The sequence below is a fragment of the Oscillibacter ruminantium GH1 genome (genome assembly GCF_000307265.1).
In the GTDB taxonomy this organism is placed as follows: domain Bacteria; phylum Bacillota; class Clostridia; order Oscillospirales; family Oscillospiraceae; genus Oscillibacter; species Oscillibacter ruminantium.
This window is the reverse complement of record NZ_DF158896.1, coordinates 151102-196607: the sequence shown is the minus strand read 5'-3', so window position 1 is coordinate 196607 and position 45506 is coordinate 151102. Positions and strand designations below refer to the sequence as shown.

42 protein-coding genes are annotated in these 45506 nt (G+C 53.9%); 22 read left to right on the top strand and 20 right to left on the bottom strand.

Annotation, left to right across the window (positions count from 1 at the left end; genetic code table 11):
* Nucleotides 1-522: 522 nt before the first annotated feature.
* Nucleotides 523-1734 (bottom strand): bifunctional phosphopantothenoylcysteine decarboxylase/phosphopantothenate--cysteine ligase CoaBC, encoded by a 1212-nt coding sequence (gene coaBC, locus ON16_RS01000; RefSeq protein ID WP_040658677.1) that lies wholly within the window; start codon nt 1732-1734, stop codon nt 523-525.
* Nucleotides 1735-2096: 362 nt separating this feature from the next.
* On the opposite strand from coaBC, the gene ON16_RS00995 reads away from it, so the two are divergent.
* The 4 genes from ON16_RS00995 to ON16_RS00980 all read left to right on the top strand — a co-directional run bounded on the left by ON16_RS00995 (nt 2097) and on the right by ON16_RS00980 (nt 5611).
* The gene (locus ON16_RS00995) at nt 2097-2819 is read left to right on the top strand and encodes an ECF transporter S component (RefSeq protein WP_243441739.1); all 723 of its coding nucleotides are present in this window, start codon (nt 2097-2099) and stop codon (nt 2817-2819) included.
* The gene (locus ON16_RS00990) at nt 2803-3591 is read left to right on the top strand and encodes a type III pantothenate kinase (protein ID WP_040658675.1); all 789 of its coding nucleotides are present in this window, start codon (nt 2803-2805) and stop codon (nt 3589-3591) included. The genes ON16_RS00995 and ON16_RS00990 overlap by 17 nt, the downstream gene beginning before the upstream one ends.
* Nucleotides 3592-3924: 333 nt before the next feature.
* Nucleotides 3925-4437, top strand: coding sequence for a transcription repressor NadR (locus ON16_RS00985; RefSeq protein ID WP_040658672.1), 513 nt, complete (start codon nt 3925-3927; stop codon nt 4435-4437).
* Between the two features lie 100 nt (nt 4438-4537).
* Complete coding sequence (locus tag ON16_RS00980; RefSeq protein ID WP_040658670.1) at nt 4538-5611, top strand: PTS sugar transporter subunit IIC; 1074 nt, start codon at nt 4538-4540, stop codon at nt 5609-5611.
* 56 nt (nt 5612-5667) lie between these two features.
* Here the strand turns inward: ON16_RS00980 and ON16_RS00975 are convergent, their stop codons facing one another.
* The 6 genes from ON16_RS00975 to ON16_RS00950 form a co-directional block, all read right to left on the bottom strand.
* Nucleotides 5668-6423, bottom strand: a complete 756-nt coding sequence (locus ON16_RS00975; protein WP_144032019.1) for a Rossmann-like domain-containing protein — start codon at nt 6421-6423, stop codon at nt 5668-5670.
* Nucleotides 6401-7168, bottom strand: a complete 768-nt coding sequence (locus tag ON16_RS00970) for an ABC transporter ATP-binding protein (protein WP_243441738.1) — start codon at nt 7166-7168, stop codon at nt 6401-6403. The genes ON16_RS00975 and ON16_RS00970 overlap by 23 nt, the downstream gene beginning before the upstream one ends.
* Complete coding sequence (locus ON16_RS00965) at nt 7158-7964, bottom strand: molybdate ABC transporter permease subunit (RefSeq protein ID WP_040658667.1); 807 nt, start codon at nt 7962-7964, stop codon at nt 7158-7160. The genes ON16_RS00970 and ON16_RS00965 overlap by 11 nt, the downstream gene beginning before the upstream one ends.
* The gene (gene modA, locus ON16_RS00960) at nt 7961-8794 is read right to left on the bottom strand and encodes a molybdate ABC transporter substrate-binding protein (RefSeq protein WP_040658665.1); all 834 of its coding nucleotides are present in this window, start codon (nt 8792-8794) and stop codon (nt 7961-7963) included. The genes ON16_RS00965 and modA overlap by 4 nt, the downstream gene beginning before the upstream one ends.
* Before the next feature lie 285 nt (nt 8795-9079).
* Nucleotides 9080-9793 carry a late competence development ComFB family protein gene (locus ON16_RS14805; protein ID WP_051131449.1) on the bottom strand — a complete coding sequence of 238 codons (714 nt, stop codon included), beginning with the start codon at nt 9791-9793 and terminating at the stop codon, nt 9080-9082.
* 23 nt (nt 9794-9816) lie between these two features.
* Nucleotides 9817-10593, bottom strand: coding sequence for a ParA family protein (locus ON16_RS00950; RefSeq protein WP_040658664.1), 777 nt, complete (start codon nt 10591-10593; stop codon nt 9817-9819).
* Nucleotides 10594-10752: 159 nt separating this feature from the next.
* Between ON16_RS00950 and fliD the strand changes: the two genes are divergently transcribed.
* From fliD to ON16_RS00935, 3 genes are read left to right on the top strand one after another with little or no spacing between them, the layout of a single operon-like run.
* Nucleotides 10753-13323, top strand: a complete 2571-nt coding sequence (gene fliD, locus ON16_RS00945) for a flagellar filament capping protein FliD (protein ID WP_051131448.1) — start codon at nt 10753-10755, stop codon at nt 13321-13323.
* 54 nt (nt 13324-13377) lie between these two features.
* Nucleotides 13378-13752 carry a flagellar export chaperone FliS gene (locus ON16_RS00940; protein WP_040658662.1) on the top strand — a complete coding sequence of 125 codons (375 nt, stop codon included), beginning with the start codon at nt 13378-13380 and terminating at the stop codon, nt 13750-13752.
* On the top strand, nt 13749-14153 hold the full coding sequence (locus ON16_RS00935) for a hypothetical protein (protein ID WP_040658659.1): 405 nt from the start codon (nt 13749-13751) through the stop codon (nt 14151-14153). The genes ON16_RS00940 and ON16_RS00935 overlap by 4 nt, the downstream gene beginning before the upstream one ends.
* Nucleotides 14154-14235: 82 nt before the next feature.
* Here ON16_RS00935 and ON16_RS00930 read toward each other — a convergent pair whose 3' ends face one another.
* Nucleotides 14236-15117, bottom strand: a complete 882-nt coding sequence (locus ON16_RS00930) for a C39 family peptidase (protein WP_051131447.1) — start codon at nt 15115-15117, stop codon at nt 14236-14238.
* Between the two features lie 242 nt (nt 15118-15359).
* Here ON16_RS00930 and ON16_RS00925 point away from each other — a divergent pair, with 242 nt between their 5' ends.
* The 5 genes from ON16_RS00925 to ON16_RS00905 all read left to right on the top strand — a co-directional run bounded on the left by ON16_RS00925 (nt 15360) and on the right by ON16_RS00905 (nt 22098).
* A complete protein-coding gene (locus tag ON16_RS00925) occupies nt 15360-16094 on the top strand; it encodes a cell division ATP-binding protein FtsE (RefSeq protein WP_040658658.1) in 735 nt (244 codons plus the stop codon).
* Between the two features lie 47 nt (nt 16095-16141).
* The gene (locus ON16_RS14800; protein ID WP_051131446.1) at nt 16142-17992 is read left to right on the top strand and encodes a methyl-accepting chemotaxis protein; all 1851 of its coding nucleotides are present in this window, start codon (nt 16142-16144) and stop codon (nt 17990-17992) included.
* Nucleotides 17993-18065: 73 nt separating this feature from the next.
* Entirely contained in the window at nt 18066-20024 is a 1959-nt protein-coding gene (locus ON16_RS00915; protein WP_040658656.1) for a cell division protein FtsA, read from the top strand.
* Between the two features lie 26 nt (nt 20025-20050).
* Nucleotides 20051-21262 carry an EAL and HDOD domain-containing protein gene (locus ON16_RS00910; RefSeq protein WP_040658655.1) on the top strand — a complete coding sequence of 404 codons (1212 nt, stop codon included), beginning with the start codon at nt 20051-20053 and terminating at the stop codon, nt 21260-21262.
* Between the two features lie 56 nt (nt 21263-21318).
* A complete protein-coding gene (locus ON16_RS00905; protein WP_144032018.1) occupies nt 21319-22098 on the top strand; it encodes a hypothetical protein in 780 nt (259 codons plus the stop codon).
* Between the two features lie 80 nt (nt 22099-22178).
* Here the strand turns inward: ON16_RS00905 and ON16_RS00900 are convergent, their stop codons facing one another.
* Genes ON16_RS00900 through ON16_RS00890 form a run of 3 tightly spaced genes read right to left on the bottom strand, consistent with a single transcriptional unit; the run spans nt 22179 to nt 24731 of the window.
* Nucleotides 22179-23168 (bottom strand): ABC transporter substrate-binding protein, encoded by a 990-nt coding sequence (locus ON16_RS00900; protein ID WP_040658653.1) that lies wholly within the window; start codon nt 23166-23168, stop codon nt 22179-22181.
* A complete protein-coding gene (locus ON16_RS00895; protein ID WP_040658651.1) occupies nt 23165-23980 on the bottom strand; it encodes an ABC transporter permease in 816 nt (271 codons plus the stop codon). Before ON16_RS00895 ends, ON16_RS00900 begins: the two co-directional genes overlap by 4 nt.
* Nucleotides 23973-24731: an ABC transporter ATP-binding protein gene (locus ON16_RS00890; protein ID WP_040658649.1), complete on the bottom strand. Its 759-nt coding sequence runs from the start codon at nt 24729-24731 to the stop codon at nt 23973-23975. The genes ON16_RS00895 and ON16_RS00890 overlap by 8 nt, the downstream gene beginning before the upstream one ends.
* A 282-nt stretch (nt 24732-25013) precedes the next feature.
* On the opposite strand from ON16_RS00890, the gene ON16_RS00885 reads away from it, so the two are divergent.
* The 8 genes from ON16_RS00885 (at nt 25014) to ON16_RS00850 (ending at nt 33297) form a co-directional block, all read left to right on the top strand.
* Complete coding sequence (locus tag ON16_RS00885; protein WP_040658647.1) at nt 25014-26684, top strand: flagellin N-terminal helical domain-containing protein; 1671 nt, start codon at nt 25014-25016, stop codon at nt 26682-26684.
* A 402-nt stretch (nt 26685-27086) separates the two neighbouring features.
* Complete coding sequence (locus tag ON16_RS00880) at nt 27087-27260, top strand: YjfB family protein (protein ID WP_081579591.1); 174 nt, start codon at nt 27087-27089, stop codon at nt 27258-27260.
* 371 nt (nt 27261-27631) lie between these two features.
* Nucleotides 27632-28342, top strand: a complete 711-nt coding sequence (locus ON16_RS00875; protein ID WP_040658645.1) for a FadR/GntR family transcriptional regulator — start codon at nt 27632-27634, stop codon at nt 28340-28342.
* A gap of 286 nt (nt 28343-28628) precedes the next feature.
* Nucleotides 28629-29669, top strand: coding sequence for a TRAP transporter substrate-binding protein (locus tag ON16_RS00870; protein WP_040658644.1), 1041 nt, complete (start codon nt 28629-28631; stop codon nt 29667-29669).
* Nucleotides 29670-29740: 71 nt separating this feature from the next.
* Nucleotides 29741-30244: a TRAP transporter small permease gene (locus tag ON16_RS00865; RefSeq protein ID WP_040658643.1), complete on the top strand. Its 504-nt coding sequence runs from the start codon at nt 29741-29743 to the stop codon at nt 30242-30244.
* 12 nt (nt 30245-30256) lie between these two features.
* Nucleotides 30257-31525, top strand: coding sequence for a TRAP transporter large permease (locus tag ON16_RS00860; protein WP_040658642.1), 1269 nt, complete (start codon nt 30257-30259; stop codon nt 31523-31525).
* A 45-nt stretch (nt 31526-31570) separates the two neighbouring features.
* Complete coding sequence (locus ON16_RS00855; protein WP_040658641.1) at nt 31571-32404, top strand: SDR family oxidoreductase; 834 nt, start codon at nt 31571-31573, stop codon at nt 32402-32404.
* Nucleotides 32398-33297, top strand: a complete 900-nt coding sequence (locus ON16_RS00850; RefSeq protein ID WP_040658639.1) for a dihydrodipicolinate synthase family protein — start codon at nt 32398-32400, stop codon at nt 33295-33297. The genes ON16_RS00855 and ON16_RS00850 overlap by 7 nt, the downstream gene beginning before the upstream one ends.
* 160 nt (nt 33298-33457) lie before the next feature.
* Here ON16_RS00850 and ON16_RS00845 read toward each other — a convergent pair whose 3' ends face one another.
* The 4 genes from ON16_RS00845 to ON16_RS00830 all read right to left on the bottom strand — a co-directional run bounded on the left by ON16_RS00845 (nt 33458) and on the right by ON16_RS00830 (nt 37277).
* Nucleotides 33458-34678, bottom strand: a complete 1221-nt coding sequence (locus ON16_RS00845) for a LeuA family protein (RefSeq protein ID WP_040658637.1) — start codon at nt 34676-34678, stop codon at nt 33458-33460.
* 92 nt (nt 34679-34770) lie between these two features.
* The gene (locus ON16_RS00840; protein ID WP_040658636.1) at nt 34771-35931 is read right to left on the bottom strand and encodes a UxaA family hydrolase; all 1161 of its coding nucleotides are present in this window, start codon (nt 35929-35931) and stop codon (nt 34771-34773) included.
* 25 nt (nt 35932-35956) lie between these two features.
* Nucleotides 35957-36253 carry a UxaA family hydrolase gene (locus ON16_RS00835; protein WP_040658634.1) on the bottom strand — a complete coding sequence of 99 codons (297 nt, stop codon included), beginning with the start codon at nt 36251-36253 and terminating at the stop codon, nt 35957-35959.
* Nucleotides 36254-36290: 37 nt separating this feature from the next.
* Nucleotides 36291-37277 carry a 2-keto-3-deoxygluconate permease gene (locus ON16_RS00830; RefSeq protein WP_040658632.1) on the bottom strand — a complete coding sequence of 329 codons (987 nt, stop codon included), beginning with the start codon at nt 37275-37277 and terminating at the stop codon, nt 36291-36293.
* 404 nt (nt 37278-37681) lie between these two features.
* On the opposite strand from ON16_RS00830, the gene ON16_RS00825 reads away from it, so the two are divergent.
* Entirely contained in the window at nt 37682-39463 is a 1782-nt protein-coding gene (locus tag ON16_RS00825) for a sigma-54-dependent transcriptional regulator (protein WP_040658630.1), read from the top strand.
* Between the two features lie 181 nt (nt 39464-39644).
* Here ON16_RS00825 and ON16_RS00820 read toward each other — a convergent pair whose 3' ends face one another.
* The 5 genes from ON16_RS00820 to ON16_RS00800 all read right to left on the bottom strand — a co-directional run bounded on the left by ON16_RS00820 (nt 39645) and on the right by ON16_RS00800 (nt 43639).
* A complete protein-coding gene (locus tag ON16_RS00820; protein WP_040658628.1) occupies nt 39645-40112 on the bottom strand; it encodes an HAD family hydrolase in 468 nt (155 codons plus the stop codon).
* A gap of 20 nt (nt 40113-40132) precedes the next feature.
* The gene (locus ON16_RS00815) at nt 40133-40882 is read right to left on the bottom strand and encodes a phosphate ABC transporter ATP-binding protein (protein ID WP_040658626.1); all 750 of its coding nucleotides are present in this window, start codon (nt 40880-40882) and stop codon (nt 40133-40135) included.
* Nucleotides 40867-41706 (bottom strand): phosphate ABC transporter permease PstA, encoded by an 840-nt coding sequence (pstA, locus tag ON16_RS00810; RefSeq protein ID WP_040658624.1) that lies wholly within the window; start codon nt 41704-41706, stop codon nt 40867-40869. The genes ON16_RS00815 and pstA overlap by 16 nt, the downstream gene beginning before the upstream one ends.
* A 2-nt stretch (nt 41707-41708) precedes the next feature.
* Nucleotides 41709-42590: a phosphate ABC transporter permease subunit PstC gene (gene pstC / locus ON16_RS00805; RefSeq protein WP_040658622.1), complete on the bottom strand. Its 882-nt coding sequence runs from the start codon at nt 42588-42590 to the stop codon at nt 41709-41711.
* A gap of 98 nt (nt 42591-42688) precedes the next feature.
* Nucleotides 42689-43639, bottom strand: a complete 951-nt coding sequence (locus ON16_RS00800; protein ID WP_040658620.1) for a PstS family phosphate ABC transporter substrate-binding protein — start codon at nt 43637-43639, stop codon at nt 42689-42691.
* A 592-nt stretch (nt 43640-44231) separates the two neighbouring features.
* On the opposite strand from ON16_RS00800, the gene ON16_RS00795 reads away from it, so the two are divergent.
* The gene (locus tag ON16_RS00795) at nt 44232-45422 is read left to right on the top strand and encodes an IS256 family transposase (RefSeq protein ID WP_040658618.1); all 1191 of its coding nucleotides are present in this window, start codon (nt 44232-44234) and stop codon (nt 45420-45422) included.
* Nucleotides 45423-45506 lie beyond the last annotated feature (84 nt).

The following is a 45506-nucleotide window of genomic DNA, read 5'->3' as shown; positions in this document are numbered from 1 at the left end:
TTTGGGGGGCAGGTCACTTGTAAAGTCAAGCAATGTCACTTCATGTCTTTTACCAGAAAGCAAAGTCAAACAAGTGCATCTTATAGAAACAAATTTTGCAAAATAGGAACATTTTTGGGAACACAAATCTATAGAGTTCTATATCGGATATTCATAATGAAGATACCTCCCCCTGCTAAGGGAATAGCATCGCTAATCTGCAATGAGGTTTGAATATATTCTCCCGTTAAATCGCCTCAAAATTGCTGTTTTAGTGATTTTGCAGCGTTTTCATTTTAAAAAGATATTTCTTTTCATTTTATTAATTGAGTAAAAATTTTCACAAGATAATAAAATTCAAAAAAACAATCTATACGACGCATGGTAAAGTACATACGTAATACAAAAATTTAACAGGCTGACGCGATGTCGATAAGCGTGCGCTTCGTATTACACGATTAAGGAATATACTGGTTCATACTGCTTCAACAGCCAGAGACGCATGGCATACTATTTGCGAGACACCTACTAAACGGCGCATACTTATTCAACAAATACATTCCGGTATAGTAGAATTTCATTCAAAATCTGATGTGCAACAGCATCTTTCGAGAGCAAGGGTAAGGCAATTTCTTTTTCCCTTGTAATTAAAGTAATCCGGTTGGTATCATAAGCAAATCCCGCCCCTGGATCACGAAGATTGTTAGCTGCAATCATATCCACATGTTTTTGGATCAGTTTATCTCTCGCATGTGCAATCAAAGACTGCGTCTCCATGGCAAATCCACATAAAGTCTGGTTTGTTGTGCGGTGTTCCCCCAGCCAAGCGAGAATATCATCTGTACGCGCTAATGGTAGGTTAAGATCATCGGCCTTTTGGGTCTTCTTGATTTTTTCTGCCTCAGTAACCAGCGGCCGATAATCTGCAACTGCAGCGGCCATAATGATAATATCCTGAGCCTTACTTCTCTCAGTTACTGCCACAAACATTTCTCGCGCACTACAAGCCTCTACCGTTTCTACAAACAAAGGTTTCCGAATTGTCGTAGGCCCTGTAACCAGCGTAACCTGCGCTCCGCGCGCGGCAGCTGCCCGCGCAAGTGCATATCCCATACGTCCGCTGGAATGGTTTGTTAAATACCGTACTGGATCCAATGATTCTTGCGTGGGACCAGCGGTAACCAAAATTTTTAAACCAAGAAGATCCTTTTCGTATGATATTTTGTGTATTGCTGCCTCCAAAATAACGTCAATATCCGCAAGCTTTCCTGTCCCTACCACTCCACAGGCAAGCCGCCCACTGGTTGGTTCAATAATGTCCCAGCCATAGTTCGTTAAGGTATTCATGTTGCATTGAGTGATTGGGTTCTCATACATGTTTGTATTCATAGCAGGTGCAATAATCTTGGGACAAGAACAGGCAAGAACAGTAGTTGTTAACATATCGTCTGCAAACCCGTGCGCCAATTTGGCAATGATATTTGCCGTTGCTGGTGCTATTAGAACCAGGTCTGCCATATCTGCCAAAGAAATGTGTTCAATCTGGTGGGGGTGGTTGCGGTCAAAGGTATCGACTATAACACGGTTCCCAGTAATCGTCTCAAATGTAAGCGGAGCAATAAATTCCGTAGCGTTCTTCGTCATAACAACATGCACATCACAGTGTTGTTTCACCATGTCAGATGCTAGCTGTACAACCTTATAACAGGCAATCCCGCCAGTTATACCCAAAAGAATGGTTTTGTTCTTTAACATAGTAGTTCTCCTAATGATAAATTATCTCAAAAGAATTGAACGGAAAATTCTTAAACCCCATCATGTTGAACTAATTGAATGTGATTGGTAAACTACTTCCACAAATTATAATTTAGTGTATCCAATAGTCCCTTGCCGTATTATTATAACACAGAAATATTAACTTGGTAAATGTTCAAAAATCTTCACACGAGTTCTTGGCTTTGCAAAAGAGCTATGGTATACTACATTGGTTGAAATTCGGGATACGAATCCTTGTACCTTTTATAAGAGGACGAGAGATTCAGATATTTCACCGGATGGAGACAAAATCCCAAATTTGCGCTGTATCTTAACAAGAACAGCAGCAGGAGGTTTACGAAATGAAAAGTCAACAAACCCATTATGCCCTGTCCATGCAGAAAGAGAGCACAAGAGATCTTGTCTTGCTCGCTATGCTTTCGTCCATTTTACTGCTTCTTGCGTTTACACCCATTGGCCTTGTAGATTTACCATTTATAAAAGCAACGATTCTGCATCTTCCTGTCATCATTGGGTCAATTTTAATTGGACCTTACAAAGGAATGGTACTGGGCTTTGTCTTCGGCCTAACCAGCTTAATCAAAAACACGATCGCACCGAGCTTGCTTTCCTTTGCTTTTTCTCCTTTTATACCAGTCCCTGGGATGGATCGCGGAAGTCCTTGGGCCCTAGTGGTTTGTTTTGTGCCCCGTATTTTAGTTGGGGTTGTCCCTTGGATTGTTTACTATAGGACAATTCCTTTATTCCAACGATGGTTTAAGAACAGGGGTAACATCGGACTTATACTATCCAGCATTCTGGGATCTCTAACAAATACCATTCTTGTTATGACTTTGATTTTTATTATATTTCGTGAAGCATATGCGTTAGTAAGCGGAATATTGGTAGAAGCTGTTTTAGACGTCATTCTGGGTGTTGTTGCAGTGAACGGCATTCCTGAAGCAGTTCTTGCAGCAGTGCTAGTTCCTGTTATCACAGTTCCTTTGCTTCGGATCCTACGAAAAGGAAAGAGTATGTCAGTTAATACAGAACCAAGGGATTATAATCATGATTTTAACTGTTGATATTGGGAATACAACTATTGCACTTGCGCTTTTTAGGTGTACTACCAAAGAGCCTATCTTTGTGGAACATATTGAAAGCAACTGCAGTATTGCAGTACTGCCCTATTCGGAGTGGATTGCAGAGACTTTAAAAAAGCACAATGTCAATCCTACGCATATTCAAGGGGCCGTTTTGTCTTCCGTTGTTCCTCCACTGACTCAAACTTTGTGTGATGCTATTATTAAGGTTATTGGAATATCGACCTATGTAATTAATGCGCGAACAGACGCGGGGCTTACTATTAAAAACTATGATGTTTCCACCTTAGGCAGCGACCGAATTGTAGATGCGGTTTCTGCAATGCTACAGTGGGCACCACCATTGGTCGTGTTGGACTTGGGAACAGCGACAACAGTTTCAGTCATAGATTCGGATGGTGGATTTATAGGTGGATTAATAATGCCAGGCCCAACTATTGGCATTAAAGCACTAAGCAGCAAAACCGCACAATTGCCAGCAATAGATTTTAAGCAGATGGCTCCTACCAATATCATTGGGCAAGACACCAAAACATGTTTATGTAACGGTGCTATTATTGGTACAGCTGCCGCAATTGACGGAATAATTTCACGTGTGGAAAACGAGTTGGGGACACCAGTTACTGTGGTGGCAACTGGTGGGCACTGTAAACAGATCCTGCCCTGGTGCTATAAACAGATACAATACGAAGAGCACTTGCTTTTAAAGGGTTTATATCATATCTACCATAACCAGACACAGAAAAATTGCTAGGTTTATAGCAACGTATACGAAACCATCGTTGCTGGGCAGATTATAAAATTGTTTGATGCAATTAAAGATAAGTTGTCTACCAGAGAAGTTATCCGTACTCTGCTAGACAGCTGTTTGCCTTTACCTGTACTGAATTGGTGCCGTTTTTATTTTTCCACGTGTAGTGAAATTTACGAAATGAATTCCATATAGTTTTCTACTCTTACAAGAACCCCGTTATGTTTGCTTTTACCCCGTGCAAGGGTACGTCGGGAACGGTTGTCAAGACGGCACGGGTGTGATAGACTGTTTAAAAACAGCACCTGACAGCTGTCAGGACAGGAGGAATGGAACATGCAGTCAGACGAACGCAGGGCGGCAGTTCGGCGCATTCTGGAACAGACGGATCAGCCGGTATCCGCATCGGCGTTGGCCGCACAACTGGGCGTCAGCCGTCAGGTCATCGTGGGAGACGTAGCTCTGCTGCGCGCGGGAGGACTGGACGTGTCTGCCACTCCCCGGGGATATATGATGAAACAGGTCACGACCAGTCTTTTGCATCAGGTGGCGTGCCGCCACGACGCCGCTGGGATGCGTACAGAACTCAACGTCATGGTGGATCATGGCTGCACCGTGTTAGACGTGGTGGTGGAGCATCCTATTTACGGCCAGCTGACCGGTCCGCTGCAAATGTCCAGCCGCTACGATGTGGAGGAGTTTCTGCGCCGGTGCGACCGTTCCGACGCCAAGCCCCTGTCCGACCTGACTGAGGGTATCCACCTTCACACGCTTGCCTGCCCCGACGAGGCAGCATTCCAAAGGGTACTGGCCGCTCTGGGAAAACTGGGCATTCTTCTGCAAGATTGACAGTTGACAAGACACCATATTCGAGATACAATGCGGCGTGTACATGTGTCATGACACATGTACACGCCGCATTGTATTTTTTGGAAAGCAGGTGCCTTCTATGGAGTGTATTCGTACATTTTTAGCCCGCAAAAACATCGTCTTTTCCGCGCGCCGATACGGTATAGACGCTCTGGGCTATATGGCCCACGGGCTATTCTGTTCGCTGCTGATCGGCACGATTCTCAAAACGCTGGGCCAACAGATGGGCTGGCAGTTCCTCGAAGAAGTCGGGCAGTACGCTTTTGAAATGGCTGGCCCGGCCATGGCCGTGGCCATCGGCTATGCCTTAAAGGCAGACCCGCTGGTGCTCTATTCTCTGGCCGCAGTGGGCTGGGCGGCTAATAAAGAGGGCGGCGCGGGCGGTCCGCTGGCTGTGCTGTTTATCGCCATCATTGCTGCCGAGTTCGGTAAGGCCGTGTCCAAGGAGACAAAGGTGGACATTCTGGTCACCCCCGCCGTTACGGTTTTTATCGGCGTGTCTCTTGCCAAGCTGATCGCGCCAGCTATCGGCGCGGCGGCTATGGCAGTCGGCAGCTTCATCATGTGGGCCACCGACCTCCAGCCCTTTTTGATGGGCGTACTCGTCTCTGTCACCATGGGCATAGCGCTCACGCTGCCCATCTCCTCTGCCGCCATCTGCGCCTCCTTCGGTTTGGTGGGTCTGGCGGGCGGAGCCGCTGTGGCGGGCTGCTGCGCCCAGATGGTGGGCTTTGCCGTTATGAGCTTTCGGGAAAATGGCTGGGGCGGTCTTGTGGCGCAGGGCTTGGGCACATCCATGCTCCAGATGCCCAATATCGTCCGCAATCCCCGCATCTGGATCGCGCCCACGGCGGCCTCGGCAATCACCGGCCCCTTGGCTACGTGCCTGTTTAAATTGCAGATGAACGGCCCGCCTGTGGCGTCCGGCATGGGCACCTGCGGTCTGGTGGGGCAGATCGGTCTGTATACCGGCTGGGTTGCCCCCAGCGAGGCCGCTGTAAACGCAGGTGCCTCCGCCACCGCCATTGGCACCGCAGAATGGCTGGGCCTGATTTTGATCTGCTTTGTTCTGCCTGCCATTCTCACCCCCGCCATCAATACTCTGTGCCGCAGCGCGGGGTGGGTCAAGGACGGCGATCTGAAGCTGGCATAACGCCGTGGGTTGGAGTGCTGGTATCGGCGGGACGGGGAACTCCTTTTGAACCCTGGTTACTCGTATTTATCTGCAAAGCACACCCGCTTTACCCCCAGCAGGTCAGCGCTGCCGGCAATCGTGATCCCGAAGAACAGGACCTCCACAGGCAAATCCAGATAATCAACGATTGTGCCGTTGCAAAGTGTGCTGCCTGTGCAGAGAATCAGGTCCGCGAAGGAGCGAATGACTTCTTCTTTTTTGCAGGCTCCATCCTCCACCACGACCCCATATCGCTCCTGCCCGATATTGCCCGGATTCAGATCAAGCACCCGAACCTCGTATTCACTGCGGGACAGCATTTCAAGCAGCGACGGCTGATAGCCGATCAATGCGATGCGCCGGATATGCGGATAATTTTCTCGAAGAAACGCCAGCATGTCCAAGGCGCATTGTTCCGGTCCGTCCGTTTTGCAGTGTACCGTTCCGCTGCATAGTCCCACGGAGTTCATTACCGCATTCAAAGTTGCGATAAAAATTCCGCAGTTATGAGAATTATGGGCAATTTCCATCTGTAAAATCTCAGAAAGCGTTCCGCTGAACGCGGTGGGTGAGTCTGTAAAGGCCTGCCCCCTGCTGCCGCGGTATGTTGCCTCAATCATGACGTCCTTTCCGGTAATGATCGGAAAGTCCTTCCGCGCGGTTTCTCCAATCGCCTCCTGCGGGGTCAAAGCGCGGCAGGACACGGTTACGGTGTCATTTTCAATCTGGTGCTGTTTTAAAACCTGTAAAAATCCGTTCTTCAGCTTCTCATAGAGTTCCTCTTTCGTCACGACAATCCCTCCCATCTTTTTCTGTAATCCCGAGAAAATCCAGAACCTCTCTTCCCCATTGGGCACTGTATAGGTCTTGGCTTTTTACAATCCCGCAAAGGTGCCCGTCTATTAAAACGCCAATCCGGTCGGCCAAGCTCTCCGCCTCAGTAAAATTATGAGTCACGAAAACGAGGGAGCAGCCAAAATCCTTCCGAATTTTTCGGATCATATCATACATACTGCGTTTTGTGACCGGGTCCAGTGCAGAAAATGGTTCGTCCAGCAGCAACAGGGACGGCCGCATGATCAGCGCGCGCGCCAAAGCAACACGCTGCTGCTCTCCCCCGCTGAGTGTTCCGGGATACTGATTTAGAATGTGCCTGATTTCTAACTGCTCCGCGATTTCCGTCACGCCGGTCTGTATTTCCGCCTTTGAAACTCCCCGCATTTTAGGCCCGTAAGCAATGTTGGAAAACGCCGTCATATGCGGAAAAAGGCTGTAATCCTGATAGAGATACCCAATGTTTCGCTGAAAAGCAGGGATTTCACACATGGCGGTTCCCCCGTAGAGGACTTTTCCCTGATCCGGCTGATAGAAGCCGGCGATTGCCTCTAAAAGCAGGGTTTTCCCAGAGCCTGTTTTTCCGATAATCGAAAAAATCTCGTTTTCCTGAAGGGAAAAATTGATATGCTCCAGCAAAAAGCTGCCGCGTTTAACTGTGAGTTCCTGTATCTCCAAAAGGCCGTTCATATTACATCTCATATCGGCTCAGACTCCTGTTGGCTTTGGCAAAGTGGTTTGCGATTCCAAGCGAGACGGCGGAAATCAGCAGCAAAATGAATGCGCTGGCCAGCGCGCCGCCCAGATCGTTGGTGCTGACATCCAGATAAATACTGGCGGGAAGTGTCTCCGTTTTCATGCGGGTGACACCCACCAGCATCAGCGTTGCCCCAAATTCCCCCAAGGCTCTCGACCACACCAGTATAAACGCGCTGATGAGGGCGTTTTTGCACAGAGGCAGCAAAATTGTAAAAAAGCATTTTCCCTGTGTGGCTCCCAGCAAGCCGGCCACCCGCTCTAATTTTTGATCGACTTCGCGAAAAGCCGTTGACGTCAGCTTTACAGCAAACGGCAGATTGACAACCAGCTGTGCCAATACAATACCGCTGCTATTAAAAACGACTGGAAAGCCCGCGCCTTTCAACGCCTTTCCCATCGGCGAGGAAAACAGGATCAGCATACTCAGGCCCAATACGATGTTGGGCAGCGACATGGTCAATTCCAAAAGAATTTCAATGGCTTCTCGGCAAAACAATCGGGTCTTGGTCAAGACATAGGAAACCGCAATCGACAGCACAAAACAGAGAATACTGGATATGCACGCACTTTTGACGCTTAAATATACAGCAAACAATGTTTCGCGCTGATGCAGGCATTCCGGGAGACTACGTATCCCCCGGAATGCGATTACAGCAATATTTCCTCCGATAAAAAGAATTGTCAGGAGCGTGAGAAAAACGCAGGCAGATTGAAAGGCGTTATGCTCCCGCCGCTTCATTCCGCCAATTCATAGCCATAGGCAGACCAGATCTGGTTGGCTGCATCAGAGCTAAGAAATGTGCTGAATTCGTCCGCAGCCACGCTGTCCGCGGAAAACGTGAGTCTTGCCGCCGGAACGGTTTTTACATAGCCGTCCAAGTCCGTCGTCTCACAGATTTCCACGCCGTCGGCGTTGCAGTTCTCCTTCCAGATGATGGCCGCATCTGCCTCGCCCAGCCCTACCACCGTTGCCAGTTGGGGAGCCGTGGTCGTGGTCGCGCCAAGCGTCACGGTATCGGTAACGCCGAAATCGGAAAATGCCTTTTTCGCGATCTTTCCAATCGGCGTGGATTCCGGATCGCCGATCACCGTCACAACGTCGCTCTTGCCCAAATCGGCAATACCGGTAATTCCTTTCGGATTTCCCTTGGCAACCGCCAAAACAGGGATGTGCTTTACAAGGTCCACGCTGCCGGACACGTTGTCCTTAACAGGCTTTACCTCATCCGCAGAGCCGGCAATAAAGTAATCGCCCTCCTTGGATTCTGTGATCTGTGTTTGGATTTGTGCCGCGTTTGCGTAAGTAACATTCATCTGACAGCCGGTTTCCTTTTGAAATGCGTCTGCAATTTCCTGAAAAGGCTTCTGCATTCCCGCGCCGCAGTAAATGAGAAGCGACTGATCGCCGAGATTTGGCGCAGCCAGTGTGGAAACAGCCGCTTCACCAGAGGCCGCAGAGTCGGCAGAATTGCCGGAGACGCTGCCGGGGGACTTCTGCCCCTGTCCGCCGCAAGCGGCAAGTGCAAGTGCCATGGAAAGTGCAAGAACCGTTACTAAAATCTTTTTCATGGTTTCTCCTCCTTATATATAGACCAATAGTGCTGATGTAACAATAACACAACCGCTATTCTCGGTCAAGTATAACGCTATTTATATTGGAAGCCAAATTGCCTGTACTGGCAGTCTCCGAGCGGCGCGGGTCTGTCCGCAGGTGAATTCATATCGTTGAATTAAAAAGAGCGCCGAAATACTCTGCTTTTGCAGGGCATTTCGGCGCTCTTTTCTTTGTTTGAGAAATCCTTTTGGCAGCATCCGGCTTTCAGCCAGACCGCCGCTCCGGGTGTAAAAAACCGCTCAGTGGCGCGGATTGCCCATCACGGTTCGGCAGGCCGCAATGATCTGCGAGGTCACGGCGGCGTTATACCGGTTCTCATACACGGTATAGGGAAAATGCTGGCTGCTGTGTACCACAATGTATTTTGGTTCCAAATGGCTCAACGCCAGTGCTTTTACGTCGGCCAGACAACGGCTGCAGGAGCAAACGCCAAGAAGTTTTATATACTGGGGGGTCTTTTCCTCCACCAGCGCCTGCATAATATTGATATATTTGCTTTCTTCCTCAGTCTCTGCCTTCTCCGACAAGCCGTCCTGCGGAGCATCCGCTTTTGCCGAAGAACTCGTCTGTGCGGACGGTATGGGTGCGGATTGGCGGACTGGGGGAATCGGCTGCGCGGCGGCGGCAGGCGGGGCGGAAGGCGCCGCCGTTGGAATGGGCGCGGAACCGATAGTGGAGATCGTCTCCGGCTGAAAAGCGGTGAAGGAGTCGTCGTCCAGATTGTTCAGTTCCTCACTCAAAGCCTCCCTCACCTGATCGGAGAGATCTTCGGGGACATGTTCCACCTCTACAACGGGAGACAGGACAGCGGCATGGGAAAAGCCCGGCACTTCTGCGGTAGGCATCGGCGCCGCGCCGAGAGGCGCGGGAGATGCGCTTTCGGTATCCTGTCCCGCCGCGATCATATTCAGTACATGTGCAGTTTTATTTGTGCTTTTCTTGTTGGCGGGCATGGTTGCGTTCTCCTATCATCCTATTATTCTTCATGCTGCTGGCACAGCAAGGACGTAATTTCTGTGGTGAGCTGCTGAAAGTCAGCAGCGGGCTTTGAAGTGGGCGCGTAGCTCAAGATGCTTGCCCCGTGGGCCGGCGCCTCGGCAACGGAGATGCTGGACCGGACCACGGCTTTGAAAACACCGGCATGGAGCTGCTTTGCAATCTGCTCGGCCATCTCGCTGACCTCACGGTTCAGGGTCAGGCGGGAATTGTATTTGTTTAACAAAATGCCAAGAACCCGCAAGCTGGGGTTGTAGCACTTCTGGACGGTATCAATCGTCTCTTTGATCTGGGCAACGCCCAAAAGGCTCAAAATTTCAGGCACCATGGGGATCACAAGGTCATCGGACGCCACATACGCATTCACGGTGAGGACGTTCAGAGCGGGGGGCGTGTCGATGATAATATAATCGTACCGGTCTTTCACTTGGACCAGTTCATTGCGCAGCATGAATTCGCGGCCTGTGCGGTTAAATTCCAATTCCGCGGCAGACAGCAGAATATTGGCGGGAAGAAGGTCAATCCCGTTGGAGGTTGTGATGGCTTCGTCAACGGTGACCCGACCCTTAAACAGATCATAAACCGTGGCGCAGTTTTCGGTGTCCAATCCCAGACTGAAGCTCAAACTGCCCTGCGGGTCAAGATCCACGCCAAGCACCCGCTGTCCCCGTTCATAAAGAGCGCACAAAAGCGCAGCGGCAGTCGTGGTCTTGCCAACACCGCCTTTCTGGTTTGTGACCGTAATGATCGTAGCCAAAAGAAACCCTCCCCGTCAGATAAAAAACTTTGTCGAAACTCTTAACTTTAATATACTATATGTCGATAGAAAAGTATAGGGTACGAAGCAAATTTTCTTTCAACAAGGTCATCTTTGCGATGAATTTTCATACGCGCAAAAGTGAAAGGAGCGATCATTATGGCGTCTGTCAGCGGAGTTACCAGCAGTAATTCCAACAGCATTTACGGCAACCGGAACGTGCTGTCCGGTCTCGCCACTGGAATGGACACGGAGAGCATGATTCAAAACGCCGTCAGCGGCTATAAGACCAAGATATCATCTCTTCAGCAAAAGCAGACAAGAGTCACTTGGAAACAGGAGGCCATGCGCAGCGTCTCCACCCCCATGATTAAATTCGCCCAGAAGTACACTTCTTACTCCTCGTCCACGAACTTGCTCAGCTCCAGCTTTTTCAGCAAGGCCGTGACCACTACCACCAACGGAGCCAACGCTTCCAAAGTCTCCGCCACTGGAAAAACCAGCAGTGATGTGCAGCTTTTGGGTGTAAAGCAGCTGGCCAGCAAAAGCACTTACAGCATTTCCGCCGCCGCCCTCGGTCTGGGCGGAAGCGACGGCACGGGCGCGGTAAGCATTACCGCCGGAGAAGATCTGAATCTGAGCAAGGTTATGGAGTTGAGCAACGTCAGCGGCACTTTGTCCCTGAAATACGGCTCCAACCGCACCATTGACCTGAGCTTTGACGATCTGGACACCTATAAAACGGCAGAAGATTTTGTTAAGGGCATTAATGCCAAGCTGGCTGGAGTGACCGTTTCCAATGCCAGCGGTGAAGTGGTATCCGCCAGCACCATGGTTGCAGCCACGCTGGATGCCGCCAGCGGGGAGATTACCTTTAGTGACAAGCAGGGCGCGGGAAACTCCGTCACCATCGCCTCTGCCACCGGAAAGATCAAGACCACACTGGGGATTGACGAATCCGCCAAATCCTCTACCCTGAATGTGAAGGACAAGACTCTGGTGGACGAAAGCGCCACCGTGGGCGACTATCTCTCCGGCAAGTCTCTTACCATGACGGTGGACGGCAAAACCAAAACCATCACCCTGCCCACCTATGACTCTGCTGCCGCAAATCCTGCCGATAACTTTGCGGACAGCTTGAATACTGCGGTGCAAAAAGCGTTTGGAACGGGCGTGAGCGTTGCCCTGACCGGCGGTAAACTGCAAGTTACCGGCCAGAAGGGCTCCACCATCTCCATCAACGCCACCAACGCCGTGGGCAAGGCGCTGGGGCTGGGCGGCGCCACCGCCACCAGCTATCTCAACACCGGAAAGACGCTGGGTGACCTGCTGGGACTGAGCCAGGCCACGGATGCCGACGGAAATATTACCGCCGAGACGCTGGCCGGCATCGCTGGCACGGCGCTGAAATCCACCAGCAAGATCACCTATAACAAGACGACCGACACCTATTCCGACGCAGAGGGCAATTTAACGGATAAGGACGGCAACCGCTTGGGTGCTGACGGCAAGCAACTCTACGGCTATGATTTTGAGATCAACGGCACAAAGCTGACCTTTACCCGGGACAGCGCACTGGAAAACGTGCTGACCGCTGTCAACTCCAACACGGGCATGAGCCTGAGCGCCAGTTTCTCCAAGACCACCAACCTTCTTCAGCTCACCGCTCAGGAAACCGGCTCTGCCGGGCAGATCGTGATTGACGATACCATCACCGACTCTACCACCGGTAATCTGGCGGCAAAGCTGTTCGGCGTCATCAACGACCCCACCAGCGCCAGCACGGAAACTGCCAAGGGGACCTTCAGCGCCGGACGGGATGCCGTGCTCACCATGAGCGTCAATGGCACAAAGATGGAAGTCTCCCGCACGGACAACACCTTTGATGTGGACGGATTGTCCGTCACCCTCAAGGGAACGTTTGGATACAGCACAGAGGATGTCAAAGACTCAAGCGGAACCGTCACGGTTCCCGCCGGAACGTTTATTGAAGGCACTGAACCTGTCACCTTCACCACCTCTGCTGACTCGGATAAGATTTTAGACGCCGTCAAGGGCATGGTCGCAGACCTCAATGAGATTCTAAAATCGGTCCACGATGCGTATTCCACCCTGCCCAACTATAAAAGCAACAAAACCCGTTATGAGCCTTTGACCGACGACGACAAGTCCGGCATGACAGAGTCTGCCATTCAAAAATACGAAGAGAAGGCAAAACAGGGCGTTCTGTTTGGAGACAACGACCTCTCCAGCCTATACAGCAAGCTGATCTCTGCTATCGCCCCCGGCGGCGCATCTGCCAGCACCCTCTCCAAAATGGGAATCACCACCAACTATTCTGAGGGAATCACCTCCCTTGCGGTGGATGAAAACGCTCTGCGGGATGCACTGAGCAGCAACCCCGACAGTGTGCGCGACGCATTTACCTCCACCTCCGGAACGGGCGGACTGATGGTGAACGTCAGCAAGGTGGTATCGGACTATGCGTCCACCACCGGCGCTACCAAGGGTATTCTGATTCAAAAGGCCGGTTCCAGCTATTCGTCTTTGTCCCTGCTGAACAACACGATGCAGGATGAAGTTGACAATTACGACAAACAGATCAGCAAGTGGCAGAGCAAGCTCTCTGACAAGGTGGACTATTACACGAAGATGTTCACCCGGCTGGAGACGCTGACCAGCCAGATGAATTCTCAAAGCTCCATGATCTCCGGTATGATGGGCGGCTAAGAAAAGCAGCATTGACAAAGCGGCGAGAGCGAGAGAAAAGACGGAGGAACAAGCATGGAAGCACAGGGTTATCAACAATATAAGCAGCAGTCCGTCAATACCATGACGCAGGGCGAGCTGCTAGTCGTTCTTTACGACGAATTGGTCAAACGGGCCGCCCGGGCGGACATCGCGCTGGATCGAAAGGACTACCCCCTTTTTGAAGCGTCCGTGGACCGGTGCCTTGATATTTTGCACTATCTGGATGACACGCTGGATCGGCAGTATCCCGTCAGCGCGGAGCTGCATCGGCTGTATGATTTCTTCTGCTATGATTTCAACCGTATAAAGGCGGGACGAAATCAGGAGGAATTGTCCAAGCTCCGCCCCATGGTGACAGAGCTGCGGGACAGCTTCCGCACGGCGGAAAAGAACACGTCGGCGCGATGAGTGAGATGTGGACGGCGGCTCTGGCCGAGCTGCTTGCGCTGGAGCGCAAAATCTTCCGCAAGCTCAACGAAACCATTGATATCACGAGGGAACTGGCCGAGGCCGTGGATCGGGAGGATCAGGTATCCGTGCAGATGCTGCTTTCCAACCGGCAGATGCCGCTGCTGGAGCTACAGGAGCTAAACGCCGCTATGGATTTAAAGCGCTGCGACCTCAGCGGCGAAGACGAGGAATCGTTTGACTGGCTGATCGTCGGCCACGGTGAACCGGAGACGCCGGAGGAAAAAGAAGTGGCGGATCAGCTTGCCCTGAACCGGCGGGTTCTGACCCAGCTGGCGGAACTGGATCAGCGGGTCAATGAAAAGCTCTGCCGGGAAAAATCGCTGTATCGAAAACGTTAAAATTTTTATTTTCTAAAAAGAGCGGCAGAGAGGCCGCCCCATTTGGGTGACCTCTCCGCCGCTTTTCACGCACAATTTTTTGTCATGGTTCCTTTGGGCTCAAAAGCCACAAAGGCGCGCCATTATTTCTGCTTTTGGACAGCTCGTCCAAAATGATCTGGGGGTCCCACACCGTGAGGCTCCGGTCCCGGCTGTTGGAATCAGCCACAAGAATACTGCCGTCCAGCGTGGCTCCCCGCAGAAGGATGAAGTGCCCGCCGTTGGTAAAGTGGCCCTTGCTCATCAGCGCCACAGCCACCTTTCCCGCCGCCAGTTCCAGCCGCAGGCGCTCGACATCGCAGTTTGGAAGCGACTCGGCCTCCAATCCATATTCCCCGGCCACGCCGTTGACAATGGAGAGGTAGGACCCGCCGTGACGCGCCCAATATCCGTTGTTTACGGCCCACTGCGCCATCTCCGCCGGATTTACCGTCTGCTCCGTCAAACTGGAAACCGCCATGGCCAAGGCAGTGGGACCGCAGCCGAAACGCCCCAGATCATCCTTGCCATAAGGCTGGCCGCACCATGCGGCATCGGTCTGATTATAATAGACAATTTCGCAGTTTCCGCCGGTGAGAATCTCACGCTCCCCCCGCTGTTCCAGTGCGGTAATGGTGGGGTCCGCCGGTGTGGCGGGAACCGCGTCCGGCTCCGCAGTTTCCTGATTTTCCAGCGGCTCCGCCTCGTTTTTCTTGATTGCTCCCGCGGCGCGGGAGGCGGTGGACACCGCCGAATCCCACACGGCGCACGCACCATCCGACACGGCGGACCACGCAGCGGAGGCGGTTCGCCGAACCGGGGCGACAATCGTCTCGTACAGCCCCGGATCGGCAACTCGGCATACTGCCAGCTCCGCTCCGCCGATGCAGACAACGGCCAGCAAAGAAACTGCCATTAGCTTTTTGAACCGAGAACGACGCGGCATAAATTTCCGCCTCCTTTCCGACTTTCTGGAAATTTAGGGCTTTTCAGATGTCGAATTTTGTATTATGATACAAGTATGCGAAAAGGTACAGTTTTCTCAAAAAACTGATACGCATCTTCACATAGACCTTCCCGCACACCAAAAGTTTCGCTGAGAAACGACAATTCGATTATAACAGAAGCCCCAAAAAATGTATAGCCTTTCGCCGCCCATGAGTGCGGTGGAGATGGAGAGCAAAGCTGATGCCGACAATTCAACTGAAAAACGCAACAAAACGCTATCGCAGCGAACACGGACAGTTTGAGGCTGTCAGCGGCATTGACCTCACCATTCGGCAGGGAGAATTTGTCTTTGTGGTGGGCAGCAGCGGCGCAGGGAAAAGCACCCTGCTCCAGCTGATTGCCGGACAAATCCGCGCAGACGAAGGCACCGTGCTGCTGGACGGAATGAATGTGGCCCCGTTTCCTTTGATTCCCGCGCCAAGGGTCCGCCGGAACTTTGGATACGTCTCGCAGGAGCCGCAGCTGATGCGGCGGCGTACGGTCTATGAAAACCTATCCATGATTGCCCGCGTCGGCGGCTTGACCCGGGAAAAAAAGCTGATGGAGCGAACGGTGAAAGCCCTTGGCATCGTGGGACTGGGTGACGTGGGAGGAAAGTACCCCGGAGAACTCTCCATTGGTCAGGCCCGGCGGGTTGAGCTTGCCCGGGCGCTGGTGAACAGTCCGCCCATTCTGGTTCTGGACGAGCTGACCGCCAATCTGGACGAGGACAACATCTGGGATATGATGCACGTCCTGTCGGAGCTGAACCGGGGCGGAACCACAATCATCATGGCCACACACGCCAGCATGTTCGTCAACATTATGCGCCGCAGGGTTGTGACGCTGGTGGATGGAAAAATAGCCGGTGACGTAGCCGGAGGGCGGTACGGAGAGATCAAAGAACGAAAATCGAAGTACACGCTGAAACATTAATACACGCACACGGAAGCAACATAGAGAAAGAGAGGAACTTTTAGAAAATGAAGAAGACAAAGAATGAAGAGGTTGTAGGTACACAAAAGAAGGGGTTCTTATCCGGCATGAAAATTCGGGGCAAAATTCTTAGCACGGTGGCAATCGGGCTTGCATTGGTAACCTTGAGCGCAATTGTAGGCCTGTTTCAGATGAACAGAATCGGAAATCAGTATAACTATGCGCTGACTTATTACGGCTTTTCTCAGGGAGACATTGGAAAAGCGATGGCCTGTTTTGTGCGGGTGGATGGAAACCTGCACGACAGCGTCAGCTATCTGGACCGTACAAATATGAAGGCGGCTCAAGAAAATTTTGATACTTACGCCGACCGGATGGACGGCTATTTGGACGCCGTGCAAAAGACGATTTCCAGCGATGCCGAGCAGACCTGCTATGACACGATCACACAGGCTTGGGCGGAGTATCGCTCCACAGCGCAGGATATTTTGCAGCAGGCCGGCAGCTCCACCGAAATGAGCAAGGTTCTGAAGGCACAAGGCCGTCTGGTCAACGAACTGGATCCGTTGTTCGCAACTATTTATGATAATATGGCTCAGCAGATGGATGCCAATGTGACCATCGGCAACGAGATGCAGGCCAGCACCGACACCACGATGCACATCACCATTTTGGTGTGCGCTCTGCTGATTCTGGCGGCTGTGGCCGTGGGTCTCCTGCTGGGAACTGCTATTTCCGGAAGGATTTCCAAGGCGATGCGCACCTGCGTCGACCGCCTGATCCTGTTGTCCGAGGGCGATCTGACCACGGAGGTTCCCGTCATTGAGACGCAGGATGAAACCGGAGACTTGGCCAACGCCACAGGGGTCATCGTCCGCGACCTGCGGGCAGTGATTGAGGACGTAAAATATTTCATGGGCGAGATGTCAAACGGCAATTTCGACGCCCGCTCCAAGGCCAGAGAATCCTATCGCGGTGATTTCAAGGAGATCTTTACCAGCTTTGTTAAGATTGAGCGAGACATGAGCGCCACGCTGCTGGAGCTCCGTCAGAGTGCCGATCAAGTCTCCGCCGGATCGGAGCAAGTTTCCACTGGTGCGCAGTCTTTGGCGCAGGGCGCCACAGAACAGGCCAGCGCCGTGGAAGAGTTGTCCGCCACGATCAATGAGATCGCTGCCGCCGCCGAGGCGAACGCCCGTATTACCCAGCAGGCGCAGGACAGCGCCAATACTGCCGGAGAGAAGATTCAACTCAGCAACGAACAGATGAATCGGATGAACGAAGCCATGGGCAAGATCTCCGACTCTTCTCAGGAGATCGGCCGCATTATCAAGACCATTGAAGACATCGCGTTCCAGACCAACATCTTGGCCTTGAACGCCGCCGTTGAGGCCGCACGAGCCGGCGAGGCTGGCAAGGGCTTTGCCGTTGTGGCAGACGAGGTGCGGAATCTGGCCGGAAAGTCCGACGAGGCGGCAAAGGCCACCAAGAGTCTGATCGAAAATTCCGTCCGCTACGTGGAAGACGGCAATCAGGTTGTTGCCAGCGTCACCGGAACTCTCAACGAGACGACCGCTATCGTTCTGGAAACCGTGGATTCTATGGGCAAGGTGGCCGACGCCGTCCGTCAGGAGACAACGAACATCGGTCAGGTGAAAGACGGCGTAGAGCAGATTTCCAGCGTGGTGCAGACCAACTCGGCAACGTCCGAAGAGAGTGCTGCCGCCAGCGAGGAGCTGTCCTCTCACGCGGAGATGATGCGCGAGCGGATTGGGCACTTCCGTCTGCTGAACGATCACACTCACCAGCCGGTTCACGCGGCCTCCGAAGCCCCAGCAAAGGAATCCGGCAATCAGGAACCCGTTTATGCCGCAACGCTGACGGGCGGAAAATACTAAACATTCAGGTGCCGCGCCGCTCAAGGCGGCGCGGCACGCAAGCATAGATACAGGCATAGAGAGGTGAAACGCCGTGGAAGAAGCTCGCGGAGAACAGAGACAGGACCTAATTTTTGCGCTGGATATCGGAACCAGAAGCATTATCGGCATGGTGGGCCGGGCAGAAGATGACCGGGTACACATTTTGGCTGTGGAACGATTGGAACACAGCAAGCGCGCCATGATCGACGGTCAGATTGAGGACATCGTTCAGGTGGGCAAGGTTGCCGCAGAAGTGACTGCCCGGCTGGAAAACCGGCTGAACTGCAAGCTGACCCGGGTGTGTATCGCCGCCGCAGGGCGCGCTTTGCACACGGAAGCCGGCCACTTTGAACTGGAACTTCCTGAGGTTCGAAAAATCGGCGACGAGCTCATCAGCCAGCTGGAGGCCGGGGCCGTATCCGATGCGGAGGCCGCCCTGAACAAGAGCGGCCAGCGGCTGGGACGGTTTTATCTGGTGGGGTACACGGTTTCCCGCTACCTGCTGGACAGCTATCCCCTCTCTGTGCTGCGGGGCCACAACGGGCAGAAACTGGAGACGGATGTGGTGGCAACTTTTCTGCCCGCCGAGGTGGTGGACAGTCTGTATGCCGCGATGCAGGCGGCGGGGCTGGAGGTTGTCAGCCTCACGCTGGAACCCATTGCCGCCATCAACGCCGCCATTCCGCCGGACCTGCGGCTTTTAAATCTGGTCATGGCAGACATCGGTGCAGGTACTTCTGATATCGCCGCCTGCCGGGACGGCAGCGTGGTGGGCTATACGATGGCCACCGTTGCCGGAGATGAAATCACCGAATCCATTATGCGGCTCTATCTGGTGGACTTTTCCACAGCGGAGCGGATGAAAGCGGAACTGGCCGGGCAGGAAACGCTTCACTTCACCGATATTCTGGGTCTTGAGCAGGAGGTCCCCGCCGCAGAACTGAAAGCGGCGATTCAGCCGGCGGTGAAACAGCTGGCTGATGAGCTGGCCCGCCGCATCCGGGAAATCAACGGCGGCGCGCCGTCGGCGGTATTTTTGGCTGGCGGAGGCAGCAAGCTGGACGGGCTTTTGGACGCGGTGTCCGCCGCGCTGGAAATGAATCCCCGCCGGGTGACCGTTGCGGGGGGCAACTTCAAGGCCAGTGCCTTTTCTGACGAGGTGGAGTTGAACGACCCAGAGTATGCAACGCCGCTGGGCATTGCCGTCTCAGCCGGTCTTGGCCTGATTTCAGACAGCTACCGGGTCCGGTTGAACGGTCAGCCCGCAAAGCTGTTTCGCAGCGGCGTTCTCACCGCGCTGGACGTTTTGCAGATGAACGGCTATAATTATGCCGATCTGATTGGCAGGACCGGCGCTTCTCTGTCCATCAGCATCGACGGGCAGCGCACGCTGTACCGCGGCGAACCAGCCATGCCCTCTACTCTGCGCATCAACGGGAAGGAGCTTCCTCCCTCCACGGTGATCCAAGCGGCGGACTCCATTGAATTTACGCCCGCCTGCTCCGGCAAACCCGGGCGGCGGACTCTGGCAGAGGTTTTGGGCAGCGAAGAGGCCGCGGCTTTCTGTCTGGTAAACGGTGCTCCAGCCGCCCCGGATTATGAGCTGCGCTCCGGAGATTCCATTGAGACGAATGTGATTGTTCCGGTGCGAACGCCCGCCGCAGCCGCACCGAAACAGGACGATGCGCCCGCCGCGACGGAACAAAATGATTTATCTGCCGAGCCAACCCCGCTACCCACAAGATCCTCCGCACCCAATTTCGCGTCTGCGCCCGCAGAGGAGTCGTTTCCTCCCTGCCGGTTTTTTCTGAACGGCCAATCGCTGGAGCTGCCTGCAAAGCCAAAGGGCGCCCCCTATTATTTGATGGATCTTTTGGATCGCACCGGTCTGGATTTTGAGCATCTGGACCGCCCAGTCATGCTGAAGGTCAACGGGGAGAACAGCGCGTTTATGCGTGTGCTGAAGGATGGGGACAACGTCTCCATTCAGGTTGAGGAGCCGCGCACCTGAAACTGGGGAAATGGAGGAATCCACGTATGCAGAGTCACATTGGAAGGCAGGCTATTTTTGACCGTAATCTGAACGTGATGGGGTATGAGCTGCTTTATCGCGCAGGGGACGGGGCCACGGAAGCTGCTGTTCTGGATGGGGATCGCGCCACACGCACGCTGCTTTCGGATGCGCTGATGGTGTTTGGTCTGAACAACCTCACCGATGGCCGGTGCGCATACGTTAATTTCACGGAAAATCTAGTACTGAGTGACTTTGTGCTGCTGACAGATCCCCGCCAGATTACGGTGGAGCTGTTGGAGGATATCCCCGTGACCGAACGGCTGGCCCGCCGGTTGAAGGAGCTTAAGGAAAAAGGCTATCGTTTGGCTCTGGACGACTATACGGGAAACCCGGCATATGACCCCATCTTACCGCTGATCGATGTGCTGAAGGTAGATTTCCTTCTCACCGACCCCAAAAAGCAGGCGGAAATCGCAGCGCGGTATCGGCATAGCCACACAACGCTGCTGGCAGAAAAGGTGGAAGACCGGGCAACCTATGAACGGGCGCTTCAGCAGGGCTATCGCCTGTTTCAAGGATATTTCTTTGAGCGGCCCACAAATATCCGCAAGGAGCTGCCGGATCTTAACTCCGCCTCCTATATCGGCCTTCTGCGGGAGCTGAACAAGCCCGATACAGATCTGAAGGCTTGCGCGGAAATGATCCGCGCCGATGCTACGCTGACATTCCGGCTGCTGAAAAAAGTGCAGACGCTGCAATACTATCGGGGTAATTCCGTACAGGTGATTCAACAGGCCGTGGCGTATCTGGGAATTGACGAGCTGTACCACTGGGTAATTCTGCTGCTGGCCAGAGATTTCAACGCCACGCACTCCAATGAAACGGTCCGCGAAGCGTATCTCAGAGGAATCTTTACAGAGCGGCTTATGGAACATTCTCCGTATTGCGACAAAAAAAGCAACGGTTTTCTGCTGGGCATGTTCAGTCTGATGGATGTGATTATGGACCGGCCCTTGGGCGACTTGCTGCAAGAGGTCGATCTTCCGCAGGAAGTCAAGGAGATTCTGCTGGGAACCAGCAAAAGTCCGCTGAGGGACTATCTGCAATTTGCCATTTCCTATGAACGGTGGAAACCTGCGGAGCTTCCTGAACTGAATGTGGAAGCGGACGTGCTGGTTGAAGTTTACATGCAGTGCATCAAGGACACGGACTGGGCGTTCCGCAGCGGACAATAAGTACAAGAACATCCGACCGGAAGCGGCCTTGGAATGGATCAAAGCGAGGTGGAAACATGCAAAAAAAGAAATTACTCTGTCGGACAGTCGCTTGCGCAGGGGCTGTCTGCCTGATGACCTCCTGCGGCAGTAAGGCTCCCGATCCGCCGGAGAATTACACGCTGGGCGAAGATCATGTGCAATCGCTCAACGCTATGCTGGGCGAGGAGAACAGCGGCAAGCTGACGGAGATGGAAACGCCGGAAACAGCGGCTGAAGCATCGTCGTCGAGCTTAGGAATCGATGCAGAGACATGCCTCTATACCTATGAAAAGCTGGATACGGGCGGCGAGACGGTGCGTCAGTATGTAGAAAAGCTGACAGGGGAAGAAAACGGCTTTCAGGTGGTGGACGAGAACGGCGCCGTGACGGATCCGCTGGATTACTCTGCGACGGAAGGGAGCGTGGCTCTGGCAAAAACTGCGTCCGAGGACGGTAAAGTCCTGCGCATGGACATCTCCTGGACCGCCACGGACTGTCAGATCACGCTCACCCGCCCGGAGGGTACGGTGGGCACAGCGGATGCAGAACCTATGACCTATGTGGACGCGGTGGATTTTATCAAGTCCCTGTCCCCAGCCACGCTGGGGCTGAAGGGCAGCAGCATGACGGACTATTCCGTTTACCCCATGGACGGCGCGGTCTTGGTGGACGGCATTTTATGCCTGAAGCTGCAAGCCTATCCGCCCCACGAGGAGACACAGGCCAACGTCATCGGGGGTACGTATCTGCTCTCCGGCGATAAAGCGCATCTCTATCTTTTGCAGGACGACAAGGTGCGGGAGCTTTCTATATAATATATAAATAGATGAGAAGTCCCGGGGAACATTTCCGTTCCCCGGGACTTTAAATTGCGCTCTCCCTCAAACAGCAGTCGTTATTTCACAGCCAGAGCGAAACTGTTATTCACCAGCTGGTCAAAATCCACCCAGTCCTCGTGGTCAAGCTCACCGGCAGTCTCCATGACGGTTTCCAGACGCTCCAAAGCCTCCTGCTCCATGACCGGCGTTGCATTCCAAGCGTCAATATCCTTATACCGCTGGGCAACCGTGGTCAAAACTTTCACATCCGTGTCCGGGAACTGGTCGGCGATGGCCTCCGCGATCTCGGCGGCGGTATGCTCCTGCACCCACGCCTGCCCCTTTGCAACGGCGTTGGTAAACTTCTGGATCACGTCGGGATTGGCGCTCATGTAGCTTTGCGAGGCAAAGTATGCGGTGTACGGAATCTCGCCGCTCTCCTGCCCGATGGAGGTCAAAATGGTTCCCTTTCCGGCCTGCTCCACCTCCGTGGCGGTGGGCTCAAAGAGCGTTACATAGTCCCCGTTCCCGCCGGTAAAGGCGCCGGCCATCATGTTGAACTGCACGGAGGTATCCACCACGGCATCCTCCTGCGGGATCACGCCGTTTTGCCGCATGACATATTCCAGCGTCATCTCCGGAACGCCTCCGGCCCGGCCGCCAATAATGGTTTTTCCGTTCAGATCAGCCCAAGAGAAGGGCGTATCCTCCCGGCCCACCAAAAACGACCCGTCTCGCTTGGTCAGCTGGGCAAACACCTGAGGATAGCCCTCTTTTCCCTGATTGTACACGTAGATGCAAGCCTCTGGTCCGGCAAGACCGATGTCGCTCTGCCCCGACAGCACGGCCGTCATCACCTTGTCGGCTCCGCCGCCGTTGGTCAACTCCACGTCCAGCCCCTGCTCGGAGAAAAAGCCCAGTTTCATGGCGGCGTACTGCGGCGCGTAGAACACGGAATGGGTGACTTCGTTCAACCGGACGGAGACATTCTCTTTCGTATTCCCGCAGGCGCAGCAAAGCGATGCTGCAATCCCCAAGGCGCAGAGCACGGCAAGCAGTTTTTTCATGCGATCACTCCTAAATATTTCTTCAAAAATTTTTCCAGCCACAGCACGATCTGGTACATCACCACCGCCGCCGCCGCCAGCACAAGAACGGAGGCCATTACCAGATCCATGTTGAATACTTGGGACCCGTACACGATTAAGTACCCAAGCCCGGCTTTGGAAACCAGAAATTCGCCCATGATGACGCCCACCCACGAAAGACCCACATTGACCCGCAGCGTGTTAAACAGCGCGGGGAAGTTGGCGGGCAGCACCAGCTTTCGTAAAATCTGTCCCCGACTGGCCCCCATAGACCGCAGCAGGCGGAGCTTTTGCTCGTCAGTGGAGAGAAACCCCACCAGCATGTTGAGAATCGTTACAATCAAAGAGATTGCCAGTGTCATGGCGACGATGGAAGCCGTTCCCGCACCGATCCAGACGATGAAAATCGGCCCCAGAGCGGTTTTGGGCAGTGCGTTCAGCACCACCAGATACGGGTCCAGCACCCGGGAGAGAAACGTGCTCCACCACAGCAGCACCGCGATCAGCGTTCCGCTGAGCGTTCCCAGCACAAACCCCGCCGCAGTTTCCGCACAAGATGTCCACAGATGTAACCACAAGTCTCCGCTTTGATACAAACCCGTCACAGTCGCCGCCACTCGGGACGGGCAGCTGACAATGAAGGCGTCAATCCAGCCAAGGCGGGCGGAAACCTCCCAAAGCATGAGAAAGAAAATTAACAGAAAAACTTGCAAAGACCGGATGGCGCCCTTCTCCCTCCGCTTGGCGCGAAGATAGGCAAGCCGCCGGGGGGAAGGAGTCGAATCAGGCATTTTTATCCAGCTCCTTCCAAATGGAATTGAAAAACGTACGGAATGCGGGCGCGTCCCGCCGCTCCATCGGAGCAAGGTCCCGCAGCGCCCCCAGATCATGGATGGATTTGACGACAGCGGGCCGCCTGCTCAAAACCACTACGCGGTCCGAAAGACTGATGGCCTCGGAGATGTCGTGGGTCACCAGCAGAGCAGTCTTGTGTTCCTGACGGATGATGGCGTGGATGTCCGCCGAAACGGACAGCCGTGTTTGATAGTCGAGTGCGGAAAAGGGCTCATCCAGCAGCAAGATTCTCGGCTGAGTGGCCATAGTCCGAATCAGGGCACAGCGCTGGCGCATTCCGCCGGAAAGCTGGCTGGGCCGCTTTTGCGCAAACGCCCCCAAACCATACTGCTCCAGCAGCTCCCGCGCCCGGTCATAGGCAGCCCGGTCCCGCTCACCCCGCAGCTCCAGCCCCAAGGTCACATTGCCCCAAATGGTGCGCCATTCAAACAGCTGGTCCCGCTGGGGCATCAGCCCCACGCGGCTGGACGGCGCGGTTACCGGGTTTCCGTCCACCAAAATTTGTCCGCTGGTGGGCGGTTCCAGACCGCTGATGAGACTCAGCAGCGTGGATTTTCCGCAGCCGGACGGCCCCACGATGCTGACAAACTCCCCTTCCTCCATTTCAAACGACACGTCCCGCAATGCCTCGATCTCTCCGTCCGGCGATTGATAAGTTAGCGCCACATGTTCAAGAGCGATCATCATGGCAGATATCCTCCTTTACCCACGGGCGCGCCAAAGGCGCTCCCGTCCTGACATCGTATGCTGCAAAAACAAAGACGGTGCGGCAGGGACAGGGCTGGAAAATTTCCAAATTTTTTCGCAAAACCGCTTATGTTTTAAAAAAAGCTGACGATATATGGGATACAAGGGTAAATAAACCCCTGCCGCGGACGCAATGGCCCCATGAGGCCTCTGGAGCCAAAAGCGCCGCTGAATAAAGGCCGGGAAAGGATTCCCCGCCGAAATTTACATGGAGGTATTCTTATGCGTATCCAACACAATATCATGGCAATGAACTCCTATCGCAACTACTCCGGCAACACCAGCGCTCTGAGCAAGAACCTTGAGAAGCTGTCTTCCGGCTACAAGATCAACCGCGCCGGCGACGACGCCGCAGGTCTGGCAATTTCCGAGAAGATGCGCGCTCAGATTTCCGGTCTGGAGCAGGCCCAGTCCAACGCCAAGAGCGGCATCAACCTGGTGCAGACCGCTGAAGGCGCGCTGACCGAGGTTCACTCCATGCTCAACCGTATGGTGACTCTGGCCGACCAGTCCGCCAACGGCACCTATGACAACGAGACCGACCGCGCCAACCTGCAGAAGGAAGTTTCCCAGCTGAAGTCCGAAGTCGACCGTATCTCCGACAGTTCCAACTTCAACGGCATCAAGCTGCTGGACGGCTCTCTGGGCGGCAAGGCCGACGTTTCCAACAACGTGACGCTGACCGATACCAAGGTCACCACCTCCATGACTAAAAGCAAGGATTTCACTGATGGTACAGGTGCTCTTGCAAACGGAGATAATTTCTCCTACACGGTTGCTTGGAAGGATGGCGGAGTCGAGAAGTCCGCAACGGTTTCCTTCAAGGTACTTGCTGATACTAATAAGCTTGAGGCCGCCGATGGCTCCATCTATACAATCACGGGCGCGGGCGCGAAGAAGGGTGAGATTCAGGCTGCAGTTCTGGGCGAGCTGAAAAAGAACAGCGGCTTGTCTTCTGCTTTCGACATCACCGCTGATACTGATGCACTGAAGTTTACCAGCAAAGCCAGCGGTTCCGCGGGCGCTCAGATTACCGCTCTCGGCATGACTTCTAGTGCCGTGGCAAAAGTTCCCGTTGGCGGCGGCGCTATCGGCGCAGGTGCCACTGACGTCGTGGTCGGCAAGAACGTGATGCAGAAGCTGGACATGAGCAAGGCAACGGTTATTACCGCGACCGGTGCGGATGCGGCTAATACAGCTAAGGCAGAAGATTTGGAAAAGGCCACCTTTGAGATCAACGGCAAGAAGTTCCTGCTGGCGGCTGCTACCACCACCGAGAAGGGCCTTGCAAATCTCGGCTCCGACGTGACCGTGATTAAAATGAAGGCTGGTGCCTATGCTGCCGCAGACGATGCAGCAAACGTGGCTGGAACCATCAGCCGCGTCACCGGAATGAAGTTTGAAGCCGTTGCCACCGCAGACGCCGATGCCGGCGCTGGGATTGCCGCTAACGACATTCTCTTCAAGGGCGAAACTGCCCTCAAGACTTCCGGCAAGGCACTGACCCTGCAGATCGGCGATACTGCCGAGGACTTCAACCAGTTGACTGTCTCCGTGGGCGACATGCACGCCAAGTCTCTGGGCATTGGCGATGTGGATATCTCCACGCAGGCCGGCGCTTCTTCCTCCATTGAGAAGATTAAGGCCGCCATCAACTCCGTGTCCTCCACCCGTGGTACGCTGGGCGCACTCCAGAACCGTCTGGACCACACCATCAACAACTTGGGTGTCATGACCGAGAACATTCAGGACGCCGAGTCCACCGTCCGCGACACCGACGTCGCCAAGGAAATGATGAGCTACACCAAGAACAACATTCTGGTGCAGTCTGCTCAGGCCATGCTGGCTCAGGCCAATCAGGTTCCTCAGGGCGTGCTGCAGCTGCTGCAGTAAGCGTCGGAAGAAACTACGCTTCAGTCACTCCACCCTGTCGGGTAGAGTTCCCGCCGCTCCGTTCTTCCTCCTTTTTTGCACAAAACCCGCTTCGCCGGGCTTTTGTGCGAGGTAGACGGAGAATGCGGAGAAACGCAGGAATCGCAAATCTTTAAAAAGGCTCCCGCCGCGAAAGCGGCGGGAGCCTTTTTTCGTCTCTCGTCTTCAATTTCCGAAAATACAACTGTATTTTCGGAGAAGAGGAGGCGCAAGGAAGCAGGTGTAGTTTTCGCCAAAGGCGGAAACGGAGACAAGCGGACTTTGCGCCGACGATGCGGCGGGAGCCTTTTTATGGGCGGCAGTCTTATTTTTTTCCGCATTTTGTCGATAAATAATTATAAGCAGCGGAAAGGAGCGATCTCAATGGATATGATGAACGACATCGCCGCCATGAGCATGGATATGAGCGCGGCGTCCATTCAGCAGCAGGCATCCATCTCTGTCCAGAAAAAGGTGATGGACACACAGGAGCTGGCGGCACAGGAAATGATGAAAATGCTTCCGCCCCAGACCAGTATCATTGATACCTACGCATAAGCCTGCGTAAGCGGCGCTCTCCAAGGGCAAGTTGTCCCATTCTGCAAAGGCCCGAAAATTTATATAGAAACCGTAAGATGTTAAAAAGAACGCACGGCGGCTGCCCGAAAGGGGCAGCCGCTTTGCTTGTAATCGGGACTATTCAGAACCTCGGGCGGCAAAGCCTTCTTATGCTTTTCCACAGTTTCTATAAAAACACTTACAGAAATCATTTTCCAAAGCGGGTTGGTATATCCAGCGCGTCGCACGGCTGTCTAATGTCGTACAGGAATCAAAAATTGTTAAACAATTAGACAAAGTCCCCTTGACGGGCAAAAAAAAGCCGTGTACAATTCATGGTGTTGGTTGACTGAAGAGTGGAGGCGATACATGTGGAACCCATCCGGAGAATTCCCATCGTTCAACAGGTGGAAGAGCGCATCGGCGAATTGATTGCCGAGCAATACAAGTCCGGGGACAAGCTGCCCGCCGAAATGCAACTGTGCCAGACGCTGGGTGTAGGCCGAGGCACTGTGCGCGAGGCGTTTCGGCTGCTGCAAGCCAAGGGTCTTGTAGAGATCAAGCCCGGCCGCGGCGCTTTTGTGGCGAATCAATCCGGCGAGAGCGGTATGGCGGCGATTGATTGGCTTGTGGAAAACGAACGGGAACTGCGGGACTCCATTGAGATCCGTACCGCGCTGGAACCAATGGCCGCGCGATGCATGGCAGAGCGCTGCAACGCGGAGGACGTGCAGCATTTGAGCGAGATTCACCAGCGGTTTTTGCAGGCAATTCGGGATGGCGATCCGGAGCAAATCGCCCGTCTGGACGAATGCTTTCACAACACCATTGTGGAATGCAGCGGAAACGCATTGCTGGTGGAGATCAACAGCAATGTCTGCCGCGGGATGCAGACGTTCCGCAGCAAAACCTTTCAGGTGGAGCAGAATGTGCGCAACGCCGTCATGCCCCACAGCAACATTATGAACGCCATTTTGGTCAGGGATTCCGCGCAGGCGGAACGGGAAATGCGCGCCCATCTGGACAAGGTCGCAGAGGACCTCGCGCAGAACGTCAAAGTACCCGCCCACGAAGTCGGTTAAACGATTGTATGACAATTTTCTCCCCGGCAATGGTTCACATTGCCGGGGATTTTTCTTGTTTAAAAGGGCCTCTTCCCTGTAAGCCCCTTGCAGATGTTGGTAAAAACAGGCTGATTTTACTGGGTTCTCGGTCGATTATTACAAAATAGCCCGCTTGATTTTGGAGTTTTTTTCAATTGACTATTGGCCACAATTTGTTAAACTTAATGTTAGATGTCATACAATTTTGCAGTTAGACAAAAATGCTTTAATTGCAGAGACATCCCGAATAGAGGAGGATTTTGAAATGAAGAAGATGCTCTCGCTGATGCTTGCCTGCGCAATGACCCTGTCTCTTGCCGCCTGCGGCAGCGCCGGCTCCGCACCCGCAGCCAGCGGAAGTGCTGCTTCCAGCACTTCTGGAACCATCGAACCGGTTACGCTGAAAATTTACTCTCCCGGTAATGAAAACTCCGTACCCACCAAGACGATTATTGAATATGCCCGTCTGGTGAGCGAGGCGTCTGACGGCGCGATCACACTGGATGTTCACCACTCCAGCGAGCTGGGCAACGACTCCGAGTCCATCGAGTCCACTCGTATGGGTACCATCGACATTATTTTCGCAGGAACCTCCGGCTTTACCTCTTTCTATGAAAAGGCAAAGGTTCTGGATCTGCCCTTCCTGTTCGATAACGCTGAGGAAGCCTATGAGGTTGTCAATGGCGAGATCGGCGAAGAAATTTTCTCCGACTTCCCCCAGTACGGTCTGGTATACCTGTCCGAAGGCGATAACGGTATGCGTCAGATTTCCACGACCAACCGGGCCATCCACACCGCCGAGGATGTGAAGGGCCTGAAAATCCGCGTCCCGACCAGCCAGCTGTATCTGGATGTGTGGGAAGCTCTGGGCGCCACTCCCGTGGCTCTGGCTCTGCCTGAACTGGCTCTGGCTCTTTCCAACGGCACCGCCGAGGGGCAGGACAACGCCACCTATCATCTGGTCGCTAACGCCACCTATGATGATATCAAATACTTTTCCAACATCAACTACATGTGGATGGGCTGCACCATGGCCGCCAACAGCGCGACTTGGGACAAGCTGTCTCCCGAAGTGCAGAGCATTTTGAAGGAGCAGGCAATTGTGGCCGCCAAGTACAGCTTCGACACCATCGCCGCCGATAACGAGTCCGCCACCAAGACCCTGCAGGATGCCGGCGTGGAATTCGATATGGAGCCGGATGTGCAGTCCTTCAAGGATGCGCTGGGCGGCACCGCTTACTATGAGCGCTACGCCAACGAAACTTGGTTCAATCAGGATCTGCTGGATACGATCCTCGCGCACTAATTTAGACGAAACAAACACGGGCGGCTGCGCAGGTCAACCTGCGCAGCCGCCCGCGACGAGGGGATGAAGTAATGAAACTGTGTAAAAAAATCACAGCGGGAGTCGCCTATGTGGCCGAAATCGTCTGTATGCTGATGATTGCCGGACTGGTGTTTATGATCGTGGCGGAACTGGTGAACCGGAACTTTTTTGGAAAGTCTTTTCGCGCCACGATTGAGATCTGCGGAATCGAATTTTTGTGGATGGCGTTTATCGGTTTAATTCCCCTGTACTGCAACAGCGGGCTGATGCGGCTGGAATTTTTGGTTTCCCGCGCACACGGAAAGACGGCTCAGATTCTCTATTTTGCAAATAAGGTCTTCAGCCTGATGCTGGGCGTGGTCATGGTCATTGCATTTGTGGCCCAGTACCCATACGTCAGCACCCGTTTTTATTCCACCTTCAGCTTCCAGCTTCCCTACACGGTGCAGTACGTGCCCATGGCAATTTCCGGCGCGTATATTGCCGTCAAAAGTCTGGAACAGATCGTGGATCGCGCTTTGCATCTGACCCGCGGTCAGGATACGGAAGGATAAGGGGGAACACTCATGATTATATTTCTAATTGCTTTCGTGATCCTGCTGGTCATCGGCGTACCTATCAGTATCTCCATCGGTGCATCCGCCGTTCTCGGCTGTGTGTCTCTGGGGTATCCGCTGGTGGTCATTGGTCAGAAAATGGTCAGCGGAGCTGATTCGTTTTTGCTGATCGCCGTTCCGCTGTTTATTCTGGCAGGTAATCTGATGAACGCCGGCAAAATCACCGAGAAAATTTTTGACACCGCCAAGGAACTGGTCGGCTGGATTCCCGGCGGACTGGCCCACTCCAATGTGGTTGCCAGCATTATTTTTGCCGGCATGTCCGGTTCCGCCGTGGCCGATGCAGGCGGTCTGGGCGCCATTGAGATGGAAGCCATGACCAAAAACGGATATGATGAGGACTTTTCCGGCGCTGTGACCGCCGCATCCTCTGTCATCGGTCCCATTTTCCCGCCCTCCATTCCGCTGATTATTTACGGCAGCGTTGCCAGCGTCAGTGTCAGCGAACTGTTCATGGGCGGCGTGATCCCCGGTATTTTGATGGGTGTGCTGCTGATGGTGATGATCTTTTTCTACGCCATCAAACGCGGCTATGAGCGGCACCCGTTCCGGCTGATGGCTCTGCTGCGCCAGTTTATCTTTTCTGTTCCCGCGCTGATTACTCCGCTGATTATCCTCTCCGGCTTTACTCTGGGTTGGTTTACGCCGACAGAAGCCTCCAGCGTCGCAGTGGTTTATTCCCTGCTGATCGCGCTGTTCCTTTATCGCACGCTGGACTGGAAGGCTTTCAAAAAGTGCCTGCTGGACTCGGCTCTTTCTTCGGCAAATACATTATTCATCATCGGAACCTCCACCCTGTTCACCTATGTCATGGCGATGGAGGGAATCTCCAAATCCATGGCGGACATCATTCTTGGCATCAGCTCCAACCCCTATGTCATTTTGCTGGTCATCAATGTTCTGCTGCTGGTTCTGGGCATGGTCATGGAGCCGGGCGCTATTTTGACGCTGATGCTGCCGGTGCTGCTGCCGATTGCCAGCGGGCTGGGCTTGAATCTGGTGCATTTCGGCGTCATCGTCGTGCTGAATCTGATGATTGGTCAGGTGACGCCGCCCTTCGGCGTGTGCCTGTTCGTCATTTCCGACGTGAACAAGATCAAATTGGAGCACCTTTACCGCTCCATTCTGCCTTTCCTTATTCCGCTGCTATTAACTCTGCTGCTGGTGACCTATGTACCGGGAATCGTCACATGGCTGCCCACCGTGCTGCTGGGTTAACAAAATTCCACTGGTATTTCCCATTCTGAAAGGAGCTTTATAAATATGTCAGATCAGCTGTTTAGTGTAAAAGATAAAATCTGCATCGTGACCGGCGGCTTGGGCCAGATTGGTACGGAGTTTGTCAAGGGGCTTCGCGCCCGAGAGGCCCGCGTTGCCGTCTGGGGCCGCACCGTGAACAACGAGCGCATTGTAAACACCTTTGGCGAAAGTGCGCTGACCGACCCCAATTTGAAATTTTACGCAGTCGATATCACAAAAAAGGATTCCATGAACGCAGCGCTGGACGATATGGAAAAAGTCTGGGGCGACGCTCCCGACGTTCTGGTGAACAACGCCGGCATTGACACCCAGCCCTCCGCGCCTCCCGAGGTGTCCGGCCCCTTCGAGAACTTCCCCGAGGAGGTTTTCCGCGAGGTGGTGGATGTGAATCTGGTGGGTACTTTCCTCGCCTGTCAGGCCGTGGGCGCCCGCATGGTAAACGCCGGAAAGGGCGGCTCCATCATCAATATCGGCTCCATTTACGGCATGGTCTCCCCCATTCAGGACATCTATGCCTATAAGAAAGAGCGCACCGGCATTCCCTTTATCAAGCCGGTGGCTTATTCCGCCGCCAAGTCCGGCATCTATAATCTGACCCGGTATCTTGCCACTTACTGGGGCAAGCAGGGCATCCGCGTGAACACCCTCTCCCCCGCCGGTGTTCACCGGGATACGCAGGACGAGACGTTCCAGGCCAACTTCTGCGCCAGAATGCCCATGGGCCGCATGTCTGAAGCCGACGAATATGTCGGGCCTCTGATCTATCTCGCCTCTCAGGCATCCTCCTTCATGACCGGATCCAACATGGTTGTAGACGGGGGCTGGACCGCATGGTAACAACCAAACCGCAGGATTTTAAACGGATTTGGTCCGCCCTGATTACCCCGACCAACGCCGATGAAAGCGTCAACTACCATGCGCTGGAACAAGTTGTGGATGCGCAGATTGCCGACGGCGTCGAGGGTTTCTACTGCTGCGGTTCTTCCGGCGAGGGCCTTCTGCTGACGCTGGACGAGCGCAAGCAGGTGCTGGAGCATGTGTTGAAAGCGGCGGACGGACGGGTTCCCGTGATGTCCCACGTGGGCACCATCCGCACCAAGGACGTGATTGACTTGGCGCAGCACGCCATGTCCGCCGGGGCATTGGCCGTGTCCATGATTCCGCCTTACTATTACAAGTTTTCGATGGACGACATCATGGGATATTACGAGGATGTGATCCGAGCAGTTCCCAATGTGCCCGCCATCGTATACAACATCCCTCAGTTCACAGGCGTGGAGTTCAGCAAAGACAACGCGGGACGGCTGCTTGGCAACGAGAACATCGTGGGGATCAAGCACACCTCCACCAATCTTTACAGTTTGGAGCGGATTGGGCAGGCCTTTCCCGGCAAGGCGCTGATCAACGGCTTTGATGAGCAGCTCCTCGGTGCGCTGTCCATGGGTTCCTGTGCCACCATCGGCACCACGGTCAATCTCTTTGCGCCTTTGTTCCACCAGGTTCGTGACGCATTTGACCGGGGCGACATTGCCGAGGCCTATCGCTGGCAGCACGCCATCAACCTGCGGGTGGAGGCAACTGTCAAACTCGGGATTTTCAATGCCATGAAGTATGGCTGGACCCTGCGCGGAATTGACTGCGGTTTTTGCCGTGCGCCGTTCCGCCCCTTGGACGATGCGGCACGCAAGACCATGCAGGACCTATTGGCTCTGCCGCTGGAGTCCATCTAAGGGCAAAATTTCTACACCGCGAACTGCTAATATTTCGGCTGAGAACCTAAAGAAGCGCCTGATTCCAAATGGAATCAGGCGCTTCTTTTCGGCTTAGGAGGGCGCTGTATATAATTAATATAGCCCCCGCCTGTTATATTACTTGCAGAAGCCTTTCCGCTCAGCGGTATTTAGCCACCAGCTGATCGAAGTCCGCTTGATTCAGCAGTCCGTGCTTTTCATAGGCACGCGCCTTTACATCCGCCACCAGCGTCCGCTTCTGTTCCTTGTCCAGCTGAATCGCCGCTTCTTCCAGCCACACATCCACCGAGGAAATGCCGGAGTGCTTGCCCAGCACAATCTGCGTGTCGGGATGCCCGGTCAACGCCGGCAGATAGGAGTTGGTAATCAGCGGATCTGTCTCATGGGACTGCTTATACCAGTCCGCCACGATACCGGACTCGATGTTGAACACCGTGTCGCCGGTGATCCCGCGGTTGCCACGGATGGGCAGGCCGGAAAATTCCCGCATCATTTTGTTCAGCGGGTAAATTTGGCTGTAATCCAGCCCCAGGTCCACGCCGTACATAGTCAGCAGCGCCAGCGCCACGTCTTCATAGGGCGCATTTCCCGCGCGCTCACCGATGGCTCCGATGGTGGTGTGCGCCACGTCTGCGCCGGCCGCCAGACCCATAATGGTATTGGCAGCCCCCAGACCGTAGTCATCATGGAAGTGCAGCTCGATGGGCTTTCCCGGCAGCTTGCTCCGCACGGTATCCACCAAAAAGGGCACCGTGTGGGGCATCAGCACGCCCATCGTGTCCACAATTGCCAGCGCGTCCATATGCCCGTTGGCCGCCACATGGCTCAGCAGATCCAAAGACCAGCTCATGGAGGCGCGAGTCATGTCAATGGGAAAAAACACCGTATACAGTCCCGCTTCCTTGGCGGCTATGGACGCTTGAATGGAGAGCTCCAGCGCCTTTTCCATGGTCCAGCCATAGGCCTTTGTAATCATTTCCTCATTGCAGGGAATTTCGATGATAACGCCCTTGACGCCGCAGTCAGCGGCGCGCTTCACATCGTCTACCATGCAGCGGGCAAAGGCAAAAATTTCACTTTGCAGATCTCTGCGCTTGGCAAGGTCTACAATTACCTGCCGATCCTGCTGCGATACGGCGGGCATGCCCGCCTCGATGCGGTGAATGCCCATTTCCGACATCTTTTCCGCCAGGGCCATCTTCTGCTTGTAGTCAAAAATCAACCCGGCCTGCTGTTCGCCGTCCCGCAAAGAAACGTCGTGAATCTTGATATTCTTCTGGAAGTGCAGGTTCTTGGTCACTTCTTCCGCAAAGTTCCAGCTGCTGGTAAACCATTTGTCATTGCGCCATTTTTCAGTCATAGATATTCCTCTTTTCAAATGCAGTATGTGAATGCGGGAAGAGTACGCGGGACGGTAAATTTAAAATGCGCCCGCGCACCGCCCGGATGAAATCAGATGAAGCGGCAGATGCGGTCAATGCACACATCGGAGAATCCAAACGCTTCGGCTTTGGTAATTTTGCCATTACAGACCTCCAGAAGCTCGTCCAGCATGGCGGCGCCCGCCTCTTCGATGCTGGTCTCTCCCTCGGTCACGGCGCTGACGTCGATGTCCATGTTGTCGATCATGGTCTGATAAGTCTTGCGGTTGGCGGTGACTTTTAAAACCGGTGCAATGGCATTTCCGGTGGGTGTGCCGCGGCCGGTGGTAAACACCACCACCTGACAGCCGCCGGCCACCATTGCGGTGACAGAGGCAATGTCATAGCCCGGTGAGTCCATAACGATGGCGCCTTTTTGGGTGGGGCGTTCGCCCTCCATTACCACCTCGACAATGGGTCGGGTCCCTCCTTTGTAGATGCAGCCCAGCGATTTTTCCTCGATGGTGGAAAGGCCGCCGTCCTTATTTCCGGGCGTTGGCTGCCCATAGCGGCAGTCCTGCCCGGCAGCGGCCAGATGCGCCTCGTAGTCATGACAGATCTTGATGATTTGATCGTGGATTTCTTTGGTTGCGCCACGTCGGGCAAGAATATGCTCCGCTCCGACAAACTCAATCGTCTCGGACATCATGCTGGATGCGCCCAAATCCACCAGCCGGTCGCTGAGATTGCCCACGGCGGGGTTTGCTCCAAACCCGCTGGTTGCGTCGCTGCCGCCGCACTCAATGCCCATCATCAAGGCAGAGAGGTCGCAGGACGTGCGTTTAACCAGCGAGGCGTCCGCCACCATCTGACGGGCGGCGCGAACCGCCTTGCTAATGGTGTTGATGGTGCCGCCTTCGTCCTGAATGCCAAAGGATATCACCGGCTTATTGGTAATCTTCTCGATTTTTTCCTTTAACTTTAAATGCGGGACATTTTCGCAGCCCAGTCCGATAATAACGGTGCCATACACATTGGGATTGGCAGCAAAGCCCGTCAGAATCTTCTGGGTCATATCCTCGTTTCCCTTGACCTCCGCGCAGCCGGAGTTATTGATAACATTGACGCTTCCCTGTACCTGAGAGGCAACAATGCGGCAGGATTCACTTGCGCAGGCGCAGGTGGGTAAAATCAACACATGGTTTCGGATGCCCACTGTGCCGTCCGATCTCTGATATCCCATGAATTCCATAAGTAAACCTCTTTTCTTTTCCGGATCAGCCCAGCTCCCTGCTGTAATCGCGGGGCAGGCTGTCAATATTCAAATGGGAAACCCAGTTGCCCACGACAATGTCCTTCTGGGCGCCGCCAATGATTTCGCCGTATTTGATGATGTGCTCACCCTGCGCGATGGGCGCAATGGCAATTTTATGGCACGGCGGAATCTCCTCGGTGGTTGTTACGGAGCAAAGCTCCGTCCCCTTGAAATAGTGTACTTCCTGCCCGGCGGCAGCGCCGTTGACAACGGTGATCACGTTGTCGTCTGCATGAAGCATAATTGCGTCTGCTTTCATATGAGTCCTCCAATTTTATTCAAATGTACGGTGATGCTTAGTTTTCTTTTGCCTTGACAGCGGCCAGCTTCTTCGCTTCCCATTCCGCGGAGGTGCCCCACTTCTTGGCAGCCCAAGAGGTCATAATGGGAACCATGATAACGGTGACAATGACCGCCGCAGCACACTGCACGGTGGCAGATTCCACAAAAGGCTGAAACGTCACAGCCGCCGCACCCACTGCGGCAGGCGTGGCCACGCTGTTTCCGGCGGCGGAAGCGACCGCCCAGCCCGCATAGCCGGGGCGCTTCAAAATGAACTTATCCACCAGACAGCAGATCAAACCGGACCAGAACACAGTGATGAAGCCCAGCGCGACACCGGACACGCCGCCCTTGACCAGATTCCTCAGGCTGATGCCCGCGCCAAGACAGAAGGCAAAGAAAGGAATCATCACGTTCAGACCGGGCTTGAGGAAGGTGGAGACTTCCTTGTCCAGATTGCCCAGAATTAAACCAATGACGATGGGCAGGATGGCGGCGGCAAGGCTTTTGAAGGGAATGTCGCCCATGCCGGAAGCGCCCAGCGCCACCAGCGTCAGGAACGGGCCGTCATTGATGTTCAGGATGGCCTGAGAAGCCACATCGGTTTCATCGCCAAACTGACCCACCAAGGACATGAACAGTCCGCCGTTGGAGTTGGTAACGGAGCTGATGATGGCCAGCGTGGAAAGGCCCAGAATGCCCTCCATGCCGAAGATTGCGCCAATCATCCAGCCCAAAGACGCACCGGCCAAGAATTTAGCCAGCAGCAGCACGATCCCCCGCTTGAGCACCTGACCGCCCTGCCGCAGTTGGATTTGAGAACCCACGCAGACCAGAAAACAGGCAATGAGCGTGTTTGCGCCGGCGCTGGAGAAGATGGCGGTGGTTAGACCGCCCATTTGCAGAACATCGGGGATAAATGTATTCAAAAGAACGCCAAGCAGCAGCGGAATTACCATCAGCCCGCCCGGGACCTTCTGTACGGTTTTCAAAATCTTCATTTTATAATCCTCCTAAACAATTTCACAACATGCCCAAAGGAATTGATTCCCTCGGGTTTTACGGGGCGCAGTTTAGAAATTTGCCACATATTTACTGTGCCGGCAGCAAAGTGATTTGGCAATTTCCATTGTGTTGGCGAGGCATGCTTGATTTTGAAACACACGTGCTTCATTTACCGGTTATTCTCATGATAACTGCGCTATATTTTAAATGCAATTAATCAAACGCATAAAAACGCTTCAATTTGAAACTAATTATATTCATTGTTTCAAATTGAAGCAATTTTGTTGTAAAGAATGCTGTTCTTTTTGAAAATATCCTGCAAATATTTTGACGTTTTTGCAATATCCCCTTGTAAAATATGTTTTATTTTGATACACTCAGCCAAGAGGAGGGTATATCAATGGAGAAAATTAAGATTCTTGGCATTGCCCCTTATCAAGAAATGGGGCTTTTGATGACGGATATTGCCCGCAGTTATGAAAATGTGGAACTCTATACATTCACCGGATTCTATCAAAACGCCATTCAGTTTACCAAGGCGTTTCCGGACAAGGAATTTGACGTGGTAATTTCCCGCGGCGGCACCGCCACGCTGCTGCGAGAGATGATCGACACCCCTGTCATTGACGTAAAAGTTTCCGTATTTGATCTGCTTCGGGTGCTGAAGCAGGCGCTGGAGTACAGCGAAAACGCCGCCGTGGTCAGCTACCGCTACATTACCTCGCAGGTGGAGATGCTGGCGGAGTTTCTTCGCATCAACATCCGCACCTTCTCCTTTGACCGCCCGGATCAAATTGCGCAAACGGTGGCAGACAGCTGCGCGCAAGGTGTGGACCTCGTGATTGGAGGCGCCGCTACACGGGATGCCGCCATTGCCAATGGCGCGCAGTTCATGCTCATCACCTCCAGCCGGGAAAGCGTGGAGGCCAGCATCCGTAAAGCAATTGAGCATCACAACCTCATCCGCAGTGCGCTGGACAACAACCAGCTTTTTCAAAGCATGGTGGACAAAAGTTCCACGGCTATCTTTCTGTTTGACGGCGATGCGGGCATCCGCTATGCAAATATTGCGGCACGGCAGCTGCTCAACGATGTGGAACGGCTGGAGCACTTTCTGACTGGTCAGCTTCCTCTTTTACGGCAAAGCGGAAGTCTGCACCTAATTAAGCGATTCAACGAAAAATTTTATCAGCTGCAAGGCAGTACGCTGACGATTGGGCAACAGCCCCATTTTCTCCTTGAGCTGCACTTCCACTCGGCGGCCTACCGGCTTGCGCCCTTCGCCGAGGTGGAAAACCCGGAGGAATTGCAGGAGCGGCGGCAGCTTCTAGGCTGTAACGGGCTATATCTCCGCCCTCTGCTCAAGACCATTGAAACCGCTGGCAGCTCCGTTCTGCCCGTGCTGATTCAGGGGGCAACCGGCAGCCGAAAGGGACTTGTGGCGCGCTATATTCATACCAAAAGCGCCCCTGCCGCCTCTTTTCTTCGCGTGCGCTGCGGAGATGTAACCGAAAAAACGTGGAAACTTCTGCTGGGCAACACCGTCTCTCCCCTGCACGGCACCGGCTACACCGTCTATTTTGAAAACGTCTGCGCCCTGTCGGAGACTTTGCAACAGCAGATTGCAGCCTATATTGAAGACACCAAACTCTCCCGCCGCCACCGGCTCATCAGTTCCAGTTCCTGCGATCTTTCAACCGAGGTTGCACAGGGACGCTTTTCCAGCAAGCTGTATTTGCAGCTCAGTGGGCTGACTGTCAACATTCCCGCATTGGCACAGCGGCGGGAGGACCTCCCCGGCTTTGTGAATCTGATGCTGCAGCAATACAACATTACCTATGCCAAATCCGTGGTGGGACTGGAGCCGGACGCCATGGAGCTTCTGGTGAAGTTTGACTGGCCGCTGAATCTGCTGCAGTTGGAAAAGGTGCTGCGGCAGCTGGTCGCCACCACCTCCTCTGTTTATATTTCCGCCGAGGAGGTGTCCGCCGTACTCAGCAACGAATCCCGTAAAGCCGTTCCGGTGCAGGACACACTGGATCTCACCGGGACGCTGGATGAAATTGAGCGGAGGATTATCACCCGCGTGCTGCGGGAAGAAAACATGAATCAATCCGCTGCCGCCAAACGTCTGGGGATTGGGCGCAGCACCCTTTGGAGAAAACTGGGTGACGGAAACTGAGACGGGAGAGCCGTCCGTGATTCTGCTCAAGTACAGTGATGCGCACGCTATTGCGTATTACGCCATCCACCACACAAAAAAACTGCCACGCTGCGGACAAACAATCCGCAGCGTGGCAGTTTATTGATTGAGTTTTCCGGAACCATCTTGTGCGAACATGCACCACCAGCAAAGTCTATTCTCAGCTGCGGAGCGTGGCGCACAGGCGTTTGGGCCGCAGCAGCAGATCCAGCGCATCCAGCGGCGAGGAAACCAAAACGTCGGCATGTGCAAGCAGCGCGGCGCAAAGTCCCTCTTTTTCCAGAACGGCAATGCTGAGCGCCGCCGCATCAAACATTTGAATGTCGTTAAATCCATTGCCCACGCAGACAGTGCCGCCGGACAGGCCGCGCACAATTTCCTCTTTGCACTGCGCGGCCCCTGCCCGCGGGAAAGTCTCCACCGCGATTCCCAAAGGCTCACATTGGGCGCGGACGGTTCCATAGGTATCGGCAGTGAGAACGGTGACCGTAACGGATTTCTTCAGCGCCGCGATCCGCTCCGCCAAGCCGGGCAGCAGTGCGCCGTCCACCGCCACTGTGCCGTTGTAATCCAGCACTACATGAGAAATCTCCAGCGTTTCCCGTCCCGGGATTTCAATCGTCAGCATATTGCGTTTCTCCTTTCCGTTTAACCGTAAACGCCGCTCAAAAACGCCCGCGTCTCCTCCTGCTGCGGGCGGTCAAACAGCAGTTCCTTTTCTCCGGTTTCCACCAGCCTTCCGTCGTTGAAAAAAGCAACCTCGTCCGCAATGCGGCGAGCCTGCGCAATATTGTGGGTAACCAGAACAATCGTATAGCGCTTCTTCAGCGCGGTCAGCATGGCTTCGATGGTGGCAATGCTCTTCACATCCAAGGCGGAGCACGGCTCGTCCAGCAGCAGCACCTCCGGCTCCACGGTCAGCGCTCTGGCAATACACAGCCGCTGCTGCTGTCCGCCGGACAGCTTCAGGGCGCTTTTGTTTAGTTCCTGCCGCACTTCGTTGTAAAGCCCGGCCATTTCCAGTTTTTCCCGTACGGCAGCTTCCAGCTTGACTTTTTCTCTAATGCCGTAATAGCGCAGAGCAAATGTCATATTTTTATAAATGGAAAACGGAAAGGGCGTCGGGGTCTGGAATACCAGTCCCACCCGGCGGCGCAGTTCCTCCACAGGAATTTTCTGCACATCATTGCCGCCCAGCAGGATCTGTCCCTGTACGGCTGCTCCGGGCTCCTCCTCCAGCATACGGTTTACAGCCCGCAGCAGCGTGCTTTTCCCGCAGCCGGAAGGCCCCAAAACCGCAGTGATCCGATTGCGGGGAAAGGACAGCGAAATCTGCTCCAGCGCTGGTTTGCCGTCGTAAAAAGCAGAGACGCTGCGCAATGTCACGGCTGCTTCCATGTGCGGTTCCTCCTTCTTGCATATCCGGTGGCTAGTGCATTGCTGACCAGAACGATCACCATCAGCACAAAGGCCGTGCCATAGGCCTGGGGCATGGACGTTCCCTGCGCTAGCAGCAGGTAAAGATGCAGCGGCAGCGCCATGGCGGGCTTGGTCAGTGAGGCGGGCAGAGATGCGTAGGCAACTCCGCCGGTAAACATCAGCGGCGCGGTAGCGCCCATCGCATAACACGCGCCTAAAATCACGCCCGACACCAGTTCTCCCCGGCAGGCGGGCAGTACGATTGTCCGAATGGTGTATAACTTTGAGCAGCCCAGCGCGCAGGCGGACTGCACCAGCGCGTCCGGCAGTTCCCGGAACGCCTTTTCCGCCCGTACTTCTATAAACGGCAGTACCATGATAGCCAAAGCAACCCCGGCGGACAGCACACAGCGTCCCCACGCAAATTCCCGCACCAGCAGACTGTAAGCGAACAGCCCCAGCACAATGGAAGGGATTCCCGCAATATTCTGAATCACCAGATGTATCGCGCTCTGCAACCGCCTGCTGCGGCAGTAAAACACCAGATACAGCGCCGTGGCAATGGCGGGAATTGCCCCCAGCACCACAGCTGTTAAGGTAAAGCACAGACTTCCCACGATGGCGGGCCAAATGCCGCCCTCAGAACCCAGCACCGATCCACTGGGCGCTGTGGAGAGAAATTCCCATGTGATAACGTCTTTTCCCTGCCAAAACACATAGCCAAAAAGGAACACAAGCGCGGCAAGCACCAAAGCCATACTGGCATATGCCCAAACCCTGACCAGACTCGTTCGCACTCTCATCCTCACGCCCCCTCCTGCCGCAGGAGCCGACGGCGCAGCAATGCGATACCGGTGTTGATCGCCAGCAAAATGACCAGCAGCACCAGTCCTGCCGCGTATAACGCATGGTAGTGGGTGCTGCCGGCGGCGGCAGTCCCCATTTCCAGCGCAATCAGGGAGGCAATCGTCTCGCCTTTCCCCAGCAGGGTGGGGAACAGGTTGGCGTTGCCCATAACCATCATAACCGCCATTGTCTCCCCCATAGCCCGGCCAGTGGCTAAAATGACGCTGAGCAGAATGTTTCGGGCGGACAGCGGCAACACCACATGGGCCACTGTGTGCCAATAGGAGATGCCCAGCGCGCTGGCGGCAGGCAGATACCGCCGTCGAATTTTCAGCATGGTTTCGCTGCAGGAGGACACCAAAAACGGCAGAAGCATGACCGCAAGAAGGATTGCCGCTGTCAGCACGGAATGGCCGCTCCCCGCAATCCCCAGCCGCTGGAACAGCTTGACCAAAACACACAGGCCAATAAATCCATAGATGACCGATGGAATCCCCGCCAGCAGATCGATCAGCGGATAGAGCAGGCTCCGGGCATTTTCCGAGACAGCGCAGGACAGAAACACCGCCGCGCCAACGCCAATCAGCAGGGCGATCAAAATTGCCAGCGCGGACACAGCCAGCGTCCCGGCAATAAAGTTGCCGATGCCGAAGGACACACCGTTGCCGTAGTCCATCGGCATCCATCGCTGACCAAACAAGAATGCGGTCAGCGAGGTTTCAGAGAATGCGGGAAGGGCCTCCTGCACAATAAAAATCAAAACAAATGCCAGCGACAACACCGTCAGCAATGTCAATAGCTTGATTAGATTAGAGAACAAAAAATTCCCGATTGTCCGCATGCGTATCCCTCGATTCTATGTGGCATAAGGTCAAATGCTGCCATTGCACCGCAATGGCAGCATTTGTAAGATAACATGAATGAACGGTTCTGTCAAAATCAGGCGGTGAATGCGGGAATGTAGCCGTTGTCCTCCACAACCTGATAGCCTACATCGGAAAACACATAGTCCACAAAGGCCTGCTCAGAGGCTGTCAGTTCCTGCCCGGTGACGAACATAACGGGACGCTGCACCTTGTAATCACCGCTGAGAATGGTCTCCTCAGTCGCTTCCACACCGTCAACCTTCATGGCGAACAGCACCTGACCGTCCTGATTAGCCTTGTTGTATGCGCCAAAGCCCGCATAGCCGATGCTCCAGGGATCGTTTGCGATATTAGTGGCCAATTCGGTCATGGAGGCGGACTGGGTGGCGGAGGCGGTCACTTCACTTTCGCCCATAATGGCCTTTTGGAACACTTCGTAGGCGCCGCCGGACAGGTCGCGGATGTACACGTTGATGGCCTCGGCAGGCAGAGAGGAATCCACCTGATTCCAAGTCGTCAGTTCGCCGCTGAAAATCTGACGGATGGTGTCGCTGGTCATATCGTCCAGCGCACCGCAGATGGGATTCTGGGCGTTGACAGAGACGGTCAGGGCGTCCTTGGCAACCACATATTCGGTATAGCCCGCGCCCAGAGCTTCTTTCTCACTGTCCTTAATGGTACGGGCGATCATTCCGAAATCACAGGTGCCGTCGATCACCGCGCTGGCGCCCACACCGGAACCGCCCGGCGCCACGTAGATGGAGATGTTGTTGGCCGGGAAAGACGCGTCTACCTTGTCCCAGGTTACATACTCATCGGTGAAGGAAGATGCCAAAGAGGAGATGATAGGGTACAAAGAGGTGGAGCCGCAGAAAAGGATGCTGCTCTGGAAATCGGCGGTTTCCGCCGCAGAAGCAGACACACTTCCACTGGTTGCGGGAGCAGCTGGTGCGGGAGAATTGCCACAGGCAGTCAGAGAAAGCATCATGATACCGGCAAGAAACGCAGCAAGAGTCTTTTTCATCGAAACAATGCCTCCAAAAAAAATTTTGGACATTTCATCCAATATATAGAGCGTAAGACATTATTCGATTAAACACAAATTCAAATTCGCAATATTGCTTGTACTATTATCGGAAAATACGATTATATAGATTTGATTTGACAAATGGAGATAGGCGATATCTATTTCGTCGCGCAATCCTTTAAAAAAGGCAACCCTAACTTATGTGCCGCTTCCCTTTGTGCGTTGGGCACACATCCTCCCAACAATGTGATTGAACGATTCAACTCGCTGTACCCGTGTGTTGGAGTCTTTTGCAGGCGGCAATTTCACACGGATGCTGGCCTGCGCACCTACTCATATGTCCAGTATTCAATGGTGTAACATAAGTATGAAGCACTCGGAGGCAACTACGGATGACACCTCCTAAGCAGGCTGACTCTATTCCAAAAGCGACTAAAAATTGATTTGTGCATCCTTCTTGAAAATCCCCACAATAATGATAAGGTACAATAAGTTGCGCAAATTCAAAAAGTCATAAAAACAGACATGGTTTGCAGATCTCTGATAGAATGAAGCTACCACACACCATTCTGAAAGGAGACAACAAACCATGTCTGAGAAAATTGTACAGTTTAATGAGGAAATTATCAAGGGTCAAATCAAGGAATTAGTCCGAGGTAGTGTGGAGGAAACCCTGAACGGCCTGCTGGAAACTGAGGCAGAAAAGCTGATCCAGGCGGCCCGGTATGAGCGCAGCGAGGAGCGGCAGGCTTACCGAAGCGGCCATTACCAGCGCAATCTCACCACGACCTCCGGCGACGTAAAACTCAATGTTCCCCGCCTGAAGGGTGCAACCTTTGAAACGGCGATTATTGAGCGGTATCGTCGCCGTGAGAGCAGCGTGGAGGAGGCTCTCATCGAGATGTACTTAGCAGGCGTATCGGTACGCCGTGTAGAGGATATTACCGAGGCTTTGTGGGGCAGTAAGGTCTCTCCCTCTACCATCAGCGAGCTGAATAAGAAAGCCTACGTCCACATTGAGGACTGGCGCAACCGCCCATTACAGGGCGGCCGCTATCCCTATGTTTATGTGGATGGTATCTACCTGCGCCGCAACTGGGGTGGAGAGTATGAAAATGTAGCCATTCTGGTGGCAATTGCGGTCAACGAGGACGGATATCGTGAGGTTCTTGGTGCTATGGAAGGTATGAAGGAAGACAAAGCCAGCTGGGTAAGCTTCTTTCAGTGGCTTCATGGGCGTGGTCTGAACGGTGTAAAATTGATTGTTGGCGATAAGTGCATGGGTATGCTGGAGGCCGTGGGAGAAGTATTTCCCGAGGCCAAATACCAGCGGTGTACCGTCCACTTTTACCGTAATATATTCTCCGTAACGCCTCGCTCCAAGGTGAAGATAGTAGCCAAAATGCTCAAGGCGATCCATGCGCAAGAAAGCAGGAAAGCTGCCCGCCAGAAGGCAAAAACAGTGGTTGAAGAGCTGGGGGCCATGAAGCTAAAAGAGACAGCCAAGAAAGTGGAGGACAGTATTGAAGAGACGCTGACTTACTGCGATTTCCCCTCCGAGCACTGGACAAGAATCCGCACCAACAATGTGATTGAGCGGCTCAACCGGGAAATTCGTCGCCGCACCCGTGTGGTGGGCTGTTTCCCGGACGGCAACTCTGCCCTGATGCTGGTTTGTGCCAGGCTGCGCCATGTGGCGGGCACTCAGTGGGGCAACAAGAAGTACATGAATATGAAGCATCTGGAGGCCGCCCTTGTGGATACCTCCGTTGCCGGCTGACCTCATCTATGACAGAGACTGCAAACTAATTTGCGCATAATTCTTGACACTACCAATCTTGACACTACCATGGTAAGCAGGTAA

Coding starts and splice junctions, on each gene's coding strand:
- ON16_RS00985 (WP_040658672.1), top strand. CDS start 3,925: ATGCAGTCAGACGAACGCAGGGCGGCAGTTCGGCGCATTCTGGAACAG.
- ON16_RS00930 (WP_051131447.1), bottom strand. CDS start 15,117: ATGCCGCGTCGTTCTCGGTTCAAAAAGCTAATGGCAGTTTCTTTGCTG.
- ON16_RS00855 (WP_040658641.1), top strand. CDS start 31,571: ATGTCAGATCAGCTGTTTAGTGTAAAAGATAAAATCTGCATCGTGACC.
- ON16_RS14805 (WP_051131449.1), bottom strand. CDS start 9,793: ATGCCCGCCAACAAGAAAAGCACAAATAAAACTGCACATGTACTGAAT.
- ON16_RS00800 (WP_040658620.1), bottom strand. CDS start 43,639: ATGAAAAAGACTCTTGCTGCGTTTCTTGCCGGTATCATGATGCTTTCT.
- ON16_RS00910 (WP_040658655.1), top strand. CDS start 20,051: ATGCAGAGTCACATTGGAAGGCAGGCTATTTTTGACCGTAATCTGAAC.
- ON16_RS00820 (WP_040658628.1), bottom strand. CDS start 40,112: ATGCTGACGATTGAAATCCCGGGACGGGAAACGCTGGAGATTTCTCAT.
- ON16_RS14800 (WP_051131446.1), top strand. CDS start 16,142: ATGAAGAAGACAAAGAATGAAGAGGTTGTAGGTACACAAAAGAAGGGG.
- ON16_RS00895 (WP_040658651.1), bottom strand. CDS start 23,980: ATGCCTGATTCGACTCCTTCCCCCCGGCGGCTTGCCTATCTTCGCGCC.
- ON16_RS00965 (WP_040658667.1), bottom strand. CDS start 7,964: ATGAAGCGGCGGGAGCATAACGCCTTTCAATCTGCCTGCGTTTTTCTC.
- ON16_RS00970 (WP_243441738.1), bottom strand. CDS start 7,168: ATGAGATGTAATATGAACGGCCTTTTGGAGATACAGGAACTCACAGTT.
- ON16_RS00995 (WP_243441739.1), top strand. CDS start 2,097: ATGAAAAGTCAACAAACCCATTATGCCCTGTCCATGCAGAAAGAGAGC.
- ON16_RS00795 (WP_040658618.1), top strand. CDS start 44,232: ATGTCTGAGAAAATTGTACAGTTTAATGAGGAAATTATCAAGGGTCAA.
- ON16_RS00925 (WP_040658658.1), top strand. CDS start 15,360: ATGCCGACAATTCAACTGAAAAACGCAACAAAACGCTATCGCAGCGAA.
- coaBC (WP_040658677.1), bottom strand. CDS start 1,734: ATGTTAAAGAACAAAACCATTCTTTTGGGTATAACTGGCGGGATTGCC.
- ON16_RS00845 (WP_040658637.1), bottom strand. CDS start 34,678: ATGACTGAAAAATGGCGCAATGACAAATGGTTTACCAGCAGCTGGAAC.
- ON16_RS00880 (WP_081579591.1), top strand. CDS start 27,087: ATGGATATGATGAACGACATCGCCGCCATGAGCATGGATATGAGCGCG.
- ON16_RS00905 (WP_144032018.1), top strand. CDS start 21,319: ATGCAAAAAAAGAAATTACTCTGTCGGACAGTCGCTTGCGCAGGGGCT.
- ON16_RS00935 (WP_040658659.1), top strand. CDS start 13,749: ATGAGTGAGATGTGGACGGCGGCTCTGGCCGAGCTGCTTGCGCTGGAG.
- ON16_RS00860 (WP_040658642.1), top strand. CDS start 30,257: ATGATTATATTTCTAATTGCTTTCGTGATCCTGCTGGTCATCGGCGTA.
- fliD (WP_051131448.1), top strand. CDS start 10,753: ATGGCGTCTGTCAGCGGAGTTACCAGCAGTAATTCCAACAGCATTTAC.
- ON16_RS00815 (WP_040658626.1), bottom strand. CDS start 40,882: ATGGAAGCAGCCGTGACATTGCGCAGCGTCTCTGCTTTTTACGACGGC.
- ON16_RS00840 (WP_040658636.1), bottom strand. CDS start 35,931: ATGGAATTCATGGGATATCAGAGATCGGACGGCACAGTGGGCATCCGA.
- ON16_RS00865 (WP_040658643.1), top strand. CDS start 29,741: ATGAAACTGTGTAAAAAAATCACAGCGGGAGTCGCCTATGTGGCCGAA.
- ON16_RS00885 (WP_040658647.1), top strand. CDS start 25,014: ATGCGTATCCAACACAATATCATGGCAATGAACTCCTATCGCAACTAC.
- ON16_RS00890 (WP_040658649.1), bottom strand. CDS start 24,731: ATGATGATCGCTCTTGAACATGTGGCGCTAACTTATCAATCGCCGGAC.
- pstC (WP_040658622.1), bottom strand. CDS start 42,590: ATGCGGACAATCGGGAATTTTTTGTTCTCTAATCTAATCAAGCTATTG.
- ON16_RS00830 (WP_040658632.1), bottom strand. CDS start 37,277: ATGAAGATTTTGAAAACCGTACAGAAGGTCCCGGGCGGGCTGATGGTA.
- pstA (WP_040658624.1), bottom strand. CDS start 41,706: ATGAGAGTGCGAACGAGTCTGGTCAGGGTTTGGGCATATGCCAGTATG.
- ON16_RS00870 (WP_040658644.1), top strand. CDS start 28,629: ATGAAGAAGATGCTCTCGCTGATGCTTGCCTGCGCAATGACCCTGTCT.
- ON16_RS00900 (WP_040658653.1), bottom strand. CDS start 23,168: ATGAAAAAACTGCTTGCCGTGCTCTGCGCCTTGGGGATTGCAGCATCG.
- modA (WP_040658665.1), bottom strand. CDS start 8,794: ATGAAAAAGATTTTAGTAACGGTTCTTGCACTTTCCATGGCACTTGCA.
- ON16_RS00980 (WP_040658670.1), top strand. CDS start 4,538: ATGGAGTGTATTCGTACATTTTTAGCCCGCAAAAACATCGTCTTTTCC.
- ON16_RS00825 (WP_040658630.1), top strand. CDS start 37,682: ATGGAGAAAATTAAGATTCTTGGCATTGCCCCTTATCAAGAAATGGGG.
- ON16_RS00850 (WP_040658639.1), top strand. CDS start 32,398: ATGGTAACAACCAAACCGCAGGATTTTAAACGGATTTGGTCCGCCCTG.
- ON16_RS00990 (WP_040658675.1), top strand. CDS start 2,803: ATGATTTTAACTGTTGATATTGGGAATACAACTATTGCACTTGCGCTT.
- ON16_RS00835 (WP_040658634.1), bottom strand. CDS start 36,253: ATGAAAGCAGACGCAATTATGCTTCATGCAGACGACAACGTGATCACC.
- ON16_RS00940 (WP_040658662.1), top strand. CDS start 13,378: ATGGAAGCACAGGGTTATCAACAATATAAGCAGCAGTCCGTCAATACC.